This is a genomic window from Halorubrum pallidum (assembly GCF_055380345.1).
The window spans coordinates 393,575-450,445 of sequence record NZ_AP043945.1 but is presented as its reverse complement, the minus strand read 5'-3'; the positions used below and the strand labels follow the sequence as shown (position 1 = coordinate 450,445).

Genomic DNA, 56,871 nt, shown 5'->3' with positions numbered 1-56,871 from the left:
TCTCGGATCGGACCGCCGAGCGGGCCGAGATCGCCTGTTTCCGGCATCAAGACGCCGATCTGTGCCGTGAACTCCCCGTCTACTCCGGCGGGGTCGGCCGCGGTCGCGCTCCGGTCTTCCTCGCTGAGTTCGTTCCCGAACTCGACGGTGTCGAGCGTCTCTAACTCGCCGTCCTGGAAGTCGGTGATGTCGTAGGCCGCGGTGGCGACGTCGCCGTTGACGTCGAAGTCGACGCTCGACGACGCACCGATGTAGTTGATGGCGTCGCCCGCGGCGACCGCCTCGACTGCGTCCGGGAGGTCGCTCGGGCCGAACTCCTCGCCGTCGGGGTTGGCGACGGTTCTGACGCGGTCGCGGATCGCGGCCCCGTCGTTCTCGCCGGCCGCGGTGGCCGCGAGGATCTCGACCGCCATCGCGTCGTACGCCTGTGCGGTGAACACGCCGGGGTCCTGATCGTACGCCTCCCGGTACGACTCCGTGAAGAACTCGGCACCGGGGCCGCCCGCGGAGGGCGCGGTCCCGATGACGTTGTTCATGTCGTTGTCGACCTCGCCGGGGAGATCGGAGTCGATCAGTCCGTCGGGGACGATGATGTCGAGGTCGGGCGTGTCCTCTGCGAACTCGGAGTAGTAGTCGCGGAACAGCTGAATTCCGGACTGCGGGAAGCCGACGATCATCACGGCGTCCGGGACCTCACCGTCGCCGCCGTCTCCGGAACCGCCGGAACCGCCGTCTCCGGAATCGCCGTCACCGCTGTCTCCGGAACCGCCGTCTCCGGAATCGCTGCCGTCGCCGCTCTCGGTCGAACAGCCGGCGAGCGCCGCGATACCCATCGCACCCGCTCCGCTCAAAACGTCGCGTCGTCGCACGTGTCGCGTCATGCTGTTACGTGGTACCATACGGGTGGTTATAAAGACTGCGAGGCTGACGCTCTGTTTCACGGATTTCGAAGCGCAGCGGCGTGAAAACCGCGGTCTGTGCCTCGGCTACCGACGGGGTCAGTACCCCTGCGCGGTGCCGTCCTTTCTGGGTTCGGTGGCCGCGGAGAGGACACCGTCTCTATTCCGGGCGATCTGTGCGCCGCCGAACTCCCCGGGCGAGAGGACCCGCACATCGTGGCCCTTCCGCACGAGCTTCGCGGCGACGTCGTCGTCGAAGTGCGGTTCGATCGCCAGTTCGCCGCTCTCGCGGTACCGCCAGCGCGGCGCGTCGAGCGCGCGCTGCAGCGGCATGTCGCAGTCGACGAGGTTCGAGATCACCTGCACGTGTCCCTGCGGCTGCATGTATCCGCCCATCACGCCGAAGGCGGCCCAGTCGTCCTCGCCGAGGCGAACGACTCCCGGAATGAGCGTGTGGAACGGTCGCTTCCCCGGTTCGAGGCTGTTCGGGTGCTCGGGGTCGAGCGAGAACGACGCGCCGCGGTTCTGCAGCGCGATCCCCGTCTCGCCCGCGACGAGCCCCGACCCGAAGCCGTCGAACCGCGAGTTGATGTACGAGACGACGTTTCCCTCGTCGTCCGCGACCGTGAGGAGGACCGTGTCGGCGTCCTCGGCGTCGGCGTCGGCCACGCCGAACGAGACGTCGCTGTTCGCCTCCGGTCCCACCGCGGCCGCGCGCTCGCGCACCCACTGGGGCGACGCGAGCGGCGGGACCTCGGCGTACGCCGGGTCGGTGATGTACCGATGACCGTCGTGAAACGCCACCTTCAGCGCCTCCGCGAGGTAGTGGGCGCGCTCCGGCGCGTCGTGTGCGTACTCGCTCACGCCGAGTTCGGCGGCGACGCCGAGCGCCTCCAGCGCGATGAGCCCCTGGTTGTTCGGCGGAAGCTCGTACACCTCCGCGCCGTTGTACGTCGCGGACACCGGCTCGGGCCACTCCACCTCGAACCCGGCCAGGTCCTCGACGGTCATGAACCCGCCCCGCGACTGGACCGTCGTCGCGATCGCCTCGGCGATCTCGCCCTCGTACACCGCGTCCGCGCCCTCGGCCGCGATCAGTTCCAGCGACCTGCCGAGCCGCGGGAGAGCGACTCGCTGGCCGGCGGTCGGTGCCTCGCCGTCGAAGAGGAACGCCTCGCGAGCGGCGTCGGTCTCGAACAGCGTCTCGGCCTGCCTCCAGTCGGCAGCGATCACCTCGCTCACCGGGTAGCCGTCGGTCGCGTAGCGGATCGCCGGCTGCAGGAGGCGGTCGAGTCCGAACTCGCCGAACCGATCCGCCGTCGCCTCCCACCCGCGGGCGGTCCCGGGGACCGTCACCGCGTGCGGGCCGGTCGTCGGCATCTCGACGGCCGCCGGGTCGTCGGCGTCGACCTCCTCGTCGGCCGCGAGTGACTCTCGGACGCGCTCGATCGTCGCGTCGGCGGGCGCGCCCCCGCAGGCGCGCATCGCCCCCACGTCGCCGTCCGCGGTTCGGTACAGCGCGAAGACGTCGCCGCCGAGCCCGGTCGAGGTCGGCTCGACCACGTTGAGCGCGGCGGCCGTCGCGACGGCGGCGTCGAACGCGTTGCCGCCGTCGCGAAGCACCTCGATGCCCGCTTGGCTGGCGAGCGGTTGGCTCGTGGCGACCACGCCGCGCTGGCCGTACACCGTCGACCGGCGGGATGCGAACCGGTCTAAGTCTGGCTCCATATCCCACGTCGGACGCGGCGTGACATAAAAACTCGACCGCGGGGTCGTCGGAGCGGTCGATCGCGGCGTATCCGACGATTTATACGCTCGACGACGAATTGGCCGGCAGTGACGGGACTGGGCACCACGCTCGACGCGCTGTTGGGAAGCGTCGCGACGACCGAGGCGCGCCTGGCCGTGACGGCCGGGATACTGCTAGTGACCGCCGCAGTCGGCTGGCTGCTCCTCCCGCGGATCGTTCGCGCCGGAAAGAGAGTCGTCACCGGCTGGGTCGAGCAGTTCCTCGACGGTCGCGGTGAGCAGTCGATCGAGACGCTGCGAGACGCGGTCCCGGTGTCGTTCGGCCTCCGCATCCTCGTCGGGCTCCTGCAGTTGGCGCTGTTCGCGCTCGCCGCGGTCGCGATACTCTCGTTGTGGGGTCGGTTCTCGCTCGTCGTGGCGGTGCTGCCGGTCGTAGAGAACGCCTTCAACGTGGGGGCTCGGGCGGTCCTCTCGGCCGCTCTCCTCGGGGGCGCGTACGTCGCGAGCGACGTGTTGGCCGAGTACGTCTCGGACCTCTCCGACGACAGCGACCGAATCACAGCACACCAAGAGCAGCTTCTCACCCGGATCATGCAGGTCGGCCTGCTGGCGATCGCCGGGATCACCATCCTCGGTATCTGGGGCGTGAACCTCGGCGGCCTCCTCGTCGGGGCGGGATTCCTGGGGATCGTGCTCGGGATGGCCGCGAGACAGACTCTCGGGTCGCTCATCGCCGGCTTCGTGTTGATGTTCTCGCGGCCGTTCGAGATCGGCGACTGGGTCGAGATCGGCGACGAGGAGGGGTTCGTCACCGACATCACGATCATGAACACGCACATGCGCAACTTCGACGGGGAGTACGTCGTGGTGCCGAACGACCTCGTCAGCCAGCAGGCGATCACGAATCGGAGCCGCGAAGGCCGGCTCCGGATCCACATGGAGGTCGGGATCGGATACGACGACGACCCAGACGAGGCGAGCGAGATCGCAGAGGCGGTGTTAGAAGAGATCGACACCATCGCCAACAACCCGCCGCCGTACGTGATCCCCTCCGGCTTCGGCGACTCGTCGATCCTGCTCGACCTCCGTTTCTGGATCGACCCGCCGACGCCGCAGGCGCGGTGGCGGTCGAAGGCGACCGCGGTCGAGGGTATCCAGCGCCGCTTCGCCGAGGCCGACATCTCCATTCCGTACCCGCAGCGGACGGTGACGTTCCCGCCCGAGACCGCGGCCGGCGACGAGACGGTCGAGCGCGTCGAGCGGTTCGACGGATCGGACGACCGGTCCGCGGACGTGCCCGGACGCGGCGAGTAGCGGCGCGAGCGGCACGCACACCCCCAACCGTAACGACACATTCACTTCGACGGCGTTCGAACCCGAGACGTGATCCCCGTCGACGCCGCGGTCAGGCAGGTCGAGCGCGCGGACCTGCTGGCCGTGGTGCGGATCGAGCAGACGTGTTTCTCCGACCCGTGGCCATACGACGCCTTCGAGCGGATGGTCGACGAGCCGGCGTTTCTCGTCGCCGAGCGCGGCGACGAGGTGGTGGGATACGTCGTCGCCGACCTCACCCCGAACCACGGCCGGGACATCGGTCACATCAAAGACCTCGCGGTCCGCCCCGACGCGCGGGGAGCGGGGATCGGCCGGACGCTCCTCCGGTCGGCGCTCGCCCGACTCCGCGCCGTCGGTGCGGCCGTCGTCCGGCTGGAGGTGCGCGAGAGCAATGAAGTCGCCCGGTCGCTGTACGCCGACGAGGGGTTCGAACCGATCCGACGCCTACCGGGGTACTACCGCGACGGCGAGGACGCCCTGGTGCTCGTCGCCGATCTCGCCGACTGGGCCGCCGGCACGTGACCGCCGTCGCGGGGCGCGGTGCGTCGCCGATCGATCCGGCCGGGTGTGACAAGGCTTAGTGCGCGGCGACCCCACCTGACGGACATGAGTCCGGTTCCCGAGCGGTCCGAGATCGACGAGTCGTACAAGTGGGACCTTCAGGGCATCTACGCCGACGACGAGACGTGGGAGGCGGCCTACGAGGACGTCGCGGACCGCATCGACGACCTTCGGGCCTACGAGGGCCGCGTCACGCAGGACGCGGACACGCTCCTCGAACTGCTCGAACTGCGCGAGGACGTGTTCCGCGACCTCCAACAGGTGGTGACGTACGCCCGGCTCCGAAGCGCCGAAGACACCCGTAATCAGGAGTATCAGGCGATGTCTGCGAGGGCGTCTTCGCTGAGTTCCGAGGCATCGAGCGCGCTCTCGTACCTCGAACCCGAGCTGCAGTCGCTCGCGGAGGAGGACGTCGAGGCGTTCCTCGACGCCGAGCCCGCGCTCGACGCGTACGAGCACTACCTCGAAGACGTGTTGCGGATGAAATCGCACACGCGCTCGGCAGAGGTCGAGGAGGTGATCGCCGACTTATCGGAGGTCACGAGCGCGCCGAGCGACATCTACTCGATGCTGACGAACGCCGACATGAGCTACGGTGTCGTCGAGGACCCCGACGGCGAGGAGGTGGAGATCACGCAGGCGAACTTCACTAAGCTCCAGACGGAGCCGGACCGCGAGTTTCGACGGCGGGTCCACGAGACGTTCTACGACGAGTGGGAGGGGGTCCGGAACACGGTCGGCACCTCGCTCGAAAAGGCGGTTCGCGAGCACGTGACGAGCGCCGAGATCCGCGACTACGACTCCGCCCGCGCCGCCGCGCTCGACGGTTCGAACGTCCCCGTCGAGGTGTACGACACGCTCGTCGACACGGTCGACGACAACCTCGGCGTGCTCCACCGCCACGCCGATCTCAAGGCCGCGGCGCTCGGGGTCGACCGACTGGAGAGCCACGACCTCTACGTGTCGCTGACGGGCGACCAAGGCCCCGACGTCGAGTACGATCAGGCCCGCCAGTGGGTGATCGAGGCCGTCGCGCCGCTCGGCGATGCGTACCAAGAACGGATGGCCGACGGGCTCGACTCGCGCTGGGTCGACGTGTACGAGAATCGGGGGAAGCGCTCGGGGGCGTTCTCCTCGGGCACGTACGACACCCAGCCGTACATCATGATGAACTACCAAGACGACATCGCCTCGATGTACACGCTGGCGCACGAACTCGGCCACTCGATGCACTCCGAACTCGCCGGCGACGCCCAGCCGTGGCACGACGCGAGCTACGACATCTTCGTCGCTGAGATCGCCTCGACGGTCAACGAGACCCTCCTAACGCATCACCTGCTCGACACGGTCGAGAACGACGAACTCCGAACGCACGTCCTCGACGAGTACCTCGAACGCTTCCGCTCGACCCTGTTCCGGCAGACGATGTTCGCGACGTTCGAACAGCGGATTCACGAGCGCGTGGAGGACGGCGACGCGCTCACGCCCGACGCTTTCGACGAGATCTACGCCGACCTGAAAGGCGACTACTACGCGCCCGCCGACCTCACCGGCGGTATCGAGCGCGAGTGGGAGCGGATTCCGCACTTCTACTACAATTTCTACGTCTACCAGTACGCGACCGGCATCTCCGCCGCGGCCGCCATCGTCGAGCGCGTGCTTGCGGAGGGCGACTCCGCTGCCGCCGACTACCGCGAGATGCTCGCCGCCGGCGGCTCCGACTACCCGCTCGCGGTCGTCGAACGCGCCGGCATCGACATGGCCTCGCCCGACCCGATCGAGTCGGCCGTCGAGATCTACGACGACTACCTCGACGAGGTCGCGACGCTGCTCGATCTGGAGTAGCCGCGCGCTCGACTCCACCTCTCCGGTCTCTCACCGCTTCACGCGTCGTACGCGTGTGCTTCGAGCGTCTCAAGCTCCACGGCGTCTAACACGGCCTCGTTCGTCGCGTCGAGGACGACAGGCGGGACGGTCGTCTCCGGCAGTCTCCGGGTCCGCGTGGCCTCCAAGGCCTCGACCCACCGCCCGAGACAGAGACACCAGCGGTCACCCGGATCGAGCCCGGGAAACGCCAGTTCCGGACGCGGCGTCACGAGGTCGTTGCCCCGCTCTCTGCTGAACTGCAAGAACTCCGCGGTCATCACCGCGCAGATCTCGTGTCGCCCACGGTCGTCGGGGTGCGTCCCGCAACACCCGTCGCGCTCGAAGCCCGTCGTCGGGTCGGTGCCGCAGGTCGCGAGTTCCCCTCCGAGGACGTTCCGGTCGGTCATACCGTCGCATCGGTGCGGGCAAGGAAAAACCCCCGCGGGCGGTGGCGTCGCCCGCCCGAACCATCTGCTGTGGGCGAGCGTGCACGTCCCGCGTCGGCACCGATTTACCTCCCGACCGCGACTCGCGGGACATGGACGAACGCGTACGCGAGCACGCCGAGGTGCTCGTCGACTGGAGCGCGCGGATCGAGGCCGGCGACGACGTGGTCGTGAGCGTCGCCGAGGACGCCCACGACCTCGGCGTCGCGGTCGCCGAGGCGCTCGGCGAGAGGGGGGCGAACGTCACGACGCTGTACGGCTCCGATGAACTCTCGCGGGCGTATCTGAAGGGAAGCGAGGCGCGAGCCGACGACGGCACAGCCCCCGTCTTTGACGCCGACCCGGTGGTCGACCGCGCCGTCTTCGAGGCCGCCGACGCCTACCTCCGGCTCGGTGGTGGTCGTAACACCACCGCGACGGCCGACGTGAGCCGAGAGGCCCGCCGAGCCTACGCGAAGGCCCGCAAGGGCGTCCGCGAGGCGCGCATGGACACCGACTGGGTGTCGACGGTCCACCCCACACGGAGCCTCGCCCAGCAGGCGGGGATGGCCCACGAGGAGTACCAGAAGTTCGTCTACGACGCCGTCCTCCGCGACTGGGAGGCGCTCGCCGAGGAGATGGCACAGATGAAATCTCTCCTCGACGACGGCGAGGAGGTCCGGATCGTCACCGAGCGCGACGATGCCCCCGACACTGACGTGACGATGTCGATCGCGGGCCGAACCGCGGTCAACTCCGCCGCCTCCGTCGCGTACGACTCCCATAACCTCCCCTCCGGCGAGGTGTTCACCGCTCCGTACGACACCGAGGGCGAGGCGTTCTTCGATGTGCCGATGACGATCGACGCGACTCGCGTCCGGAACGTCCGTCTCGTCTTCGAGGGGGGCGAGGTCGTCGACTTCGACGCCGAAACTGGGGAAGCGGCGCTCGAGAGCGTCCTCGACACCGACCCCGGCGCGCGGCGGCTCGGCGAACTCGGAATCGGCATGAACCGCGGCATCGACCGCTTTACCGACTCGATCCTCTTCGACGAGAAGATGGGCGACACCGTCCACCTCGCGGTCGGCCGCGCGTACGACGCCTGCCTGCCAGACAGAGAATCCGGCAACGACAGCGCCGTCCACGTCGACATGATAAGCGACGTGAGCGAGAACTCCAAGATGGAGGTGGACGGCGAGGTCGTCCAGCGAAACGGTCGGTTCCGGTGGGAAGACGGGTTCGAAAGCTGATCGAGAGGGCTCGTCGGCGGTGGTGTGCTATTTAAACGAACGCGGCGGTGCGGTGGCGCGCGCCTCCGAGCGCCGAAGGGTGCGAGGAGCACGCGCGAGGGACGCGGCGACCGAAGGGAGCCGCGAGGCTGGGGAGGTGTGAGGTGCGGTTGCGGTGCGTGGGGAGGGACTCAAAGAGGCAGTCGCGAGGACGAACACGGCTTGCTGCGCTCCTCGCTCGCGTTGCTCGTTGCGGTGCTTACTGCGCCGCGCGAGTCGTCGCGACTGGGGCCTTGGAGGTCTCCATCGTCGATCTGCCAGCAACGGTTTATAACCGCGACGGCATCCGAATACGACGGATAAACGCCCGACGGCAACCGCAAGATCGGGTCCCTATTTCTGTAGCGCGTCGAGATCGAACTCGAAGGCCGCGACGGGCACCTCCAAATCGTGTTCGACGAGCACGGCGGGGTGAACCTCGCCGATCACGCCGACCGTCTCGCCGTCGATCACCACGTCCGCGGTCCGGCCGTCGATGAACGAGGGATGTTCGGTCCGAGGCGTCTCAAGCTCGGCACCGAAGTCGTCACACACCGCCTGCAGCCGCCCCTTTGCCGCCTCGTAGGAGGCGTCGCGCCGGGCGACCGCGCCGGCGACGTGGCGGGCCTCGGCCACGTTCGAGTTCTCCGTCTCGTCGCACTCGGCGACGAAGCCGACCTCTGCGACGTCCTGCGGGTAGGCGTTGTGCGTGTTTCGCTCCAACAGCATCACCAGCGACGGGAGCGCCCAAGTCCGGAGCTGGGTGTACTCCTCGCTGTACGGCTCCGTGATCTCGACCGGGTCGCCGCCGCCGAAGACACCGGCGTCGGACTCGCCCGCGTCGACGACCGCAGCGCCGCCGGTCCCCGGCTCGACGTTCATCCGGTCGTAGTTCTCCGTCGCGCTCGTCATGTGGAAGTTGAGCAGGTCCTCGAAGCCGAGCCCGACGAGGCTCGTCCGGACCGCGTCCTCCAGCCGCGAGCGCTCGTGGCGGCCGCCGACCGTCCCCACGTCGGGGTAGCGCGGCTCCAGCTCGTCGAAGCCGTACGCCCTTCCTACGTCGTCGACCAGGTCGAGCGGGTGGAGCACGTCGACGCGATACGGCGGGATCATCACCTCGTAGGTCACCTCCTCGCCGAGCGTGTAACTCGCGTCGAGGCCGGCGCGCTCGAAGCAGTCGACTACCTCCTCGGGCTCGAAACCGATGCCGAGCAGCGTCTCGATCCGATCGTGGGTGACGGATTTCTCGGTCGTGTCGAGGTTCGGTCGGACCAGCTCGGCACCGAACTCGTCCGGGTGAGTCGCACCGTCTGCGTACTCGATCTCGACCTCCTCGATCGTCGCGCCGCGGGCGGAGAGCGCGTAGCAGACGATCGCACACATCTTGTCGATCGTCCACTGGTCCGTCCCCGTCAACTCGACGAGCAGTTCGCGCGAGCCCGTCGTCACCTCCGTCCGTTTGCCGTTTATGACCGGCGGGAACGAGAAGAGGCCGAGCTCGTCGTAGATCGCCGGGTATCGGTCGAGGTCGGAGACGAGGTCGGCGTACGTCTGTCCCGTGTCGTGCTCGTCCAGCACCTCGGCCGGCGTCAGTTCGTCGTTCGAGTCGAGCGGGACGAACGAGACGCCGTCGGGGTCGACGCCGCGGTAGGTGACAGACGGCTCCGCGCCCTCTTGGAGCGCCGCACCCTTCACCATCGCCAGGTCGTGGATCCCGATCGCGCCCTTCGCGCGGCCGCGCCCCATCGTCGCGTGCAGCTTCTCCTGCAGTTGGATCAGCGAGTCGAGCGCACCCTCGTCGAAGTCGACGCCGCGGACGATCGCACCCGTGACGTACGGTCGCTCCTCGGGCACCGACTCGTCGACCTCGATCGTCCACTCGGGATCGTTCGTGTCCGGGACGTAGACGCCCCGGTCGTCGCCGTAGTGGTACCGCAGCGAGCGGGCGACACCCTCGACCGAGAGCCGGTCGAGCCGGTCGGGAGCGAACTCGAACTGAAGGAGGCCGTCGTCGGTCTCGCCTTCGAACTCCAACCCGAGTCCGAACAGATCCTCCTTGAACTCCTCGTCTGTGGTGTCCGTACGCCCCGTCAGTCCGCGCAGCTCGTCGGTGTCGATGTCGACGACGGGCATCAGTAGCTCACCTCCGCGTTCCGCAGGAAGTCGATGTCGGCCAGAGTCCCGTGGAGGTCACGGATGTCTTCCGCGCCCGTGGTGAGCATGGCGAGCCGCTCCAAGGCGAGCCCCCACGCCATCACGTCGCAGTCGACCCCGAGCGGGCCGGTCACCTCCTCGCGGAACACCCCCGAGTTGCCGATCTCGATCTCCTCGCCCGTTTCAGGGTGTTCGCCGAACAGCTCGAAGGACGGCTCAGTGTAGGGGTTGTAGTGCGGTTTAAAGCGGATGTCGGTGATCCCGAACTGTCGGTAGAACTCCTCGAAGGTGCCCATCAGATCGCGCACGGAGAGGTTCTCTGCCATCACCCACCCCTCGATCTGAAAGAACTCCAGTAAGTGGGTCGGATCGAGCGTGTCGTTGCGGTACACCTTCTCGACGGAGAAGTAGCGCTGAGGGGGCTCCAGTTCCGCGCCCGCGATCCCGGAGAGGTACCGCATCGACAGCGAGGTCGTGTGGCCGCGAAGCGCGACCTCGCGGGCGAACTCCTCGGACCACGGCGAGTGATAACCGTCACCGTCCTCTCCCCATCCCTCGCGGTGGGCCCGCTCCACTCGCCGGATCAGCTCTTCCGGGATCTCGTCCATCGGGTCCACGTCGAGCGCGAATCGGTCCCAGTGAGTCCGAGCCGGGTGGTCTTGCGGCATGAACAGACAGTCGTTGATCCAGAAGTCGCTGTCGGCGTGTGGTCCTTCCATCTCCTGGAATCCCATCCCGACGAGCACGTCCTTCACCCGGTCGGCGGTCCGCCGGAGGACGTGCGTTTTTCCGCCGCGGGCGGTGGGCGCGTCGGCCTCGACGTTGTACTCGGAGAACTCCACGTCCCGCCACTCGCCGCTTGCGAGCAGTTCCGGCGTGACTTCGGAGACCGTCTCGGTCGCCTCCACGCCGCCCATCAGCGCGTCAACGCCGTCGTCGGTGAGCAAGACCGACCGCGTCGTCGATTCCTCGACCGAGACGAGACCGCGTGAGTCGAGTCGGTCGATCACCGCGTCGTCCACCTCCGGCGTCTCGTCGGCTGCGAGCGCTGCGAGCGCGGCGGCTTCGGAGTCGGCGTCGGGATCGGCGTCCGTGTCGACGACCAGCTCCCCCGAGTCGATCTGGCCGAACCCCTTCCGCGCGAAGTTCGAGAGCGCGATGTCGACCGCGGGACCGTCGAGGTCTGCCTCGCCGATGACTCGTCCCATCGAGACCGGATCGTCGTCGGCGTCGAGCGCGAGTCCGGCCCGGTAGAGACGGACCTCTGGGAGCCCGTCTGCGGCGTACTCGCGTCCCTCGTCGGTGAGCGAGAGCGTCTCGGTCTCCGCTTCGGTCACGGTCAAGAGCCCCTCGTCGCGGAGGTCGAAGGCCGCCCCAGTGACCGTCTCGGGTTTCAGCCCCGTCTCCGCGGCGATTTCGACTACGGTTCGTTCGTCCGTCGCGCTCGCGGCTTCGAGGACCGCGAGCTGTCGTTCCGGGAGTCGCATTCGAGTTATCCGTATAGGCGGCTGGCTGGTTGGTAACGGTTCCGGGACACGGTCAGGACGCCCGTTCGCGGAGCCGCGCGATCCGATCCCCGAGCGGCGGCTGGACCGCGAACCACGTCGACCAGTCCCCGGTCGCCGGCTCGACGCCCCGCAGCGCGGCGGCGCGCTCGAACGCGTCGGCGACGCGGTCGGCCCCCACCGCGTCGGCCGCGCGGGCGTCGGCCGCGTACTGCACCCGGCGGCCGACCCAGAAAGCGGAGAGTCCGATCGCGACGAGCGACGCGAACCCGGTGTCGAACGGGACGGTCGCGGTGACGATCGCGGCCAGCACGGAGAGCACCGACGCGACGGCGAGGGCCCGGAACTCGGCGTACCGCGTCTCGACGCGTCCGGCCTCCGCCGCGAGGAGACCGAGCGCGAGATCTTCGTCCGCCTCGTCCAGCAGACGCTCCGTGACGAACAGCACCCTGCGACGGGGCGGGCCGCGCACCGCCACGTCGACGGCCTCCGGATCGCCGTCGTTCCCCGCGTCTGCCGCTGCCGTGTCGCTCCCGGAACCACCGGCCGCACCGCGTTCGATCGCCACCCGGTCGACGCCGAGACCGGCTTCTCCTCGGAGGTACGCGAGCCGGCCGCGCTCCGCGTCCGTCGGGTCGCGCAGGTCGCGGACGCGGTCGGCGGCGACGAGCGGCCCGACCTCGACCGCGAGGAACGCGACGACGGCGACGACGATGACGAATACGGCAGCGAGCATAGCGGTCCGTTTCTCGCCAGCCGAATAAAATGACGCGACCGACGGCGAGGACGAACGGTAACCGAAACCGGCTTCGGCGGCGTCCATCTCGCCGGGATTTCCGTCTCACCGAAACCTCCGTCTCACCGAAATCTCCGTCTCACCGAAATCTCCGTCTCACCGAAACCTCCGTCTTACCGCGGCACTCGACGGGCCACGTCCCGAATCGCGACCGCCGCGTCGCTGTCGGGTGCGGCGTCGATCACCGGGCGCTCGATCTCGACCGACCGGCCGACGCGCGGGTCCGCCGGAACGACCGCGGCGGGTGCCCCGAGAGCGTCGGCGATCGCCTCGGTCGGCGGCGGCTCGACGACGCGGTTGACCACGCATCCGACGAGGCCGGCGTCGAACTCCCGGGCGAGTTCGCGGGTCCGGACCGCGTCCGCCAGCGCGAACGCCCGAGGAGAGACGATGAGAACCGACGCGTCTGCGATCGCCAGGGGAACGCCGGCGTCCGCGCGTCGCCCGGCGGGGCAGTCGAGGACGACGGTGTCGCGCTCGCGTTCCAGCCGGGCGATCGCCGATTCGAGTCGCGTCAGGTCACAGGCCCGAGCGCCGGCGAGCGTCCGCCCGCAGGGAACGACATCGACCGAGCCGGACCGCAGTGTTTCGATCGGGTCGGCACGGCCGGCGAGCACGTCGTGGAGGTCCGGTCCCCGTCCGCCCGGGAGGTCGGCCATCCCGAGGTCAGCGTCGACGACGACGGCGTCGAGCGCCGCGGCGATGTTGTACGCGAGCGTCGTCTTCCCGACGCCGCCCTTCCCGCCCGCGACGGCGAGTATCACGCCAACCGCTCCAGCGCCTCGATCGGCACGTCCGCCGCGTCGGCGCGCGCGGCCAACGCAGCCGTCCGTTCGCTCACTGTACGGAGCCGCTCCGCGTCGGCTGCGACCTGTCGATCGAGGTCCGACACCTCGGCGAGCCCGTCGGCTTCCTCGACGACCGCGGTCGCGGTGGCGAGGTCGGCGTCCGTGAGCCGCTCCGCGCGCCCCACCCGATCGGCCACCGCGGTGAGCCACTCGTCGACCGCGTCCGATGCAGCGGTGCGGTCGCCGTTACGCCGATCGGTGGGCGAGCAGCCACGCGTCTGTGAACCTGCGACGGAGCCGCCACCGTCCCGGCCGTCGGCGCCGATCACATCGTCGCTCTCGCCACCGACAGCGTCCGCGCCGACGCCAGTACGACCAGTATCCCGATCCACGACGACGTCTCTCGGCGGCCTGTATCCGCCGAGATCGCGGACCGCGGCGCGCGAAGACGACTCGGACGGGGCGGGCGAGACATGCCCGTTTTCGGACCGTGCGCTTTCGCGGTCCGTCACGCTCTCGACCTCGCGTATCTCGACCGGCGGTTCGACGGGCTCGGCGGGCACGGCGAACCCCATCGCCCGAGACTCGTCGGGGGCGAGACGCACGTCAACGCCGGCCGAATCCCAGCCCGCTTCCGGAACGCCACTGCGACGCGGAGGGAGGACCGGGCCGTCGAGCCGGCTATCGAGCCGGACGCGACGCGGAATCCCCTCGTCGTTGTACACGCGACACCGAACCAGCGACGCGTCGCCCTCTCGCTCGACGGTCCACGTGAGATCCATACGGCCACTGCCGCGGACTCGCATTTAAACTGTCACGACACCGCGTCGCCGACGCGGACGCGCTCGTCGGGAAACCGCTCTAGACGTCGGGTTCGCTGACGGGCGCTCCGTGCGACCGGACGACTTCGGCGTCGATCACGGCCGTGATCGGGGCACTCTCACCGCGTTCGTCGATCCACGCGTCCGTCGTCTCACCGATCGCGATCGGACCGTCTACGTCCGCGATCCGAACCGCCGCCAGCGACGCGGCAAGGCGCGGGCCGTCGTACTCGGACGGGTCCGGACCGGCGTCGGCCGGAACGACGCCCGGAACGACTGATAGCGCATCGCGAAACTCCGGATAGATCTCGCGAGCGAGTTCGTCGCGGGCGTCGCGACGGCGGTTCTTCAGTCGGTCAGCGAGCTTGAGCCGACGTTCGTGGACGTCTCTGACGCGGGCGGCACGGGCCCGCGTGCGGTCGAGAGCCTGTTCCGCGGCGATCCGGTCCGTCTGGGCGTTCGCCAGCGCCGCGGCGGTCGATTTGAGTTCGGAGAGCGCGTCGTCCGTCGCGGCGTCGACGGCTCGCCGCGCACGCACGTCGCCGCGAAGCGTCGCAACTCGCTCTCTGAGCCGTCCCTCCTCGCCGCCCGCGTCCGCGACGCGTCGACGCGCTCCGTCGAGATCGACTGCCGGAACCGCTATCGACGCGATCCGGTCGCGGAGTTCGGCCAGTTCCGCTCTGACCGAGGATTCGCGGCCGCGCGACCGGGCCGCCGCGGCGAGTTCACGACGGAGGCTCGTTCCGGACGGGACCCGTCCGAGGACCGCATCGGGCGAGGGAACCACCCTGTCGAGATCCGATGCGGTCTCGTCAGTATCTCGGGAAACCTTCCTCGTATCCGGGCGCTCGCGACCGCCGTCGCTCTCAGTCGGTCGATCACACGGATCCCGCGAGCCGCTCAAAGCTCCGTTCCCCGCATGGCGTCCGGGGCGGGATGGGTGGTTCCCGCGGCAAACGCGGCGTACGGCGTGGACTTCGAGTCTCGGTTCGCGTACGCGACCGCGGCCTCGCGGACCGGCGCGTCGAGAGCCACGTACTCGTTGAACGGCTCGGTGCGCTCGATCTGTACCTCACCGCGGTGCGACTCGCGGAGCCGGAGCGCGAGGAACGCGGCGTACACCGTCGGCTCGACGAGCGCAGCCCGTCCGAACCGCCTCACGACGACGTCGTCGTGGCGGCGACACAGGTTCCGAAGCGCGGTTCGAGCCGCAGCCGAATACGTCACGACCAACAACACGACTTCCGGTGGTCGGTTCCGGAACTTATCGGTTCCGAACCGCTCTGAAAATCATATGCGTTCGATATCGAATTCGGGGACTGAATCGTTTTTCGACTCTGTCAGTTCACCGTAGATGTTTCGGTCTCCTGACCCATCGTCGACGCGATCACCGGGAGTTCCATCGGTGGGATTCACGTCAGGTGAGCCGGTATCGATGCCACTCGTATCGATGTCGCCGGCTCCGACATCGATGCCAGCGCGTGCGAGCACTCGATCGCGTGCGGCCGGCTTCGAGGGCGCGACCACGACCGTACCGTCCACGGGCTCCTCGCCGACCGCACGGAACACGTCGTCCTCGCCCTCGAATTCAGTGGCGTACGTGCGCAACACGACCGCCACTCGCCGCTCCGTCGCGGCGAGATCCGCGTCGCCGTCCTCGAACGACCGGAGGGCATCTTCGACGTTTCGTATCGCGGAGATCCGGTCCATCACGTGGTCCGCAGGTGTCCCTGCTGTGGCTCGTACACTTCACCTTTGGTACGGAGCTTCTCGATCTCCTGTTCGGCCTTGCCGGGGTCCATACCGATCTCCCCGGCGCGATCGAGCACCTCGTCGACGGGCGCGCCCTCCTCGTACTCCTCTTCGATGTCCGCGATGAGCCCCTTGATGTTCTTGATTCGGTCGCGCTGACTCTTCGAGGTGCCGGTCTCGACGACGTCGGCGTCGAACTGCCCCGTCTCCGGGTCGACACCGATGTCCTTGAGACACGACTCGACAATGTCGGTTGCGCGGTCGGCGTCCTCGCGCTCGACCGTATCGGAGAGCCGGAGTCGCGCGCTCGCCTCCGCGAGCCGAACCATCGCCTCCAGCTTCCGAGCGGTGACCGGCACGGGAGCGTCCTCGTCGGCTCCCTTCGAGCGCAGGTCGACGTAGAACTCCTCAATGAGTCCCTTCGCCTCCTCCGTCATCGTCGGGAAACAGGAGCGTTTCGCGTGGGCGATGTACTTCCGGAGGAGGTCCGCGTCGATCTCCGGCGCGACCTCCTCGGTCACCTCCGCGACCTGATCCGAGGTGAACTCCGAACTCGCCAGCTCCTCGCGCTGCGTGTTCAGCTCGCCGGCGTAGTTCGTCTTGATGATGTGTTTCGCCAGCCGAGAGTCGTGTTCCGGGTCCGGGCTGTCCGTCACCGTGAAGATGAGGTCGAACCGCGAGATGAGTGCGGGCTCCAAGTCGATCTGTTCGCCGATCGGCTCGTACTGGTCGAACCGGCCGTACTTGGGGTTCGCGGCGCCGAGCAGCGAACACCGCGCCTTCAGCGTCGCGTTGATCCCCGCCTTCGAGACGGAGATCTTCTGCTGTTCGAGCCCCTCGTGCATTGCGGAGCGATCGCTCGAATCCATCTTATCAAGTTCGTCGACAGCCGCGATCCCCTTGTCGGCGAGCACGAGCGCGCCGGCTTCGAGCGACCACTGCTGGCCGTCGCCGAAGTCGTCGCGTACCGCGGCCGCGGTGAGCCCCGCCGCTGAGGAGCCCTTCCCGGAGGTGTAAACCGACCGGGGCGCGATGTTTTCTACATACGAAATCATCTGAGATTTACCAGTACCCGGATCGCCAATAAGGAGCATGTGGAGGTCGCCCCGGATCCGCGAGCCGTCGGGGAGGTGTTTGGTGACGCCAGAGAACAGTTGGAGGATCATCGCGAGCTTCTCCTCCTCGTAGCCGTAGATGGCGGGCGCGATGGAGTTCACCATCGCCTCGTAGATGTCGTCGCGGTCGGAGAGTTCGATGATCTCGCGTCTGTCCGCCTCGGTGATGTCCATGTCCTCGAACTCCTCGTCTTCGATGGCGATGGAGACGCCGTCCATGTACAGATCGAAGATGGCGGACTTCTCGTTGCCCTGCTCGACCTGCTCGATGTGGAGGACGCCGACACAGGTGACGTGATCGCCGGGGCTCACCTCACCGGTGATGTCGTCGACGATATCGACGTCGATCGACTGCGGCGTCTCCCCGCCGCGGAGCCCCTCCGGCGACTCCTGGATCCGAAGCTTCTGAGAGTCGACGAACTCCGACTGGTCGAAGTTGACGCGGAACGGGCCCTGTCTCTCACACCCCTGACACTCGTGGGGCTCTTGGAAGCCGCCGTCGCCCTGCGGGATGTACGTCATCGTGCCGCACCGCTGGCACTCGAAGGCAGCCTCGGTCACCTTCGGACGCACGTCGGTCGCCTTGCGGACGATACCCCTGACGGAGACGAGACTCCCGATATGGTCGTCGTGGACACGGATGCCGCGGATGTCGATGCTCTCTGGGAGGTGCTCGATCCGGACGTGTGCCCGGCCGAGGCTGACGTCCGCGGGGAGGTCGTAGAGCCGGAGCGCCTCCTCGGCGTACTCGCGCATCTGGTCCGGCTTCGTGCGGAAGTCCTCGGCGAGGTCGCGGTCGAACTGGAACAGGTCGTCGTAGTCGACGTACAGCGAGCGCTGTTCGTTGGGGTAGTTCTGTGCGAGGGCGCCGATCTCCTCGCGGTAGTAGTTACGGTAGAACTGAATGAACCGCTCCGTGAGGTCCTGATTCCCGGCCTGAGCCATTACGGAGTCTCTTCGTCGTCATCACGTATGAACCTCATGTTCGGCGAGGAAGTGTGATCGGGCGGGATAGTCGGGCCGGTCAAGAGACGGTATTCGTACCGCTCGGGCGACTGCCTACGCTCGGGACACGAACGTCGCGTCCGCCGAAGTCCGCCCGTCGTTGAACGAGAGCACCTTCGCGCGGATAACGTCGCCTTTCCCGAGGTCACCGGGTATGTCTTCGGTAAAGATAACGAACCCCTCCACCTTGCCCACTGCCACTTCCTCGCCGGAGTGGTGGTCTGTCAGTTCGGTGACGCCGAACTCGTAGGTCTCGCCGATGTCGACGGGCGGGTCGCGCTGCTGTGCCGCCTCGTGTGCGCGCTTCGACTCGCGCGCGTCGGCCGACGGAGCGCGGATACGGCGAACGAGCCAGAGGAGTACGACGAGCGCCAGCAGTACGGCGGCGGCGATGACGACCGGTGACGACGGGATCATACCCGTCCGTCGGCCCGCGGTCACCTAAACGATGGGGGTCTCCTGCGACCGACCGGATCCCGTGGCATGAGAGTCGAGATCCGAGTCGGACAGACGCGAGTCGCGGGCGGCGCATGAGAAACGCCTTTGCTCTCGAAGCCCCGGGTTCGATCCAATGCGACACAGCCCCGGTCGCCGTCGACTCGTCCACGGGTGTGATGCGCCGTGAAGGTCGCGGACGCGGTGCCGGAGTTCGCCGACGCCTTCGGGTTCGAGGAATTCAACCGGATGCAACGGGAGGCGCTGCCCGGTCTCTTGGAGACCGACCACAACGTCGTCGCGTCCGCGCCGACGGCGTCCGGCAAGACCGCGCTCGCCGAACTCGCGATCTGCAAGACGCTCGCGGCCGGCGGGACCGCCCTCTTCGTCGCACCGCTGCGCGCGCTCACCAACGAGAAGGAAAGCGAGTGGGACCGCTTCGAGGAGCTGGGGTACTCCGTCTACGTCGTCTCCGGCGAGCGCGACCTGAACCCTCGCCGCGCCGAGCGCGCGGACGTGCTCGTGACGACACCGGAGAAAGCCGACAGCGCCACCCGCAAGCACGACTCCGCGCGCTACTCCTTCATCACCGACGTCGACTGCGTCGTCATCGACGAGGTCCACCTGCTCGACTCGGAGAAGCGCGGCGCGGTGCTTGAAGTGACCGTCTCGCGGCTCCGACGGCTCCAAGACCCTCGCATCGTCGCGCTCTCGGCGACGATGCCGAACGTCGACGACGTGGCGGCGTGGCTCGACGCCCCCGCGGAGACGACGTACGAGTTCGGCGACGCGTACCGACCTGTCGACCTAGAGACCGGCGTCAAGACGTACTCGCACGGCTCGAACGCCTTCGCAGACAAGTACCGGCGGCTCTATCGCGCGCTCGACCTCGCCGAGCCGCACATCCGTGAAGACGGGCAGGCGCTCGTGTTCGTCTCCTCGCGACAGGACACGGTGCAGGCGGCCAAGAAGGCGCGCGACGAGATCGCCGAGCGAGACATCCCGATCGACTCCCGCGGCGACTACGACTTTCACAACGAGGCGAAGGAACTCACCAACGACACCCTCCGGCAGTCCGTCACCGACGGCGTCGGGTTCCACCACGCCGGGCTCGGAAAGGACGACCGCGACCGCGTCGAGGAATGGTTCAAACAGGGGAAGATCAAGCTGCTCTTCTCGACCTCGACGCTCGCGTGGGGTGTGAACCTCCCCGCGCGCTGCGTGGTCATCCGAGACACGAAGTACCACGACCCGCTGGAGGGCGAGACGGACATCTCCCCGCTCGACGTGCTCCAGATGCTGGGACGCGCGGGCCGTCCGGGATACGACGACGTGGGGTACGGCTGGGTCGTCTGTGACCACGGCGACGCCGATCGGTACCGCGAGCTGTTGGCGGAGGGAAAAGCGATCGAGTCGCGGCTCGCCGGCGAACTGGAGTCGCACCTCAACGCGGAGGTCGCGATGGGAACGATACAGGGAGTAGAGGACGTGATGGAGTGGTTGGAGACCACCTTCTACTACGTTCGCGCGCAGTCGGAACCGGAGGAGTACGAGTTCGCGACGCTGCGCGATCGCGTCCGCGACACCCTCGACTCGCTCGTCGCCGACGGGTTCGTCGCGGCCGACGACCTCGCGATCGAACCGACCGCACTCGGGCGACTCGCCTCGAAGTACTACCTCCGGCTCGACACGGCACGGAGGTTCCACCGGCTCGCTGAGCGGGAGACGCTGACCGTCGACCGGCTGTTGGCGACCGTCGCGGCCGCCGGCGAGTTCGACTCCGTCTCCGCGCGCGCGGCCGAGTCGGACGCGATCGACCGGATCCTCGACGACCGCGACACCGACCTCGAAGACGGCCACCGCAAGGTGTTCGCCATCCTGCTGGCGGGGATGGCGGACGCGATCCCCTCGGATCTCCGCTCCGACGCGTGGGTGATCCGGCAGAACGCGCTCCGTCTGCTCGCCGCGCTCGCGGAGTTCCTCGACCGGTTCGCCGGCCCCCGCGCCGCGAACCTCGCGTGTCGCGTCGAGGCGCGCGTCGAACACGGCGTCTCCCGGGAAGCGGTCGCGCTCACCGCCATCGACGGCGTCGGATCCGGCCGCGCCGAGCGGCTCGCGGACGCCGGACTCACCTCGCCCGCCGCCGTCGTCGACGCTGGCGCGAGCGAACTCGAAGCCGCCGGTATGAGCGGCTCGGTCGCGGAGCGCATCGTCGACGCCGCGCGCGACTGCCCGCGGGTCGAGGTCGACTGGGGGGCATTCCCGGACACCATCGCCACCGGCGCGAACGACATGTGCGAAGTCTCCGTCTCGACCGTCTCCGGCCGCGCTCGGGCGGGAATTCGGGTGACCGTCAACGACGTGGAGATGACCGCACAGACGACGTATCTCGACGGAGAGACGACCGTCCCGGTCGGCGTGTTCGGCCCCCCGGACGCCGACGAACTGGAGTTCGTCGTCGAGGTCGTCTACCCGGACCTCCCGCTGATGCCGGTCAGATCGACGCGGACGGTTCGCGTGGAGTAGCGCCCCGGATCCGTCCCGACCGCTTTTCACCGATACCGCGGCCAGCCGGGGTATGCCCGAACGACTCCGCGTGCTCGCAGGCGACTGTCAGGTGACCGAACGGGGCGACCGCTCGCGCAGCTACCGCGGTCGCGTCGTCGTCCTGATCAAACCGGACGACACCACGCTCGTCCACGACGCCGACGGCTACCAGCCCGTCGCGTGGCTCACCCGTCCTGACTCGGTCGTCGTCGAGGGAGACGGCGCGGGATTTTCCGTCACCGCCCGCGACGGCGGCCGTCGACTCCGGATCGTCTCGACGGAGGCGACGGCGAGCCGCGCGCTCCCCGTCACGGTGGCCGGAGTACCCGTCGGGACCTGTCCCGAGGACGGCGGACCGCTCGTGCGCTCGCACGGCGACGTGGTCTGTCTCGACTGCGAACGGCGCTGGGGGCTCCCGGCGGGCGCGAGCGTCACGGACGCGACGTGTGACGACTGCGGGCTCCCGAAAATCCGCGTCGAGCGCGGGGAGCCGTTTCACCTCTGTCTCGATCCGGCGTGCGATCCGATGGAGGCGGCCGTCAGCGATCGCTTCGACCGCGTCTGGGACTGCCCCGACTGCGACGGGTCACTGACCGTCGAGTTCGCGCCGGGACGCGTGTATCTCGCGTGCGAGAACCGCCCCGACTGCGAGACGACGCTCTCGATCCCGTCGGGCGTCGCCGTCGACGAGTGCGACTGCGGACTGCCGATATTCGAGACGGCCGCCGGCCGGAGCTGCCTGGACGGGACCTGCGAGTTCGCCGGTCACACCGCGAGTGCGACCCGAGACTGAGTCTCGCTACTCCGCGAGCTGCTCGCGTCCCGGCGCGATGAGTCGGTCGAGGTACTCCGCGAGCGCGCCCTTCGCGTCGGCGGGGTGAAGATCTCCGGACTCCAGGTCCGCTTCGAGGGCGTCGTACGCGTCGTACTCCAGGTCGCCGCCGTACTCCTCGGGGCGCTCGACGCGGACGGTGTCGAACCGCGGGAACACGTGGTACTCGAACACCTGCAGTACGGGATTCTCTCGCGACTCGCCGTCGTCGGTCGGCTCGGGGTCGACCGTCGGCGGACAGTACGCGTCGTTCACCTTCGACTCGATGTCCGAACGGGAGTCCTCCATCGAGATGGTGACGCCCGTACTGGAGGACATCTTCCCGCGCCCGGTCGCGAGGTCGGCGATGAGCGGCGTGTGGAGGCTCGTCGGCGGCTCGCGGTCGATGCTCGGGAGCACGTCCCGTGCGAGCATGTGGACCTTGCGCTGCTCCATCCCGCCGATCGCGAGATCGACCCCGAGGTACGGGATGTCGAGCGCCTGCATCAGCGGGTACACCGCCTGCGACACCTTCACCGAGTCGCCGGAGGTGATCTCGGCCATCGCGCGCTCGGCGCGGGCGAGCGTCGTCTCCAGCTCTAAGGCGTGGAGATCGAGGGTGTAATCGTCGTCGAGCTGGAAGTCCGAGCCGAGCACGAACTGCGTGTTCGACTCGTCGAGCCCGTAGGCGATGAACTGGTCGCGCATGCGCTCTGCGGTGTGGCGGATCTCCTCGAACGAACCCTTGTCGTTGAGATAGGCGTGTACGTCCGCGAGCAGGACCGTCACCTCGAAGCCGGCCTCCTGGAGGTCGATGAGCTTGTTCGCGGTGAGCATGTGTCCGATGTGGAGGACGCCCGAGGGCTCGTAGCCGACGTACGCCCGTTTCCCGTCGGGATCGTCGGCCAGCGCCTCGATCTCCTCCTCGGTGACCACCTCGGCCGCGTTCCGGGTGATCAGCTCGTGAGCGTCCATACTCCCGACTGTGCGGTTGTCGGCCATATGACTTCTGGATGCGTGCGGAGACGCGACGGAACCCGGTGAGAGACCGACGCCTCACTCCTCTGTCTCGGGGAGCGTCCGTCCTGCCCGGTGTTCCGAGATAATCCGGTCGAGGTGTTCCTGTTTCTCCGCCGTCCGCCGGCGCTCCGCGCGATTCTCCCAGTCGTCGAGCGCCGCGTCGAGTGCGGCCTCCTCCGCGACCGCCAGCTCGTCGACCTCGCGGACCGGGACCGCGTCGACGGGGACGACCGGCACGTCGTGGTCGAACAGGACCTGGTCTGCGACCTCGGAGAGGTTCCCGTCGCGGATCACCGCCCGCGGTCCCGTCTCGGCGAGCCGCTCTGCGGTCCGCCGGCCCGCCCCGGAGGCGTCACGAAGGTACACCACGTCGCCGTCGACGAGCCCGTACGCCTCGTCGGCCGCCTCGATCGCGTCGAGGGTGAACTGCTCGACGACCTTCACGCTCGCGAGCCCACGTCCCTCGGCGACGTCACCGAAGTTGGAGTGGTCGAGCCGCCACAGTTCCTTCAGCGTCTCCACCTTCCGCTCCAGCGCTTCGACCCGCTCGCGGGCCTCGTCGCGCTCGCGTTCCAGCCGGTCGGTCTCGCGTTCGAGACGGGAGACGGCCCGCCGGGTGCGCGCCTCGATTCGCTCCTCGCGTTTCGCCTCCTCCAGTTCCGATTCGAGTTCCGCGACGCGCTCGTCGCGCTCTGTGAGGTCCTCTTCCAGCGACTCGGCGTGCGACTCCAGCCGGTCGACGCGTTCGCGAAGCCGCCGGATCGTCTCCTCTTCTTCGGTCCGCTCGGGCTCCGTGGGATCGGCCTCGTCAGCGTCGTCTCCATCCCCGTCGTCCCTGTCTCCGTCGTCCTCGCTCAGGTCCGCGATGACGGCCTCCACCGACGCCTCTCCGGCCACGACACCCGCGATCACCGCCTCGCGGTCGAGCCGCGGCGGAGTCTTGGCGGCGATCCGCTCGAACTGGTCTTCGTGGTCGTCGTACGCGTACAGCGCGGCCGCCAGCGCGTCGCGCTCGTGGTCGTTCGCGTAGCTCGCCTCTCGCGTCCGGTGGAGCTTCTCGTCGACCGGGAGGTCCGTGGTCGGTCGCCACCCCGCGGCGTCGAACGATCGCCGGAACTTCTCGACGGTCTCCGGCATCGGCTCCACGTCGGCGGCGACGATGATCGGCCGCCCCTGCTCGATTATCCACTCGGTCACGTCGGCGGTGTCGGCGGTCCGCGACGAGTACAGCGCGTGGACGGTGCCGTCGAGTCCGACGACGGCCGCGGCCGTGGTGGTGCCGGGATCGATACCGACGATCACGCGGTCGCGGCGCTTCACCAGCGGCTCGTACTCGATCCCGTCGCGGCGCTCGCGCTCGACCTCGACGCGCACGTCGCCCGCACGCGAGTTCGACACCGGGATCTCCTCCGGCCGAGCCTCGACGGTGAAGACGGCGTTCGCGTAGCCGCCGTACTTCTCGGTCACGTCGCGCTCGAAATCGAGATTCGTCTCCCTCAGCTTCGATTGCACCTGTCGCGTCCGCTTCCGGACGTTGCCGTGGATCCGCCGGGTGTAGCGGTCCTGACTCCAGCCGCCCTTTCCGGTCGATCGGCCGCGAGACACCTTCACTCGCGTCTCGTCGGTGAACGCGGTCACCTCGTGGCCGACGTTGGCCGCGGCGAGTCGCGCGGCCGCCTCTGCCTCCTTCATCGGCTCTTTCCCGTACGGGATCCCGTGTCTGGAGGCGACGCGCGAGAGCGGCTCCGGGCGCTCCGCGCCCGTCACCTGCACGAGTCGGGTGCCGTCGGGCAGCGATCGCAGGAACCCCACGAGATCGTTTTTGTCGGCCGCCAGCTCGTAGGCGTTGTCGGTGGCGACGTACAGCGGCTCGCGGTCGTCGATCAGCCGACAGAGCTTCCGGAACGACACCACGTCGCGGGTCACCCGCGCCACCGGGCCGTCGAAATCGACGTCGATGTCCGCCGCGTCCGGGTCCTCGGCGTCGACCGGATCCAAGATCACGAGGGCGTAGGAGGGGTCGTCGCCGCGAACGTCGCCGCTTTGCACGTCGACGCCGAACACCGGCCGGTCGCGGGCGCGGATGGTCCGGGTTGTCACGCGCGAGGCTAGGCCGCTGACGCGTATATACCCCACGCCGGGTGCGGCGGTTTCGACGCGGGCTCCGACTCAGTACAAGCCCTCGAGGTCTTCTTCGACGTGCGAGTGCTCCGCGGCCGGGAACTCGCCGTTCGTCACCGCCTCCTCGTACGCCTCGACCGCGTCGAGCATCTCACCGCGCACGTCGCCGAACTGTCGGGAGAACGGCGGTGCCCACTCGCCGAGCCCGACCGCGTCGTTGATCACGAGGACCTGTCCGTCGCAGTCAGGGCCCGCGCCGATCCCGATCGTCGGAATCGAAAGCGCCTCCGTGACCGCCCCTGCGAGGTTGGCTGGGACGTGTTCCAACACCAAGGCGAACGCCCCCGCCTCGGCGTGTTCGCCGGCGAGTTCGATTATCTCCTCGGCGGCGTCCTGCTCGGTCCCCTGCCGGGTGTAGCCCCCGAGCCGGTTGACGTGTTGTGGCGTGAGCCCGAGGTGTGCCATCACGGGAATCCCGACGTCGGTCATCCGCCGGGTCATCTCGACGGTGTGCGGGCCGCTTTCGATTTTCACTGCGTCGGCGTTCGCCTCCTTCAAGAGCCTCCCGGCGTTGCGCACCGACTCCGCCTCGTCGACGCCGAAGGAGAGAAACGGCATGTCGGCGACGACGAGCGCGTCCTCGGTCGCGCGGGCGACCGCGGCCGTGCGGCTCGCGACCTCCTCGAACGTGACGGGGAGCGTCGAGTCGTAACCCAGGGCGGCGTTGCCCATGCTGTCTCCCACGAGCACGGCGTCGACCCCGGCCTCGTCGACGATCGCCGCGGTCGGCGCGTCGTAGGCGGTCAACATCGTGATCGGATCCTCGCTGTCCCGGAGTCCCCGCGTCGTGGTCATATTCCGAACACGCCGGTGCGACCGGTTAAAATCGCCGAATTCGGCGCAGACGACCGACACGGAGGCAATCAAATAACGGTCACACCGGGCGACCGGGGACCGCCACCGATTTGTCGGTTCGGCGCGGAGACCGGGTCGTGCAACCCGTCGAGCGGGCCGACTACGAGGGCGTCGACTACGGCTGGGTGATGCAGACGACGTTCGTCGTCACCATCCTCGTCGGCGCGCCGGTCGTCGCCGTCCTCTCCGGGTTCGTCGCCTTGGACTCCTGGGGGGCCCGCGCGGCGTTCGCGGTCCGCGTCGGCGCGCCGATCTGGTTTCTCACCGCCGTCGTCGTCGCGCTCTACGCGAAACGGACCGACGCCGGAGACGGCGGCGTCGACCGCGAGGACGGAGAGGACACCGAACCCGAGACCGACGCCGACTGAGTCCCGCTCGGCGCGTCAGTCGAGGAACTCCGACACCCACGCGTAGCCGGTGCCCGCGAGCTTTGCGGTCACGGCGTCGCGCTCGGAGTCACCGACGAAGAGGGTCCGGTCCGGGGCGGCTCCGAGGCGCTCGACCGCCGCGAGCAGCGACTCCGGCTCGGGCTTGTACGTCTCGGCGGTGTCGCGGCCGACGACGGCGTCCGAATCGAGCGCCGCGTCGAGCCCGTGCGTCTCGATCGCGACCCGGCAGGCCGCCTCGCAGTTGAGCGAGCAGACGCCGACGTCCGCGCTGTGCCCCGCCTCGGCGAGCCGCGTCCCGAGCGGGAGCAGCGTCGAGTTGCGCGCGCCGGCCCGCTCGTACTCCGCGATCGTCGCCTCGACGGTCTCGCGGATCCCGTACTCGTCGGCCGCGCCGAGCAACCCCCACAGATCCCCCGTCGGCGGTTTCACCGCGTGTTCGCCGTACACGTCGAGCACCGCCTCTGCGACGGCGTCCCAGTCCACGGCGAGGTCGACGAGGGTGCCGTCGAGGTCGTAGACGATGGCGTCGTAGTCCGCGATCCGGAGAGCGGGCTGCCCGGAGAGGTCGGCGTCGTCAGTCATCGTTCGTTCAACAGGCCCCTAGCGATAATCGTCTTCTGGATCTCCGTCGCCCCCTCGTAGATCTCCGTGATCTTCGCGTCGCGGTAGAAGCGCTCCACGTCGAACTCGGTCGTGTACCCGTAGCCGCCGTGGATCTGGACCGCCTCGTTCGTCACTGACATCGCGGCCTCGCTCGCGCGGTACTTCGCCTTCGAGGCGGCGACGCGGTAGTCCTCTCCCGCCTCCGCCTGCCGACACGCCTCGCGGACGAGCAGCCGCGCGGCCGACACGTCCGTCGCCATCTCCGCGAGTTTGTGTCGGATCGTCTGGATGTCTCCGATCGGGCGATCGAACTGCTCGCGCTCGGTCGCGTACGACGTCGCCTCGTCGAGCGCGGCCTGCGCCACTCCGACCGCCTGCGCCGCGATCCCGACCCGCCCTCTCGTGAGCGTCCGGAACGCCGCAGAGAGCCCGTCACCTACCTCGGTGAGCCGATTTTCGGCCGGGATTCGGCAGTCGTCGAGGCGGATTCCCGTGGTGTCCGAGGCGCGGAGCCCGAGCTTCTCCTCTCGCTTGCCGACCTCGAATCCGGACGCGTCAGCGGGCACGAGGAACTGGGTGATCGTGTCTCCGTCGACGGGCTTGCTCGTATCGGCGCGGCCGTCGACGGGTCCGTTCGCGTCGTCGCCGTCGGCCGGCTCCGCCTCGTCGGGCGACTCGTCCCCGTCGGTCGCCTTCGCGAAGACGATCGCGACGCCGCCGCGCTCACCGTTCGTGATCCACTGCTTCTCGCCGTTCAGGACGTACTCGTCTGTCTCGGCGTCGTACGCGGCGGTCGTCGACATCTCGGCGGGGTTCGATCCAGCGTGCGGCTCCGAGAGACAGAACATCCCGACCGGACGCCCTTCGGCCATCTCGGGGAGCCACGCCGCGCGCTGGTCGTCGCTGCCGAACTCGGCGAGACAGGAGGTCGCGAGGCAGTGGACCGACAGCGCGGTCGCGACCGCGAGGCTGCCGTGCGCGAGTTCCTCGTTGACGATCGCGTACGTCGTCGCGTCGGCGTCGAACCCGCCGTGTTCCCCCGGGACCGTCAGGCCGGTCAGGCCGAGATCCGCGAGCCCGTCCCAGACGCCCTCCGGGAACGTCTCGGTCGCGTCCGCCTCGCCGGCTCCGGGACGGACTTCGTCGGCCGCGAACTCCCGGACTAGATCGCGGATCGCCGCCTGCTCGTCCGTGAGTGACGAGCCGACGCGTGCGCCAGTCATGGCGTTCGGTTCGATCCCACACGGAAAAAGATGAACGATCGGGGCGGCGTCACCGAGCCTCCCACAGCGGGTACAGCTCATCGCGGGGCGGCTCCGCGATCCGCTCACCGTCGAGGGAAACGGCCCCGCTCGCGCCGCGGTCGCCGCGATCGGTCGGAGCGGATATCTCCCGCACCTCTCCGATCACGCCCGAGTCGATCCCGACACCGCGGAGCGACGCACGGGCCTCATCGACCCGGTCCGGCGGGACCGCGGCGAGCAGCGCCCCGGAGCCGAACGTCGCCAAGGGGTCGACGCCGAGCGCGTCACAGCAGGCCCGCGTCTCGGAACGAACCGGGACCCGGTCGCGCTCCACGGACAGGACGGTCCCGCTCGCGCGAGCGGTCTCGACGAGCGCGGTCAGCAGGCCGCCCTCGGTCGGGTCGTGCATCGCGGTCGCCGCGTCCCGCACCGCGGCCGCGTCGGCGACGACGCTCACGTCGTCGAGGAACCCGGCTGCGGCGTCGAGCGTCGCTTCCGTGACGCCGGCGTCCAGACACGCCTCGCGGAAGTCCGTCGCGAGGATCGCCGTCGCCTCGATCCCCGCGCCCTTCGTGAGCAGGAGTCGGTCGCCGGGTTCCGCGCCGGCGCTGGAAACGAACCGGTCCGTGGTGCCGAGTGCGGTCATCGAACAGAGCGGGCGCGCGAGCGACGGCAACACCTCGGTGTGGCCGCCGACGATCGCGACCCCCAGACCGCTCGCCGTCTCGTCGACCTGTTCGGTGACCGCCCGGCGGCGCTCGGGGTCGGCGTCGGGCAGAAAGAGCGTGTGCGTGAGCCACCGCGGGTCCGCGCCGCTCGCGGCCACGTCGTTACAGGCGACGTGGACCGCGAGCTCCCCGACTGCGTCTGCCGCCAGCGACAGCGGGTCGGCGGCGACGACGAGCGTCGCGTCCGCGCCCGCGAGATCGATCGCCGCCGCGTCCTCGCCGTAGGCGGGACCGGTCGCGACCGCCGGGTCGTCCGAGCCGGTCGCCGCGAGCACCTCGGCGAGCGCCGTCGGGTCGAGCTTGCCGGTCATCGCTCCCGCAGCCATGCGACCACGCTGTCCGGGTCGGCGTCGAGCCCGCCCGCCTGTGCGAACGTCGGGCCACCGCCGCCACCGCCGCCGAACGCGTCCGTGACAGCGTCGACGAGATCGCCGGCGTCCGGGCCGGCCGCCTCGTCGCCGGTCGATCCGTCGCCGCTCGCGTCGTCCGCGACCGCGACGACCACGAACGGCGCGTCGCCGCCGCCGACCGCCGCGAGCGCGTCCGGGGACTGTCCGGCCGGATCGTCTGCGACGCCGCCGCCGACGATCGCGTCCGCGGGGCCGCGGAGGGCGTTCGGGTCCGCGTCACCGACCGACCCGACCGCCCACGTCACGCCGTCGATGTCGGTCGTCTCGAACTCGCGCAGCCGCGCGGCGAGCAGGTCGCTGCGAGCGTCCCAGAGGTCGGATTCGAGCCGGTCCGCCTCCGTGCGGACCCGATCTATCTCGTCCGGGAGGTCCGCGATCCGCGTGTCGAGGGACGCGGCCGCGTCGAGGGCGGCGCGGTGGACCGCCGCGCCGTGGTCGACGGCTGTCGGCCCGACGGCGAACTCGACTCGGGTCACCCCCTCGCCCGGGTTCGAGCGGTCGAGCACCGATATCGGCCCGATCTCGGCGGTGGTCCGGACGTGGGTGCCGCCGCAGGCGGCGACGTCCCACGGGTCGGCGGCGTTGCCCGCCTCACCGTCTGCGCCGGTCTCACCGCCGCCGTCCGCATCGCCGCCGCCCGCATCGCCGCCGCCCCCTCCGATCGTCACGACGCGGACGGCCTCTCCCCCGCTCATCGCACCCTCCTCGGTCTTGGTGTTGAACGCTATCCCGTCGATGGCGCGGGCCTCGCTCTCGGGACGAGTCTCCCACGACACCGGAAGCGACTCCCAGACGGCGCGGTTCGCGAGCCGCTCCAACTCGACGAGGTCGGCGTCGGAGAGCGGCTCAGCGGTCGTCAGGCCGACGCGCACCTTCTCCGGGGCGATGTCGAATCCGGCGTAGCCCAGGTCCTCGCAGGTCCGTCGAGCCGCGCCGTAGAGGACGTGCGAGGCGGTGTGTGCCCGAGTGCAGTACGTGCGGAACGCGTCGTCGACGACCCCCGCGACGGCTTCGCCCGGCGAGGGCATCTCGCCGGCGTCCGCGTCGAGTTCGTGGACGACCCGGCCGTCTCGCTCCGTCACGTCAGCGACGCGGACGCCGTCGACGGTGCCGCGGTCCGCCGGCTGGCCGCCCGACTCGGGGTAGAAGTACGTCTCGTCGAGGACGAGTTCGCGCCCCGAGACGGAGGCGACCGTCGCCTCGAACTCCCGTACCTCGGGGTCGGTCGGCGCGCGTGATGCGGTCATGAACGGCCCGTGGGCGCGGTCGGATAAATAGGTGGTCAACGGGGGTGACGCGACAGACGCTCTCGGCGCGTCAGGGCCGCTCGGCGATGAGCGTCAGGGCCGCTCCGCGATGATCGTCTCGCCCGCGCGAACCGAGTCGCCCTCGGCGACGCGGAGGTCGGACTCGCGCACGTCCGCCGGCAGCACCACGTCGGCGCGCGACCCGAACGAGACGTGGCCGACGCGTTCGCCGCGATCGACGCTGTCGCCGGCGTCGACGGACGGGTGAATCCGCCGGGCGAACCAGCCGGCGATGACCAGAAGCTCGTACTCGTCGCAGTCGATGGCGACCTGTTCGTTGCGGTCGGACTCCTTGTCGAAGGCCGGGCGGTTCGCGCCGGGGCGGTGTCTGACCTCGCGGACCGTTCCGGGGAGCGGCGCGCGGTTCACGTGCACGTCAGTGACGTTCATGAACACGCCGACGCGGAGCCGGTCCCCCTCCTCGCGGATCACGGAGACGGTGCCGTCCGCGGGCGAGACGACGACGCCCTCGGCGTCCGGGGGCGCGCGGTCGGGGTCGCGGTGGAACCAGAGCACACCGAGCGCGAGCGCAGTCAGGGCGACGCCGACGGGGGGAACGAGCGGTAGCGTCACGGCGGCCGCGACCGCGGGGACGAGCGCCAGCCGCCACGCGGCGTCGACGACCGGGAACGGGAGCGCCCGCGCGAGCGGGGGGTCACGCGCCATCGTCAGGCCTCCGCGGGCTCGCGAAGCGGCGGTTCGAGCTCGGTGCGACCGGCGGCCCACGCCGCGAGGAGGTGGGTGAGGTGGAGCCGGTCGTCGAGCCCGTCCGTCAGGTCGAGGTCGGCCTCCCCGGCGAGCACGTGGAGCCGGGCGAGGTCCGCGCCGTCGTACGCCGACCCGGCGCGAGCGACGCGGAGGGTCTCGCGGAGCAGCTCTCCGCCGTCGTATCCTCCTTCGTCGAGCAGGTCGTCGAGCGTCGAGCGCGCGTCGCCGAAGTCCCCGTTTCGCGCGGCGGCGAGCGCCTCGCGGATCGCGTCGTCGTCGCCGACCTCGCCGAGCGTCTCGTAGGCGGCCGACATCGTGACCTCGCCGCCCTCCACCGCGGTCGCCTGTGCCGAGAGGATCGCCTCGCGGAGGTCGCTTCCGGCCGCGCTGGCGACGAACTCCAGCCCGTCGGCGTCGTAGGACACGTCCTCCCGCTCGCAGATCGTCTCAAGCACGTCTATGGTCTCGTCGGTCGTCGGCGACCGGACTTGCACCGGGAAACACCGCGAGCGGATCGGCGCGATGAGCTTCGACGGCTGCCGGGTCGCGATCACGAACTGCGTGGTCCGGTGGTGCTGTTCCATCACACGCCGGAGCGCCTGCTGGAAGTCCTCGCGTATCGCTTCGGCGTTGTCGAGCAAGACCGTCTTGTACTCGCCGGACATCGGCGCGTACGACGCCGATTCCTTCAACACGCGGTTTATCATGTCGCGTTTCGCCATCCGGCCGCGCCCCTGCAGGAACCCCTCGAATCGGGGGTCCGTCCGGATCTCCTTTTTCGTCCGCCCGAAGAAGTCGGCGACGTTGATCTCGATCAGGTCGCTCTCGGGGCGGTCGTGTGCGGCCCGCGTCAGCGCCCGCGTCGCCGCCGTCTTCCCGACTCCCGGCGGCCCCTGCACGACGAGGTTCATCGGCTCGTCGACCGCGCGCTCCAGCCGCTCGCGCGCCTCCTCCTGTCGGATTTCGTCGAGCGCGGGAGCGTGCGCGTCGATCCACAGCGGTCCCTCCATGCACGGGTGTCGGTGACGAGCGCTCAAGAATCGGTCGGTCGGCGAGGCGACGACTGGCCCTTGTCTTGTTTAGTATTAGATACATATACTACGGCAACACAGAGCAGCCATGTGGCGATCTCACTAGTCGGTCGTTCTCGCGTATCTGCCCAATTCCGGGCCCACAGACCTCATATCAGGTCATCGGGTTTTTATTAACCATCGGAGTAAATGAACATCAATCGTTAAGTACGCGGCCCCTGAAACAAAGAACACATGACACGAGACAGTCCAACCGATGAGGCCGACCGACTCACTCGCCGCCACTACGTTGCCGGCGCTGGCACCCTCGCGACCGTGGGGATCGCCGGGTGTTCGGGCGGCGGTGACGGCGGCGACGGGTCGGACGGCAGTGACGGCAGTGACGGATCCGATGGGTCGGACGGCAGTGACGGGTCGGACGGCGGCGACTCTACCGAACTGGAGATCATCCACTGGTGGACCGCCGGCGGCGAGCAGGACGCGTATCAGGCCCTCCTCGACGGCTTCCGAGAGGAGCATCCGGACGTCGAGATCGTCGACAACCCGGCTCCCGGCGGCGCTGGCTCCGCGATCGACACCGTCGTCCAGAACCGCGTCATCGACGGGAACCCGCCGAGCACGTTCCAGATCTGGCCCGGACAGGCGCTCACGCCGTACACGAACGAGGACCTCCTCGAAGACATCGGCGACTCCGTGTGGGACGAGGAGATGCGAAACGCGTACCTCGACGACGTCGTCGACCTCGCGCAGCCCGCCGGGAACCTCGTCGCGGTCCCGATCAACATCCACCGGCTGAATAACCTGTTTTACAACGTTAGCGTCCTCGACGACGCCGACGTGGACGCCACCGACATCGACGGGCCGGAGGGGCTTCTCGGCGTCTTCGAGACGCTCGACGCGGAGACCGACGTCACGCCGCTTGCGCACCAGACCCAGAGCCCGTGGTCCTCTCTCCAGCTGTGGGAGAGCATCTTCATCGGCGAACAGGGCGTCGACGCCTACCAGACCCTGATCGGCGGCGACGTCTCGGGGCTCGAAGACGAGGTCCGCTCGGCGCTGGAGCTGCTCGCCGACTACCTCGAGTACATCCCCGAGGACGCCGGCTCGATCAGCTGGGACCAGGGCAACAACGACGTGATCGCGGGCGACGCCGCGTTCCTCCACCAGGGCGACTGGGCGGCCGGTCAGTACCGGTCGGCCGAGGACTTCGAGTTCGAGAGCGACTGGGACATGGTGCCGTTCCCCGGCACCTCCAGCGTCTACCAGTCCGTCATCGACTCGTTCGTCTTCCCGACGGGCAACCCCTCGCCGGAGGCGACGGAGCAGTTCCTCAACTACGCCGGCTCGGTCGACGCCCAGGAGCGGTTCAACCCGGTCAAGGGGTCGATCCCGCCGCGCACCGACGTCCCGATGGACGAGTTCGGCGACTTCCTCTCCCGGCAGTTCGAGGACTTCCAGAATTCGAACACGCAGCCGCCGGCGATCGCACACGGCACGGCGGTCGCACCGGCGATCCAGTCCTCACTTGAGGAGACCTTCGCCAACTTCAACGGCAACCAGGACGTCGACGCCGCCTACGACGGCATCGTCAACTCGTTCTGAGCCGATGACGTCACGGATTTTTGCGGCGCTGACGCGCGACGCCGACGAACCGTCACCCGACACCGACGGGTCGTCTCTCCGCGAGGAGCCGTCGGCCCGGACCGACGGCGGAACCGTCGCAGACGGCGCGAGCGACGCGACGAACTCCGCCGTCGGCGACGACGCGTCCGCGTTCGCCCGCCTCCGCCGCAGTCGGTTCCTCGAGTCGATCCCGTTCTGGGGCCCGCCGGCGATCCTGGTGTTCTTCTTCGTGTACGGGGCCATCGCGTGGAACTTCGTCATCTCGCTGACCGGGTGGGAAGGGCTTGGCAGCCCCGACTACTCGTCGCTGTCGACGGAAATGTACGCGCGGCTGCTCTCGGACCCGTCGTTCGCCGCGGCGTTCCGGAACACGTTGGTGTTGCTCGTCGCGTTCACGGTGCTCTCGCTGATCCTCGGCCTTCTCGTGGCGATCCTCGTCGACCAGAAGATCCGGATCGAGAACACGTTCCGAACGATCTACCTGCTGCCGATGAGCCTCTCGTTCGTCGTCACGGCGATCTTCTGGTCGTGGATGTACAACCCTTCGAACGGACTCATCAACGAGGCGCTTCGGGGGGTCGGGCTCGACGCGTTGACGCAGGCGTGGCTCGCGGACCCGCAGTTCAAGCTGGCGGCGATCATCTTCGCGCTGATGTGGCAGTTCTCGGGATACTGCATGGTCGTGTACCTCGCCGGCCTCCGCGCGATACCGGAGTCGCAGTACGAGGCGGCCCGCATCGACGGCGCGTCGACGGTCAAGCTCTACTGGCGCGTGATCATCCCGCAGCTGCGGGCATCCACGATGTCCGCGGCGGTCGTGCTCGTCGTGTTCGCGCTCAAGGCGTTCGACTTCCTGTTCGTGCTGTTCGGCGTCAACCCCGGGCAGTCGGCGGACATCCTCTCGGTGATGATGTACCGCGTCGCGTTCGATCGGATCCAGTGGGCGTACGGCTCCGCGGTCGCGATGGTGTTGTTCGCGATGACGCTCGGCGTGATCGGTCCGTACCTCTACGTGCAGTACCGGCGGGGTGAGCTATGAGCGCCGCGGACAGACTCCAGACGACGGTCGCGAGCCTCGACCGGACGCGCGTCGCGCTGTACGCGGTGCTGCTCGCGCTGGTGGCATTTTACCTCGCGCCGCTCGAATCCGGGTTCATGACGGCGTTCAAGACGCCGGACGGCTTCCGGACGACGACGCCGTTCGCGCTCCCGCCGATCGACGAGTTCACCCTCTCCGCGTGGGGAACCGCGTTCGAGCGGCTCTCGAACGGTCTGCTGAACAGCGCGCTGATGGCGGTGCCGGCGACGGTGCTGTCGGCGCTTTTCGGGTCGCTCGCGGCCTACGGCCTGACGAACCTCAGTTGGCGTGGGCAGATCGGCGTGCTCGTGTTGTTCGTCGCCGGCGTGTTCATCCCGTACCAGGCGGTGCTCGTGCCGCTGACGCAGTTCTGGTCGTTCGTCGACATCGGCGGGCGGATCCCGCTCGCGATCGTCGACGACAACGAGGGACTGATCAATCTGAGCATCACCCACGTTGCCTACGGGATTCCGATCTGTACCGTGCTCTTCCGCTCGTACTACGCGACGATCGACGACGAGATGCTGGAGGCGGCGCGGCTGGACGGGGCGTCGGCGGCGACGATCTACCGGCGGATCATCCTTCCGCTGTCGATCCCGATCTTCGCGGTGACACTCATCTACCAGTTCACGCAGATCTGGAACGATCTGTTGTTCGCCATCGTGCTGGTCAGTGACCCGTCTAACCAAGTGGTGACGGTCGCGTTGAACCAGCTACAGGGGTCGTTCGTCCAGCAGTTTAACCTCCAGATGGCGGGGGCGTTCGTCGCGGCGCTACCGACGCTCGTTGTGTACGTCCTCTTCGGTGAACAGTTCGCGAAAGGCGTCGCAGGTGACTAATCATGGCACAACTCGAACTCGACTCGGTGACGAAACGCTTCGGCGAGGGGGACGGCTCCGTCCTCGCTGTAGACGATGTGGACGTCGACATCGCGGACGGGGAGTTCCTCGTCCTCGTCGGCCCGTCCGGCTGCGGGAAATCCACGACGCTCCGGATGGTCGCCGGGCTCGAAACGATCACCGACGGCGAGATCCGTCTCGACGGCGAGCGGATGAACGAGCAGGGGCCGTCGGAGCGGGACATCGCGATGGTGTTCCAGAGCTACGCGCTGTACCCGCACATGACCGTCCGACAGAACATGCGGTTCGGACTGGAGGAATCGACCGACCTCGGCGGCGACGAGATGGACGCTCGCGTCGACGAGACGGCCGAACTCCTCGACATCACCGAGCTACTCGACCGGAAGCCCGGCGCGCTCTCCGGCGGGCAGCGGCAGCGCGTCGCGCTCGGCCGGGCCATCGTGCGCGAGCCGAAGGCGTTCCTGATGGACGAGCCGCTCAGCAACCTCGACGCGAAGCTCCGCTCGCAGATGCGCACGGAGCTGCAACAGCTGCAGGACGACCTCGACACCACCACCGTCTACGTCACCCACGACCAGACGGAGGCGATGACGATGGGCGACCGGATCGCCATCCTCGACGCCGGTGAACTCCAGCAGGTGGCGACGCCGCTGGAGGCGTATCACCGGCCCGCGAACCAGTTCGTCGCCGGATTCATCGGCGAGCCGTCGATGAACTTCGTCGACTGCGCGGTCGAGGACGCAGTGCTCGTCGACGGGGCGTTTCGCTACTCCCTCGGCGACGAGGCGGGGGCTGCCGTCGCCGCCGTCGACGACGCGACGCTCGGGATCCGGCCCGAGGACCTGTCGGTCACCGCGAGCGCGGACGCCGACGGCGGCGACGCGACCGGGGACCACGCGTTCGACGCGACCGTCACGGTCGTCGAACCGATGGGCGACGAGAACGTCATCCACCTCTTGCTCGCGGACGGGCCGGACCTCGTCGCGACCGTGAACGGCCTCCGTCGGATCGAGAGCGGAGCGGAGGTGACCGTCGAGATTCCCGAGAACGCGATCCACGTGTTCGACGGAGATTCCGGCGACGCGGTCCACAGCCGATCGCTCGACGAGGCCGAGTTAGACGACACGCGCGTCTGACCGCGGTCGCTGTTTCTCGAAGCGCGCAACGCGTCGGGACCGCCGAGTGCGCCGATCGCTCAGACGCCCCGCCGTCGCCACGCGCGACCGGTCGCTCGACCTATCGCGGCGGCGGCGACAACCTCGACGTAGAACAGACAGAAGAATCCGAGCGCGATCCTGTTCAGCGGTCCGTACGCCGCGGCGGCGAGGCCGAGCCCGCCCGCGGCGAGCAGGGTCGCGACGAGGTAACCGGCGTCCTGTGTGGCCGCGCCGACGAGCGTCGTGTCGACCGCGGCGCGGAGCGTCCCCTCGCGGGCGACCGCGGCGACCGCCGCTGGGAGGGGATAACAGATCGCAGCCGAAAGCAGCGTCGACACCGTCGATCCGACGGTGAAGAGGAGTCCGTCCGTCGTGCCGGTCGGGTCGAACCCTTCGAGCGGGCCGCCGAGGGTCACGACGAGGAGGAAGAGGGGAACCGCGAGGTAGCCGACCGTCGTCACGGTCACTCGGAGGCCGTCGCGGAACAGTGCGCCGACCGGTCGCCACCCCGGTCGGTCGGGCTCGACGTGCGACTCGGCGGTCGCGGTCGCCGCGAGCACTCGCGAGAGGTACCCCGCGACGGCGACGAACGGGAGCAGCGGCACCCACACCGCGAGCAGGTGGAGCCCGCCGCCGACGAGGAGCGCGTCGGCTCGGGGCGATCCGCGGACCGGGAACGTCAGGACCCCCGACATCACTCGCGGACCCGTTCTATCTCCCGACGGATCCCGTCGCGGACCCGATCGGCGACGTCGTCGCCGGCCGAACGAACGCCGTCTCCGGTCTCGGCGTTCTCGGTTTCGAGGAGCCGGTCCAGTCGCCGTTCGAACTCGTCGTCGCCAATCTCGCCGCGGGCGTAGCGCTCACGCAGCGCGTCGAGCGCGGGGTCGACGGGTTCGGCGTCCGCGTCTCCAGTCGCGTCGCCCGCGTCCGGGAGGGGTTTCGTGAGAGTGTGAAAGACGGGGAGCGCGACGCACAGCCCGAAGAACCAGACGAGCGGGAGCGTCCACCAGACGCCGGTGAGGAGGGGAGCCGCGACGCCGCCACCGAGCACGAGCAGGGCGAACACCCGCCGCCAGCGGTGCCGCAGGTTCCAGGCGATCCGCCGGAGGAAGCCGGTCATGCTCGGGCGGACGCCTGCGAGGGGGAAATCGGTTTCGTCGCCGGCCGGGAAACGCTCCGGAGACGCTCCGGAGACGGCCGTCTACCCCGACTACTCGACGTCGAAGACGAGTCGATCGCCGGCCTCGACACCGTGGCGATCGCTCCAGCCGCGCGGCACTTCGAGGACGTACCGCCCCGTGCCGCGGTACCGAGTGAACGGTCGGGTCTCCGGCTCCGCCTCGTGGATCGCGGTTACCGTCCCGTCGGCGTCGGCGAAGACGATGTCGAGCCCGAACGCCATGTCTCGCATCACGTAGGCGCGTTCGGCCGTGTCGCCGTGGACGAACAGCATGCCGCGGTCGGCGGGGAGGTCGGCCGCGGCGGAGAGGCCGACGTACTGTTTCACGAACCCGTCGGCGACGCGGGCCTCGACGCTCGCGAGCGACGCGTTCGACTCGCCGTCGACTGCCTCGACCGTCGTCGTCTCGTACCCCGCGATCAGGAGGGTCGGATCGACCGCGACCGCGACGGCGACGAGGAGGGTGACGGCGGACGCGGTCGCAGCGATCTCGAGGGCACGGCGGCGCACGGTCGACGTTCGCGTCGGAGAAAGAAACCGTTTTCCGCTCACGGCCGGTTGAGACGGTGGGGGCTCGTGGTCTAGCTGGTCATGACGCGGCCTTTACAAGGCTGAGGTCGGCGGTTCGAACCCGCCCGAGCCCATACCTGTGGCGAGCACTCCGCGAGCCGCAGGTATGGACGGCGCGGTTCGAACCCTATCAGTCGCGCGCAGCGAACGAAGTGAGCGAGCACGTCTGATTCTGGTTCGAACCCGCCCGAACCCATTTCTGGGACGAACGAAATGAGTCACAAAAATGTATGCGAGGGCGATCGAACCCTGAAAGACGCAGCGTCGAGCGAAGCGAGACGACCGTCTTTCTTCGGTTCGAACCCGCCCGAGCCCATACCTGTGGCGAGCACTCCGCGAGCCGCAGGTATGGACGGCGCGGTTCGAAACAGGGAACGGAGCGAGCGAAGCGAGAGGAGTGAGTGAGGTTCGAACCCGCCCGAGCCCATTTCTGGGACGGAAATCGATCCTCGCTTCGCTCGGGTTTCGAGGTCGCCGCCGTCTCTTCCGTCCCTCTCACACCGACGTCGGGAGCGTCTCGGCTCGACCGAGGTGGCTTTTTATCTCTTCCCTCGAATCACCCCTCATGCCCGAACTCACGCGCCGCGGCTGGCTCCGTACCGCCGGCGGCGTCGGCCTCGCGGGACTCGCCGGCTGTAGCGCCCTCCAAGGCAGCTCCTCGTCCGAGCAGGACGATCCGTCGGACGGAACCGACGGGTCAACAGAGGCGATCGACTTATCCAGCCGGCCCGAGTCGCCCGACGGACTCACGACGCAGTTCCGACAGGGCTTGCGGAACTCCGGATCGATCGACGCGACGGTCCCGGGCCGCGTCGAGGTCGAGTGGGCCGTCCCGACCAACCGGGGCGACCACACCGCCTCGAAGGGGAGCCCGATACAGGCCCCCAACGGCGCGATCCTCATCGCCGACGACACCGGGCGGATCCGGTCGCTCTCGCCTGACGGCGAGACGAACTGGTCGACCTCGATCTCCGACGACGACCGCGGCAGCCACGGGACACCCGCGATCGCCGAGGGCACGGCGTACGTGGGCACCTACGACGGCGTCGTCTCGGCGGTGGCAGTCGAGAGCGGCGAGATCGACTGGCAGACCGGGGTCGGCGACGCCGCCGCCGCCAGCCCGACCTACTACGAGGGGAAGCTGTACGTCGCCGTCGAACACGCGACACCGAGCGGGAGCGTCGTGGTGATGGATGCCGAAAGCGGCGAGATCGAGGAGCGTGACCGCCGACCGACCGACCACCCCCACTCGACGGTCGCGATCGACCTCGACCGCGACCGGTTCCTGTTCGGATCGAACGACGGGTACTGCTACGCGTGGTCGCTCTCGGACCGCGAGCGCGCGTGGCGATACGACACCGGCGGTGACTCGAAGGCCCCGATCGCGATCAGTCGCGGTATCGCCGTCGTTCCGTCGTGGGCCGAGACGGTCACGGCCGTCGACGTCGAGGACGGCTCGCGGATCTGGGAGTTCGAGACCGACGACATGGTCATGTGCGCGCCCGCGGTCCGCGACGACACGGTGTACGTGGGCAGCCACGACGGCAACTGCTACGCGATCGACCTCGCGACCGGCGAGGAGCAGTGGTCGACGCCGACGAACGGCTGGATCACCGGGAGCGCAGTCGCGACGAACGACCACGTCCTCGTCGGCTCGTACGACGCCAACCTCTACGCGCTCGACCGCGAGGACGGCTCGGTGAGCTGGACGGTCGAGGGTCGCGGCGACGTGACCAGCGCGCCGCTCGTCACCGACGACGCGATCTACTACGCGGAGCGCGCGCCCGAGGAGTCGGAGGAGGCCGGGATGTGCTACAAGCTGGTCGCGGTGTGAGCGCTCGTCGCCGGACCAAAACGACACGAACGTCCACCCGAAGCCGAGGGTCCGAAACGGTTTTGCCGGGCCCTGACGGACGGTCGATATGCCAACGGATCCTGACACGGGGTACGACCCGTCACTGGGTCGGAAGTTCGTGTTCGTCACCGGCGGCGTCATGTCCGGACTTGGAAAGGGAATCACCGCCGCCAGCACCGGCCGACTGCTCGCGAACGCGGGCTTCGACGTCACCGCGGTGAAAGTCGACCCCTACCTCAACGTCGACGCCGGGACGATGAACCCGTACGAGCACGGCGAGGTGTACGTCCTCAAGGACGGCGGCGAGGTCGACCTCGATTTAGGCAACTACGAGCGCTTCCTCGGCACCGACATGACGTTCGACCACAACGTCACCACGGGGAAGACCTACCAGCACGTCATCGAACGCGAGCGCGCCGGCGACTACCTCGGCAAGACCGTCCAGATCATCCCGCACGTCACCGACGACATCAAGCGGCGCATCCGCGAGGCCGCCGAGGGGAGCGACGTCTGTCTGATCGAGATCGGCGGAACGGTCGGCGACATCGAGTCGATGCCCTTCCTCGAGGCCCTCCGCCAGTTCGCCCACGAAGAGGACGACGAGGACATCCTCTTTACGCACGTCACGCTCGTCCCCTACTCGAAGAACGGCGAGCAGAAGACGAAGCCGACCCAGCACTCGGTCAAGGAGCTGCGGTCGATCGGCCTCCAACCGGACATTCTGGTCGGGCGCTCCGAGGACCGGCTCGACCCAGAGACGAAAGAGAAGATCGCCCTGTTCTGTGACGTGCCGACGGACGCCGTCTTCTCGAATCCGGACGTCGAGGACATCTACCACGTCCCGCTGATGGTCGAAGACGAGGGGTTAGACGAGTACGTGATGGAGCGGCTCGGCCTCGCCGACGAGGCGCTGCCGAAGGCCGAGCGGTCGACGGAGTGGCGAGAGTTGGTCACCCGCGACCGCGACCGCGAGATCGACGTGGCGCTCGTCGGCAAGTACGCGCTGGAAGACGCGTACATGTCGATCCACGAGGCGCTGAAACACGCCGGGATCCAGACGGAGACGGAGGTGAACGTGCTGTGGGTCGACGCCGACGAGACCCGCGCGAAACACGAAGAACGGCTCGCGTCCGCCGACGCGGTCGTCGTCCCCGGCGGCTTCGGCTCCCGCGGGACGGACGGGAAGATCGAGGCGGTCCGGTACGCCCGCGAGAACGACGTGCCCTTCCTCGGGCTCTGTTTGGGCTTCCAGATGGCGGTCGTCGAGCACGCGCGCAACGTGCTCGGTCTCGCGGACGCTCACTCCGCGGAGATCGACCCCGACACGTCGCACCCCGTCATCGATCTCCTCCCCGAGCAGTACGAGACGGAGGACATGGGCGGGACGATGCGGCTCGGCGCACACGAGACCGACATCGAGCCCGGCACGCTCGCGGCGCGGGTGTACGGCGCGGACTCCTGTACCGAGCGCCACCGCCACCGCTACGAGGTGAACCCGGAGTACATCGACGAACTGGAGGCCGACGGGCTCGCGTTCTCCGGACGCGCGGACAACCGAATGGAGATCCTCGAACGCGACGACCACCCGTTCTTCTTCGGGACGCAGGCACACCCCGAGTTCCGGTCGCGGCCGGACCGCGCGAGCCCGCCGTTCGTCGCCCTCGTCGAGGCCGCGCTGGGATCGACGGACACAACCGAACGGAACGCGGACGTGAGGCTATAGATGGTCGAGACGGAGGAATTCATCGCGGAGGCGAAAGCGGAGATCCGGGAGGCGATCGGCGACGCGAACGCCGTGATCGCCTTATCCGGCGGGGTCGACTCCTCGGTCGCGGCGACGCTCGCGTACGAGGCGGTCGGCGACCAGCTCACCCCGGTGTACGTCGACACGGGACTGATGCGGAAGGGCGAGACGGCGGAGATCCGTGACACGTTCTCGTTCATGGAGTCTCTTCGGGTGATCGAAGCCCAAGAGCGCTTTTTCGACCGCCTCTCGGACGTCACCGATCCCGAGGAGAAGCGCCACGTCATCGGCGAGGGGTTCATCGACGAATTCGAGACGGTCGCCCGCGACGTCGACGCCGACTACCTCGTGCAGGGGACAATCTACCCCGACCGCATCGAGTCCGAGGGGAACATCAAATCGCACCACAACGTGGGCGGGCTCCCGGAGATCGTCGATTTCGAGGGGATCGTCGAGCCGGTGCGTGACCTGTACAAAGACGAGGTCCGCGAGGTCGCCCGCGCGCTCGGCCTCGAAGAGATCATCTCCGAGCGGATGCCGTTCCCCGGTCCGGGACTCGCCGTCCGAATCGTCGGCGAGGTGACCCCCGAGAAGGCCGCGGTCGCCCGCGAGGCGACCCACGTCGTCGAGGAGGAACTGGAGGAGTACGACCCGTGGCAGGCGTTCGCCGCCGTCCTCGGGAAGGCGACCGGCGTGAAAGGCGACAACCGCGTCCACGGTTGGGTCGTCGCCGTCCGCTCGGTCGAGAGCCGCGACGGGATGACCGCGCGCGCCCAAGAGATCGACTGGAGCACGCTCCAGCGGATCCAGAGCCGGATCACGGGCGAAAACGAGGCCGTCGCGCGCGTCGTCTACGACGTGACGCACAAGCCCCCGGCGACGATCGAGTACGAGTGATGGCGGGGACTCCCGCCCGGTCCGACGACGGTCGCGACGACCGGATCGCCGTCGTCGCCGGCCCGGACGCGCACGAGCTCGGCGACGAGCTGGCCGCTCTCGGCGTGACCGTCCGGCGGATCGAGGGACTCGTCACCGCCGAGTCGCTCCGTGACGCCGGGATCGACGAAGCCGCGTACGTCGTCTTGACCGACGTCGAGGAGGCGACCGGGATTCCGATCGCCAAAGAGATCAACCCCGACGTCCTCGCCGTGACGTACGCGGAGCGGTCGCTGCCGGAATTCGTCGCGGGCGTCGCCGACCTCGCCGTCGACCCGGCCCTGCTGGACGCCGTGACGGTCGCCGAGGAACTGACCGGCACCGCGGCCGAAAAGGACTCGTAGTCGGCCGGGACTCGTCGTCTCGCTCACTCTCCGTCCGCGTCCGCGAGAAACTCCACGTCGCCGGCGATCACTGCGCTCGCTATCACCGCCACGCCGACGAGCAGCGCGACGACGCTCGTCGTCAGCGCCACCGAGAGCCCGCTCCCGCCGACGGCGACGCCGACGAACGCGCCGACGGCGCCGCCGACGCCGCCCGCGATGACCGCGAGCGTCTTCGCCTCGCTCATAGGTGTCGATTTCCCAACATCCCATATAAGCGTTCGCGTCGGGTTCTCTGGGGTGATAACCGGTTCTCGGTGTCGAGCCGCCCGGCCGTTCCTCAGCGCGGGTACGTCCGGCCGATGTCGCGGTTCCCGTCGTCTCCGTCGTCTTCGGACTCCGTCTGGTCGGTCTCGCCTTCGGTTCCCGCGCCGACTGCGTCGGTATCGTCCGCGTCTCCGCCCGGACTCACGCTCCCGGTCCGGTAGCCGGCCATGTCGAGCGTGACGTACTCGAATCCCACGTCGGTGAGATGCTCGTGGACGGCCTCGGCGAAGGCGGAGTCGAGGGCTCGCTCCAACTCGTCCGGCGCGATCTCGACGCGCGCGAGTCCGTCGTGGTCGCGCACGCGGAACCCCTCGAATCCCCACTCGCGGAGCACTCGTTCGGCCTTCTCCACCCGCGTCAGCCGCGCCTCGGTCACCTCCAGTCCGGTCGGAATCCGCGAGGAGAGACACGCCATCGAGGGCTTGTCGGCCACAGAGAGCCCGTAGGCGTCGGCGATCGCTCTGACCTCCTCTTTCGTGACCCCGGCGTCGAGCAGCGGCGAGAACACGTCGAGTTCCTCGACCGCCCGCAGCCCCGGACGGTGTCCTTCGCCCGGGTCGTCCGCGTTGGTGCCGTCACAGACGGTGTCGATCCCCAGATCGCGGGCCGTCTCGTACATCCGCCCGAGCCGCATCGTCCGGCAATGGTAACACCGGTCGCCGTCGTTGGCGACGAAGTTCGGGTCGTCGAGTTCGGAGAAGACCACCGTCTCGTGGGTGATACCGATCTCGGCCGCGACTCGCTCCGCGTCCGCCAGCTCCGCGGCCGGGAGCGTCTCGCTTCGGGCGGTGCAGGCGACGGCGTCGTCGCCGAGGGCCTCGTGGGCGAGCGCCGCGACGACGGCGGAGTCGACGCCGCCGGAGAAGGCGACGAGGACGCCGTCGCGCTCGGCGAGCGCGTCGCGGGCGGCCGCCGCCTTCGACGCCGTCTCCGGCGCGAGGTCGTCGCCGTCGACGGCGAGGGTGTGCTGGCTCATAGCCCCGGGTTCGCGACCGGCGGGAAAAAACGCGTCGGCCGCGATCCGCGACCTGACCGGGAGCGACCGGTGACCGCGGACAAACGCGACGAGCGAGCGGCGACAGAGCGGATCGACCCACGACCCGCATGCTTTAGACCGTTGCCGCGATATCCGCGAGTAGATGGAGTTGGAGGCGATCCCCGGCGTCGGCGCGAAGACGGCGGCAGCGCTGTCGGAACTCGACGACCCCGTCGAGACCGTCGAGTCCGGTGACGTGGCCGCCATCGCTCGCGCGCCGGGCGTCAACGAGGCCCGCGCGGCTCGGATCGCACGCGGCGCTATCCGGCGACGACACGACGACGAGGGGCGCGTGCTCGCGACCGACCGCGCCCGCGAGGTGTACCGCTCGGCGATCGACCTGCTTCGCGAGCGGACGGTCACCGACTACGCCGCGAAGCGGCTGGAGACGTTCTACCCGAGCGCGTCGGCCTCGCGGATCGCCGAGGCGCAGTCGCTCACGGCCGACGCGACGGACCGCGAACCCGATCCCGACGTCAGCGAGGCGCTCTCCGGCGTCGAGCCGCTCTCCGATCCGCCGACCGTGCGCGTCCGTGACCGCTGTCTCGCGACCGCCGACGCCGAGACGCTCGCGCGCGCCGAGCGTGCGGTTCCCGAACTGTCGGTCGAAACGGTCGAGGACGCCCGCGACGTCTCTGAACTCGCGCGGTCGTACGCGACGGTGATCGTGATCGACGAGGCGTTCGCCGGCCTCGACGTCGAGGGCGACGTCAAGGTCCGACCGGACGCGCTGGAGACCCCCGCCCAGACGGTCCCCGAGCGGCTGCTCGCCTTCTTCGCGTCGAACCGCGAGCGGCTTGAGGCGGCGGTCGCAGTCCACGAGGCGGCCGCGGCGGCCGGCGACCCCGTCACGCCGGACGGCCCCGCCGCCGACCTCGACCGCCTGCGAGACGCGCTCACGCGGCTCGACGACGACGGAACGATCGTCGGCGATGCGGAACTCTCGCGGCTCTCCGACGCCGTCGACGACCTCGACGCGGCCGTGTCGACGGCGGCGTCGGTCGCCGACGACCGGCTGCGCGAGGCGATCCGCGAACGCGACGTGACCATCGAGGGGACCGACTTCCTCTCGTTGGTCGAACAGGGCGCGCGTGTCGATTCGCTCTTGGACCGCGAGCTCGCGGACGAGTACGACGAGGCGATCGCCGCCGCCCGCGAACACCTCGCGGACGCCCTCCGACTAGCGCCCGAGGAGGCAGAACTCGCCGAGCCGATCTTCGCGGGCGACCCCTCGTTTCCGGTCGAACACGACGAGGGAGCTGTCTCGCGGCTCCGAACCGAACTCGCCGCGGCGCGCGACCGGCGAGCCGCCCGCCTGAAAGCCGACCTCGCGGACGACCTCGGCGACCTCAGAGAGCCGGTCGAGACGCTGGTGCGGGACGCGCTCGAACTCGACGTGGAGTTCGCGATCTCGCGGTTCGCCCGCGACTTCGACTGTGTCATGCCCGCGGTCGTCGACCCGGACGGAGGAGACGGCTCGGACCGACTGGCGAACGGCGGCTTCCGGATCGAGGGCGGGCGCTCGCCGCTTCTCGACGTCGCGTTCGACGACGCGGAGCCGGTCGACTACGGCGTCTCGGGCGCGACGCTCCTGTCCGGGGTCAACTCCGGCGGGAAGACCTCCACCCTAGACTTGGTCGCGCTCGTCGTCGTGCTCGCGCAGATGGGACTGCCAGTGCCCGCCGAGTCCGCGACCGTCGAGCGATTCGAAGAGGTCCACTACTACGCCAAATCGCAGGGGACCCTCGACGCCGGCGCGTTCGAGGCCACCCTCCGGGACTTCGGCGACCTCGTCGAGGGCGCGGACGGTCGGCTTGTTTTGGTCGACGAACTGGAGTCGATCACGGAGCCGGGGGCGTCCGCGAAGATCATCGCCGGCATCCTAGAGGCGCTCGACGACCAGCACGCGACCGCGGTGTTCGTCTCGCACCTGGCCCGCGAGATCCGCGACGCGGCCGACTTCGAGATCGCCGTCGACGGCATCGAGGCGGCCGGGCTCGTCGACGGCGAACTCCGGGTGAGCCGCTCGCCGAAGAAGGGCCACCTCGCGCGCTCGACGCCGGAACTCATCGTCGAGAAGCTCGCCGGCGACCGCGGCGGCGAGTTCTACGACGACCTCTTAGAGAAGTTCTGAGCGACGGGTCCGGGATCGGTTGCGCTTCGGCGCGGCCGTCCGCTAGACGGCGCAGCGCTACGCGCTCGTCCGGGCCGACTCCGTCGCGTCGTCCGCTGAGCGGTCGCCGTCGACCGGGTCGCCGAACGCGTACACCGTGTTGTGTCCGGTCACGGTCACGTCGAGGACGTCTCCGACCTCGACACCCCGCTCCGTCGCGTTCTGGACGACGATCTGTCGGTACGCGCCGTCGCGGCACTTCACGGAGTCGCCGGTGCCTTCCTCGACGACGAGCACCTCGAACTCGTCTCCGACCATCGACTCGTACGCCTCGCCGACGACGGTCATCTTCAGCTCCGACATCGCCTTCGAGCGCTCCTTTTTCACCGTGCCGCCGAGCCCCTTCATGTCCGCGGCGTCGGTGCCGGGGCGCTTCGAGAAGCGGGTGACGTTGATCTTCTCGGGGCGGACCTCCGCGAGGAGGTCCATCGAGCGCTCGTGGTCGGCCTCGCTCTCCGTCGGGAAGCCGACGATGAAGTCGGTCGAGAGCGTCCAGTGGTCGAGCCGCTCGTCGAACGCGTCGACGACCTCGCGGAACTTCTCGACGCGGTGTTGTCGGCGCATGTCGGAGAGCACGTCGTCGGAGCCGGACTGGACGGGCGCGTGGATGAAGTCGTACAGCTTCGGGTTGTCGGCGAACACCGCCGCCAGTTCCTCGTGGATGCCGTGGATGCCGCCGGGGTTCGCCATCCCGAGCCGCACACGGAACTCGCCGTCGATGTCGCAGATCCGATCGAGCAGCTCCGGGAGCTTCCGGTCGCCCGTGTCCCACCCGTAGACGCCCGTGTCCTGTCCCGTGACGCGGATCTCCTTCGCACCGGCGTGGACCAGCGCGCGGGCCTTCTCGACGTTTTCCTCCACGGGCGGGGAGTCGACGCGCCCGGTCGCGAACTTCGTGATGCAGTACGAGCAGTTACTCATGCAGCCGCGCGCGATGGGAAGAATGCCGACGACGCCGTCGAGGACGGGCTCGGCGTCCGGCGTGGTCGTCGGACACTCGCCGTTGAGCGCGTACGACGGGACCTCGTCCCAGTGGAGGATCTCCGCGTCGATCCCGGCCTCGCGGAACGCGTCGCCCTGCGCGAGCGCCATGCAGCCGGTGACGACCAGGTCCGCGGTCTCCGCGGCCAGTTCCTCTGCGCGCCGCAGCATGTTTCGCTCCGTCTTCTCGACGACGGTACAGGTGTTGAGGATGGCGACGTCGGCGTCTTCGGGGCTCGCTGCCGGGCGATGGCCGCCGTCGCGGAGCGCCCGCTCGATCTCCCGGCTCTCGCCCCGGTTCGAGCTACAGCCGTAGGTTTCGATGTGATACGTCGCCATCGAGTGAGCACGCTACCCGCCCCGCGGAGAAAAACGCGACGGATCGGATATCGCGTCGGATCAGTCCTCGGCGATCGCGGCCGCCGCCGGGGCCTCCGCGTCGGGGTCACCGGCCGACCCCGGGTCGCTCGTCTCGGCCGAGTCGACCGCCTCGTATACCGACCGGCGGGCGTCGGTGGGGCAGAACCCCTCCTCGACGAGGCCGACCTCGGTCAGCTTCTCCACCGCGAACCGGACCGTACGCGTGGAGAGTCGGGTCTCCTCTGCGAGCCCGGTCTGGTCGAAGCGACCCTCGGCTTCGAGGACGTAGTAGACGAGCTTGGCGCTCGGCGGGAGCGGCGAGAGCAGTTCGCGGGTTCCTTCGTCCATGTACGTCCACACGGGCGAGTCGGACATAACCGTGGTCCGGGTGTGCGCCGACCCCGCACGTCCACGACGGAGGTATCAGAGGCGTCGAGCCGCGATCACCCGTCCGTCCGGAACGCGAAGCGCGCTCCCGACGCGTCCTCGTCGATCGCGAACTCCCACCCGTGGGCCGCCGCTATCTCGCGAACGATCGCGAGTCCGAAGCCGGTTCCACCGGATTCGCCCGACGTTCCGTACTCGACCGCCGCCGCCGGATCGACGTCGAAACCGGTGCCGTCGTCCGCGACGGCGAACCCGTCCGACAGCGACTCCACGGCGACCGCGACGGGATCGTCCGTCGCCGTCGAGCCGTCGCCCTCCAGCGCTTGACCCTCTCTGTCGCTCGAACGAGCGTGTTCGACGCTGTTCGTGAACAGGTTCTCGAACAGCGTCCGGAGCCGCTCCGGGTCGGCCTCGACTTCGGCGTCGGCGTCGCGCACGTCGAGCGTCGCCCTCGCGGTATCGACGGTGCGCCACGCGCGCTCGGCTGCCGCGGCCAGCGAGACGGACTCGGGGTCGTCGACGGTCCGTCCCTGTCGGGCCAACGCGAGGAGGTCATCGATGAGTTCCTCCATGCGGCCGTGTGCCTCGTCGACCTCGTCGAGGTGAGCGAGCGCCGCCGCGTCGTCGACGTGATCCGCTGCGAGTTCGAGCCGACCGGCTGCGACGTTGAGCGGGTTTCGGAGGTCGTGCGAGACGAGGCCGGCGAACTTCTCCAAGCGTTCGACCTCTCGTTTCAGGTCCGCGTCGCGCTCTCTGAGCTGTCTCGTCCGTTCGGCACGATCCAGCGCAACCGTGACGTTCGCCCCCAGCACGCGCGCCAACTGAACCGCGGTGTCGTCGAAAAAGCCCGTCTCGCGGGAGCCGAGCGGCATCACCCCGTGGTCGCCGAGCGGAACGACGAGCAGGCTCCGGAGGTCACCGTAGTCGATGACGGTATCGGTCGCTTCGAGGTCGTCGACGGCGATCAACTCGCTCCGCTCGAAGGCGGTCCAGATGGTCCCGTCTCCCGGACCGTACGCGGGGCGGTCGCCGAGCGCCGCCGTCGCCTCGTCGCTGATCGCCGTCGGCAACAGGGCGTCGCGGTCCGCGTCGTACAGCCGGACGCCGCTGTTCGGAAATTCGAGGATGTCGATCGCCGCGCGCGTGGCGATCTCCGCGATCGCCTCGCAGTCGTCGCCGCGAAGCATCTCGCGGGTGGTCTGGTGGAGCTTTCGGAGCACTCGCTCGACCCGTTTTTGCTCGTCGATGTCGGCGTAAACGGTGTAGACGACCGTCTCGTCCGGACACTCGACGGGAATGACGTGTAAGATGAAGTCCCGGACCCCCTCCGTGGTGTGACGCCGGACTTCGACCCGCGACGCGGTTCCGACGTCGGCGGTCGCCGCGAGATCGACCCGATCGCCGTCGTCCGGAACCATCTCGTCGCGGATCGATCGGTACCCGCGGTCGCTCGCCGACTGTCCGAATGCCTCCTCGAACGCGCCGTTCGTGGCTTCGAGGCGACACGCGCCGTCGCCGTCTGCGGTCGTCCGTGCCGCCGGCAGCGGCAGGTCGTCGAAGAGCGCGCTCAACCGGTCACGCTCGCTCCGGAGTTCGTTTTCGGTCTCGATCTGCTCGATGGCGTCCTCGGCGTGTGCGGCCACCAGCTCCGCAAACTCGACGTCCCGGGAGTCGAAGGCGTCTGCACCGTCCGAGACCGCCTGAAACACGCCGTAGGAACCGATCGGTACCCGGATCGCCGATCGCCCGTCGTCGGTCGTGACCGCCGCCGCGACGCCGTCGGATTCGACCGGAAACGTCTCGGTGTCTACGCCGGCGTCGACGTCCCGGCCGTCCCCTCCGAGGGGGAGCCCCTCCACACCGTCGGTGCTGACGCCCTCCGAGCGGGCGGCGGGGACGAGCCCGCCCTCTCGCTGCCGAGCCGTCACACAGCGGTCGAAATCGAGAATCTCCTCGGCCGCGCCGACCACGCGTTCGAACACCTCGCTCGTCTCATGGGCCGAGGCGAGATCAGTCGCGAACCCGTGTATCGACGTGATCTTCGCGTTCACCTCTCGGAGGTCCCGCTCGGCGCGACGGCGGTCGAGGGCGTTTTCGACGCTGTTGGCGAGCATCTCGTACCGGTCGCGTCCGATGCCCTTCTGGAGGTAGTCGGTGACGCCGGCAGACACCGCCTCGCTCGCGATCTCCTCCGATCCTCTGCCCGTGAACAGCACGAACGGGATCCCGGGCTCGACCGACCGGACGGCTTCGAGCAGTTCGAGCCCGTCGATACCCGGCATGTTGTAGTCGCTGACAACGCAGTCGACGCGCTCCTCGCCCACGACGGCGAGCGCGTCCGCGGGGTCAGCGCGCGTGACCGTCTCCACCCCGGCGACGAGTCGGTCGACGTGCGTGGCCGCGAGATCGGCGGCACCCGGCTCGTCGTCGACAAAGAGCACCCGCCGCCGACCGCCCTCTCGATTCGGTCCCTCTCCCTCCCGATCCGCTCCGTTGCGGTCTCCATCTGATCCGTCGCGGTTTCCGTCCGCTCCGTCGTGATCTCGGCCCGCTCGGTTGCGATCCGGCTCACTCTGTGTGCCGCCGCTCGATCCGTCGCGGCCATCGTCGGAGTCGAGTTCCATGCGACCCGCTGACACTACTGGACATTTTAGCTTTCGCCCCGAACACCAGTCCTGAGAATCGGAGGGAACGAAAACGGTCGGGGCGTCGCCCGCGAAACAGTGCGTCGACGGCGCGTTCTACAGGAAGTCCTCGACGTGGTCGGCGACCTCTTCGGGAGTGTCGCCGACGGGGACGCCCGCGTCGTTGAGCGCGTCGATCTTCGACTGGGCCGTGCCCGTGCCGGAGCCGGAGACGATAGCGCCCGCGTGACCCATCCGCTTGCCCGGCGGGGCCGTGCGCCCGGCGATGAAGCCGGTGACCGGCGTGTCCATGTGCTCGCCGATGAACTTCGCGGCCTGCTCTTCGTCCTCGCCGCCGATCTCGCCGCACATCACGACCGCGTCGGTCTCGGAGTCGGCCTCAAACGCCTCCAGCGCGTCGACGAACGAGGTTCCGATGATCGGGTCACCGCCGATGCCGATGGCGGTAGACTGCCCGATACCGCGGTTGGTGAGATTGTCGACTACCTGGTACGTGAGGGTGCCGGACCGGGAGACGAGCCCGACGCGGCCCTCGGAGAAGATGTTTCCGGGGAGGATGCCGAGCTTCGCCTCGCCGGGCGTGATGATGCCGGGACAGTTCGGGCCGATGAGGCGAGTGTCGACCTCGGAGAGACGCTTGTTCACCTTCGCCATGTCCTGGGTCGGGATCCCCTCGGTGATCGCGACGGCCAGATCGAGGTCGGTATCGAGCGACTCGAAGATCGCGTCGCCCGCGAACGCGGGCGGTACGAAGATGACGGATGCGTCCGCGTCCTCGACCTCCACGGCCTCGTCGACGGTGTCGTAGACGGGGACGCCGTCGACCTCCTGACCGCCCTTGCCCGGCACCGCGCCGGCGACGACGTTGGTGCCGTACTCGATCATCTGACCGGCGTGGAACTTCCCCTCCCCGCCGGTGATACCCTGCACGACCACCCTGGTGTCGTCGTCAACGAAAATGCTCATTGGGTCACCTCCTCCGCGTTCTGCACCGCGCGCTGGACGGCGTCCTCCAGCGTCTCCTCTACCTCGACGAGGTCCGTGTTCAGGATCTCCATCCCCTCCTCGGCGTTCGTGCCGGCGAGTCGGACGACGACCTTCTTCGGGATCTCGTCGAACTGCTCTAAGGCCTCGTTGATCCCCTTCGCGACCTCGTCGCCGCGGGTGATCCCGCCGAAGATGTTGAACACGACGGCGTCGACGTTCTCGTCGGAGAAGACCATGTCGAGCGCCTGCGTGACGCGCTCGGCCTTCGCTCCGCCGCCGATGTCGAGGAAGTTCGCCGGCGTGCCGCCGTAGTAGTCGACCAGGTCGAGCGTCGTCATCACGAGCCCGGCCCCGTTGCCGATGATGCCGACGTTGCCCGACAGGCGGACGTAGTCGAAGCCGTACTCGCCGGCCTTCCGCTCTAAGTCGTCCTCGTAGGACTCCTCTGCCAGTTCGGCCAAGTCAGGCTGGCGGAACAGCGCGTCCTCGTCGATGTTCATCACGGCGTCGGCGGCGACCACGTCGCGGTCGCTCGTGATCATCACGGGGTTGACCTCGATCTCCGAGGCGTCGTTCTCCTCGTACAGGTCGTACAGCGTCGTGAGGATCGAGGCCACGTCGAGCGCCACGTCGGCGTCGACGCCCGCCTCGTAGACGACCTTCCGAGCCTGATACGGGTGGAGCCCGAAGGCGGGGTCGACGTGCTCCCGGGCGATCGCGTCGGGGTTCTCCTCGGCGACTTCCTCGATGTTCACGCCGCCCTCGGTCGACACCATCAGGACCGGCCGGCCCTCGCCGCGGTCCATGGTGACGCCGACGTACAGTTCGTCGACGAAGTCCACGCCGGCCTCGACGAGGACCGAGTCGACGGTGTACCCCTTCAGGTCCATACCGATGATCTCCTCGGCGTACTCCTCGGCCTCCTCGCGGTCGGTCGCGATCTTGATCCCGCCGGCCTTCCCGCGCCCCCCGACGTGAACCTGCGCCTTGATCGCGGCCGGGTAGCCGATCTCGTCGACGGCGTCGAGGGCCTCCTCGACGGTCGTCGCGAGCCGGGAGTCCGGCACCGGGATCCCGGCATCCGCGAAGATAGTCTTCGCTTGATGTTCGTGAAGTTTCATCCGTGTGGGATCGGTATCGACGGCGGCTTAAATGGTTCCGATCCGACTCGAACGGCCGACTGACGTCGAGAGTCGGCGGTCAACTGACGTCGGGAGTCAACGGTCGACTGATGTCTGGAGTCGGCGGTCGACTCGAACGAGGTCGGTCTCGAACGGAGACCCGCACAGACGGGAAAAAAGGTATACAGTCTGCCCCGTGCACGATCGTATGGGAACGGAACGGGGCGGGGACCCGCCGGGGCCGTCAGGCCTCCCGGTAGTGGGAAACGCTCTCCAGTTCGCGTCTGATCCGCTGTCGTTCTACGAGGAGGTGGCGCGCGAGTACGGACCGATCGCGCGATACAGGCTCGGCGGCAGAGAGTTCTACCAAGTGAGCGACCCCGAACTCGTCGAGCAGGTGCTGGTCCAACAGAACGAGCGGTTCGACAAAGGCGAAGAGTATCGGCGGATCCTCACCCCCGTTATCGGCAACGGGCTGTTGATCAGCGAGGGCGAGTTCTGGCGACGGCAGCGGCATCGGATGGAGCCGGCGTTCCATCCCGACGCACTCACGGAGTACGCACCGATAATCGTCGAACACACCGAGCGGTTACTGTCAGACTGGCACGACGACACGGTTCGAGACGTCCACGCGGACATGATGCAACTCACCGTCGAGATCGCGGCGAGAACTCTGTTCGACGCGGATATTCGGGAGTACGAGGCCGACATCTCTGATGCCCTCGAAGCGGTGATGGACCGGTCGGAAAAGCGGCTCGAACGGCCGATCGAGATCCCCGACGGCGTTCCGACGCCCGGAAATCGCCGGTACAAGCAGGCGCTCTCGACGCTCTACGCGATCGCAGATGAGATCGTCGAGTCGCACGATGAGACCGGAGACGACGTGGTCTCGCGGCTCCTGCGGGCGAAGTCACAGGCGGGCGGACTCGACGACGAGCAGATACGAGACGAGGTCGTGACGCTGCTTTTGGCGGGCCACGAAACGACCGCGCTCGCGCTGACGTACACCCTCTACCTGCTGGCGACGAACCCGGAGCAGGCGGACCGACTGGGTGCCGAACTCGATGAGAAGGCGGGTCGCGGTCCGCTGTCGAAAGACGTCGGCGAGGACCTGTCGTGTACGAAACGGACGCTCAAAGAGGGGATGCGCCTGTATCCGCCGGTGCAGAGCGTCATACGGGAAGCGACCGAACCGGTCGAGATCGGCGGGTACGAACTCGCCGAAGGGACCGTCGTGACGACACCGCAGTGGGTGCTCCACCGCGATTCCCGGTTTTACGAAGAGCCAGAGGTGTTCCGCCCGGACCGGTGGAGCGGGTCGTTCCGTGACTCGCTCCCGCGGTTCGCGTACTTCCCGTTCGGCGGCGGACCGCGGCGCTGTATCGGCGAGAACTTCGCCAAACAGGAGATGCGGCTGGCGCTCGCCACGATCGCACGGGACTGGGAGTTCGAGGCCGTGACCGACGAACTGTCGCTTTCGCCGTCGATCACACTGCGCCCGGACGGGCCGGTGAAACTCCGAGTCAGCCGGCGATAGCGGGCGGTTCACTCACCGATCTCTCGACCTGCCCGCGGAATTCCACTCTCGTTCGCCGATCTCAGTCGTCGCCGAGGATGACGCGGTGGGTCATCGCCTCGGGGTCGAGCACGTCGTCCGCCTCGTCTTCGGTGAGGTAGCCGGCTTCCACGGCGGCCTCTCGGACGCTCTTCCCCTCTTTCAGCGCGGTCTTCGCCACCTTCGAGGCCTTGTCGTAGCCGATCGCGGGGTTCAACGCGGTCGCGAGCGCCATCGACTGCTCGACGCGGGTCTCGCAGTGCTCCTCGTTGGCTTCCAGCTTGGCGACGAAGCGCTCTCCGAACGTCGCCGCGGCGTTCGAGAGCAACTCGGCGGATTCGAGGAAGTTGTGGGCGATCACCGGCTTGTAGAGGTTCAAGTCGATCTCGCCGCGGGCCGCGCCCGCCGAGATCGCGGCGTCGTTGCCGACCACCTGCTTGTGGACCTGATTGACCGACTCGGCGACGACAGGGTTGATCTTGCCGGGCATGATCGACGAGCCGGGCTGGTTCTCCGGCTGTTCGACCTCGCCGAGGCCGTTACGCGGACCGGACGCGAGCAGCCGGAGGTCGTTGGCCATCTTGTTCAGGCTCCCCGCGATCGTGCGGAGCGCGCCGTGCGCTTCCGCCATCGCGTCGTGGGCCGCCTGCGCCTCGAAGTGGTTCTCGGCCTCGCGAAAGGTCGTCCCCGTCTCCTCGGAGATGTACTCCGCGGCGAGCCCGGGGAACTCCGGATGGGTGTTGAGCCCGGTGCCGACCGCGGTGCCGCCCAGAGCGAGCTCGCGCAGGTTCGACTGGACGCTCTCGGCGCGCTCTATCCCCTTCGCGACCTGCGTGCGGTAGCCGCTGAACTCCTGCCCGAGCCGGATCGGCGTGGCGTCCTGCAGATGGGTGCGACCGGTCTTGACGACGCCGTCGAAGGCGGCCTCCTTGGCTTCGAGTTCGACGTGGAGCGTCTCGAGGGCGGGAACGAGGTCCTTCTCGACGGCTTCGAGGGAGGCGACGTGCATCGCGGTCGGGATCACGTCGTTCGACGACTGGCCGTAGTTGACGTGGTCGTTAGGGTGGACGACGCGGTCGCCGATCTCCGCACCAGCGATCTCGGCCGCACGGTTGGCGATCACCTCGTTGGCATTCATGTTCGAAGAGGTGCCGGAGCCGGTCTGGAACACGTCGACCGGGAACTGGTCGTCGTGATCGCCGGCGATCACCTCGTCGGCGGCGGCGACGATCGCCTCGGCGGTGTCGTCGTCGATGAGATCGAGATCGCGGTTCGCCTGCGCGGCGGCCTTCTTGACGACGCCGAGCCCGCGGATGAACCGTCGACTCATCGGAATCCCGGATATCGGGAAGTTCTCGACGGCCCGCTGGGTCTGTGCCCCCCAGTAGGCGTCGGCCGGAACCTGCATCTCCCCGAGGCTGTCCTCTTCAGTGCGGTAGTCTTCGCCCATGCGTGCGCGTTCCCGCGAGACCGGGTAAAAGCTACTGAAACCGCTCACCGTTCCCGCGGTCTGAGACACCGACTCCCACGGGAGCGCGACGGCGACCGGGTCGTTCTCACCTCACGGGTTCGTTTTCTCAGGCCTCGTCGACCGGGAACAGTCCCTCGTCGCGGAGGTCGTCGTCGAGGCTGCCGTCGCCGTGTTCCGCGTAGGCGGCGGGT

General features: G+C 68.8%; 50 protein-coding genes, 1 tRNA gene and 1 pseudogene (2 of these 52 only partly in view). 18 read left to right on the top strand and 34 right to left on the bottom strand.

What is annotated here, in order from left to right; all coding sequences use genetic code 11:
* Together ACZ45C_RS03855 and ggt are read right to left on the bottom strand one after the other, a co-directional pair.
* Window positions 1–881, bottom strand: partial view of an ABC transporter substrate-binding protein gene (locus ACZ45C_RS03855; protein ID WP_460562160.1) — the 5' portion only. Its footprint begins 511 nt before the window's first position; 881 of the gene's 1,392 nt are visible here — the first part of the coding sequence; its start codon is at window positions 879–881; the stop codon falls past the left edge of the window.
* Between the two features lie 117 nt (window positions 882–998).
* Window positions 999–2,627 (bottom strand): gamma-glutamyltransferase, encoded by a 1,629-nt coding sequence (gene ggt / locus ACZ45C_RS03850; RefSeq protein ID WP_460562162.1) that lies wholly within the window; start codon window positions 2,625–2,627, stop codon window positions 999–1,001.
* Window positions 2,628–2,735: 108 nt separating this feature from the next.
* Between ggt and ACZ45C_RS03845 the strand changes: the two genes are divergently transcribed.
* The 3 genes from ACZ45C_RS03845 (at window position 2,736) to pepF (ending at window position 6,389) form a co-directional block, all read left to right on the top strand.
* Window positions 2,736–3,962, top strand: coding sequence for a mechanosensitive ion channel family protein (locus ACZ45C_RS03845; protein ID WP_460562164.1), 1,227 nt, complete (start codon window positions 2,736–2,738; stop codon window positions 3,960–3,962).
* A gap of 69 nt (window positions 3,963–4,031) precedes the next feature.
* Complete coding sequence (gene rimI, locus ACZ45C_RS03840; protein ID WP_460562166.1) at window positions 4,032–4,505, top strand: ribosomal protein S18-alanine N-acetyltransferase; 474 nt, start codon at window positions 4,032–4,034, stop codon at window positions 4,503–4,505.
* Between the two features lie 84 nt (window positions 4,506–4,589).
* On the top strand, window positions 4,590–6,389 hold the full coding sequence (gene pepF / locus ACZ45C_RS03835) for an oligoendopeptidase F (protein ID WP_460562168.1): 1,800 nt from the start codon (window positions 4,590–4,592) through the stop codon (window positions 6,387–6,389).
* Window positions 6,390–6,427: 38 nt separating this feature from the next.
* On the opposite strand, the gene ACZ45C_RS03830 is transcribed toward pepF, so the two are convergent.
* Window positions 6,428–6,817, bottom strand: a complete 390-nt coding sequence (locus tag ACZ45C_RS03830) for a DUF2237 family protein (RefSeq protein ID WP_460562170.1) — start codon at window positions 6,815–6,817, stop codon at window positions 6,428–6,430.
* Between the two features lie 131 nt (window positions 6,818–6,948).
* Here ACZ45C_RS03830 and ACZ45C_RS03825 point away from each other — a divergent pair, with 131 nt between their 5' ends.
* Window positions 6,949–8,085, top strand: a complete 1,137-nt coding sequence (locus ACZ45C_RS03825) for an aminopeptidase (protein WP_460562172.1) — start codon at window positions 6,949–6,951, stop codon at window positions 8,083–8,085.
* A gap of 372 nt (window positions 8,086–8,457) precedes the next feature.
* On the opposite strand, the gene pheT is transcribed toward ACZ45C_RS03825, so the two are convergent.
* From pheT to ACZ45C_RS03775, 10 genes and pseudogenes are all read right to left on the bottom strand, one after another.
* Window positions 8,458–10,236 (bottom strand): phenylalanine--tRNA ligase subunit beta, encoded by a 1,779-nt coding sequence (gene pheT, locus ACZ45C_RS03820; protein ID WP_460562174.1) that lies wholly within the window; start codon window positions 10,234–10,236, stop codon window positions 8,458–8,460.
* Window positions 10,236–11,744 carry a phenylalanine--tRNA ligase subunit alpha gene (gene pheS / locus ACZ45C_RS03815; RefSeq protein WP_460562176.1) on the bottom strand — a complete coding sequence of 503 codons (1,509 nt, stop codon included), beginning with the start codon at window positions 11,742–11,744 and terminating at the stop codon, window positions 10,236–10,238. The genes pheT and pheS overlap by 1 nt, the downstream gene beginning before the upstream one ends.
* A 52-nt stretch (window positions 11,745–11,796) precedes the next feature.
* On the bottom strand, window positions 11,797–12,498 hold the full coding sequence (locus tag ACZ45C_RS03810) for a peptidase (protein ID WP_460562178.1): 702 nt from the start codon (window positions 12,496–12,498) through the stop codon (window positions 11,797–11,799).
* A gap of 173 nt (window positions 12,499–12,671) precedes the next feature.
* Window positions 12,672–13,322, bottom strand: a complete 651-nt coding sequence (locus ACZ45C_RS03805) for a MinD/ParA family ATP-binding protein (RefSeq protein WP_460562180.1) — start codon at window positions 13,320–13,322, stop codon at window positions 12,672–12,674.
* The gene (locus ACZ45C_RS03800; protein ID WP_460562185.1) at window positions 13,319–14,128 is read right to left on the bottom strand and encodes a DUF7857 domain-containing protein; all 810 of its coding nucleotides are present in this window, start codon (window positions 14,126–14,128) and stop codon (window positions 13,319–13,321) included. The genes ACZ45C_RS03805 and ACZ45C_RS03800 overlap by 4 nt, the downstream gene beginning before the upstream one ends.
* 79 nt (window positions 14,129–14,207) lie before the next feature.
* Window positions 14,208–14,954 carry a DUF7856 family protein gene (locus ACZ45C_RS03795; protein WP_460562187.1) on the bottom strand — a complete coding sequence of 249 codons (747 nt, stop codon included), beginning with the start codon at window positions 14,952–14,954 and terminating at the stop codon, window positions 14,208–14,210.
* Window positions 14,955–15,067: 113 nt separating this feature from the next.
* Window positions 15,068–15,406 carry a DUF7855 family protein gene (locus tag ACZ45C_RS03790; protein WP_460562189.1) on the bottom strand — a complete coding sequence of 113 codons (339 nt, stop codon included), beginning with the start codon at window positions 15,404–15,406 and terminating at the stop codon, window positions 15,068–15,070.
* Window positions 15,407–15,613: 207 nt separating this feature from the next.
* Window positions 15,614–15,877 (bottom strand): annotated as a pseudogene (locus ACZ45C_RS03785) (DUF7854 family protein); the annotation flags it as partial.
* Window positions 15,877–17,979, bottom strand: a complete 2,103-nt coding sequence (locus tag ACZ45C_RS03780) for a minichromosome maintenance protein MCM (RefSeq protein WP_460562191.1) — start codon at window positions 17,977–17,979, stop codon at window positions 15,877–15,879. The pseudogene ACZ45C_RS03785 and the gene ACZ45C_RS03780, both read right to left, overlap by 1 nt.
* A 114-nt stretch (window positions 17,980–18,093) precedes the next feature.
* On the bottom strand, window positions 18,094–18,456 hold the full coding sequence (locus tag ACZ45C_RS03775; RefSeq protein WP_460562193.1) for a TRAM domain-containing protein: 363 nt from the start codon (window positions 18,454–18,456) through the stop codon (window positions 18,094–18,096).
* Between the two features lie 204 nt (window positions 18,457–18,660).
* Here ACZ45C_RS03775 and ACZ45C_RS03770 point away from each other — a divergent pair, with 204 nt between their 5' ends.
* Both ACZ45C_RS03770 and ACZ45C_RS03765 read left to right on the top strand, forming a co-directional pair.
* The gene (locus ACZ45C_RS03770) at window positions 18,661–21,000 is read left to right on the top strand and encodes a DEAD/DEAH box helicase (RefSeq protein WP_460562195.1); all 2,340 of its coding nucleotides are present in this window, start codon (window positions 18,661–18,663) and stop codon (window positions 20,998–21,000) included.
* Window positions 21,001–21,052: 52 nt separating this feature from the next.
* Complete coding sequence (locus ACZ45C_RS03765; RefSeq protein WP_460562197.1) at window positions 21,053–21,814, top strand: DUF91 domain-containing protein; 762 nt, start codon at window positions 21,053–21,055, stop codon at window positions 21,812–21,814.
* 6 nt (window positions 21,815–21,820) lie between these two features.
* Here ACZ45C_RS03765 and ACZ45C_RS03760 read toward each other — a convergent pair whose 3' ends face one another.
* The 3 genes from ACZ45C_RS03760 to panB form a co-directional block, all read right to left on the bottom strand.
* Window positions 21,821–22,807 (bottom strand): tyrosine--tRNA ligase, encoded by a 987-nt coding sequence (locus ACZ45C_RS03760; protein WP_460562199.1) that lies wholly within the window; start codon window positions 22,805–22,807, stop codon window positions 21,821–21,823.
* Between the two features lie 81 nt (window positions 22,808–22,888).
* Window positions 22,889–24,952: a DUF460 domain-containing protein gene (locus tag ACZ45C_RS03755; protein ID WP_460562202.1), complete on the bottom strand. Its 2,064-nt coding sequence runs from the start codon at window positions 24,950–24,952 to the stop codon at window positions 22,889–22,891.
* Between the two features lie 69 nt (window positions 24,953–25,021).
* Window positions 25,022–25,828: a 3-methyl-2-oxobutanoate hydroxymethyltransferase gene (gene panB, locus ACZ45C_RS03750; protein ID WP_460562204.1), complete on the bottom strand. Its 807-nt coding sequence runs from the start codon at window positions 25,826–25,828 to the stop codon at window positions 25,022–25,024.
* Window positions 25,829–25,965: 137 nt separating this feature from the next.
* Between panB and ACZ45C_RS03745 the strand changes: the two genes are divergently transcribed.
* A complete protein-coding gene (locus ACZ45C_RS03745; protein ID WP_460562206.1) occupies window positions 25,966–26,256 on the top strand; it encodes a DUF5822 domain-containing protein in 291 nt (96 codons plus the stop codon).
* A gap of 15 nt (window positions 26,257–26,271) precedes the next feature.
* Here ACZ45C_RS03745 and ACZ45C_RS03740 read toward each other — a convergent pair whose 3' ends face one another.
* From ACZ45C_RS03740 to ACZ45C_RS03715, 6 genes are all read right to left on the bottom strand, one after another.
* Window positions 26,272–26,859, bottom strand: a complete 588-nt coding sequence (locus tag ACZ45C_RS03740) for an HAD family hydrolase (protein ID WP_460562208.1) — start codon at window positions 26,857–26,859, stop codon at window positions 26,272–26,274.
* Window positions 26,856–28,103 (bottom strand): acyl-CoA dehydrogenase family protein, encoded by a 1,248-nt coding sequence (locus ACZ45C_RS03735; RefSeq protein WP_460562211.1) that lies wholly within the window; start codon window positions 28,101–28,103, stop codon window positions 26,856–26,858. Before ACZ45C_RS03735 ends, ACZ45C_RS03740 begins: the two co-directional genes overlap by 4 nt.
* Window positions 28,104–28,152: 49 nt before the next feature.
* On the bottom strand, window positions 28,153–29,163 hold the full coding sequence (locus tag ACZ45C_RS03730) for an AIR synthase family protein (protein WP_460562279.1): 1,011 nt from the start codon (window positions 29,161–29,163) through the stop codon (window positions 28,153–28,155).
* Complete coding sequence (locus ACZ45C_RS03725; RefSeq protein WP_460562213.1) at window positions 29,160–30,509, bottom strand: alanyl-tRNA editing protein; 1,350 nt, start codon at window positions 30,507–30,509, stop codon at window positions 29,160–29,162. The genes ACZ45C_RS03730 and ACZ45C_RS03725 overlap by 4 nt, the downstream gene beginning before the upstream one ends.
* A 93-nt stretch (window positions 30,510–30,602) precedes the next feature.
* Window positions 30,603–31,235 (bottom strand): protein sorting system archaetidylserine decarboxylase, encoded by a 633-nt coding sequence (locus tag ACZ45C_RS03720; RefSeq protein ID WP_460562215.1) that lies wholly within the window; start codon window positions 31,233–31,235, stop codon window positions 30,603–30,605.
* A 2-nt stretch (window positions 31,236–31,237) separates the two neighbouring features.
* Window positions 31,238–32,287, bottom strand: coding sequence for an AAA family ATPase (locus ACZ45C_RS03715; protein WP_460562217.1), 1,050 nt, complete (start codon window positions 32,285–32,287; stop codon window positions 31,238–31,240).
* Window positions 32,288–32,542: 255 nt separating this feature from the next.
* Here ACZ45C_RS03715 and ACZ45C_RS03710 point away from each other — a divergent pair, with 255 nt between their 5' ends.
* The 4 genes from ACZ45C_RS03710 to ACZ45C_RS03695 are packed head-to-tail and all read left to right on the top strand — an operon-like array spanning window position 32,543 to window position 37,005.
* On the top strand, window positions 32,543–33,910 hold the full coding sequence (locus ACZ45C_RS03710) for an ABC transporter substrate-binding protein (RefSeq protein WP_460562219.1): 1,368 nt from the start codon (window positions 32,543–32,545) through the stop codon (window positions 33,908–33,910).
* Window positions 33,911–33,914: 4 nt separating this feature from the next.
* Window positions 33,915–34,970, top strand: coding sequence for a carbohydrate ABC transporter permease (locus ACZ45C_RS03705; RefSeq protein WP_460562221.1), 1,056 nt, complete (start codon window positions 33,915–33,917; stop codon window positions 34,968–34,970).
* The gene (locus ACZ45C_RS03700; RefSeq protein WP_460562223.1) at window positions 34,967–35,848 is read left to right on the top strand and encodes a carbohydrate ABC transporter permease; all 882 of its coding nucleotides are present in this window, start codon (window positions 34,967–34,969) and stop codon (window positions 35,846–35,848) included. Before ACZ45C_RS03705 ends, ACZ45C_RS03700 begins: the two co-directional genes overlap by 4 nt.
* Window positions 35,849–35,850: 2 nt before the next feature.
* The gene (locus ACZ45C_RS03695) at window positions 35,851–37,005 is read left to right on the top strand and encodes an ABC transporter ATP-binding protein (protein WP_460562225.1); all 1,155 of its coding nucleotides are present in this window, start codon (window positions 35,851–35,853) and stop codon (window positions 37,003–37,005) included.
* A gap of 59 nt (window positions 37,006–37,064) precedes the next feature.
* Here ACZ45C_RS03695 and ACZ45C_RS03690 read toward each other — a convergent pair whose 3' ends face one another.
* The 3 genes from ACZ45C_RS03690 to ACZ45C_RS03680 form a co-directional block, all read right to left on the bottom strand.
* On the bottom strand, window positions 37,065–37,721 hold the full coding sequence (locus ACZ45C_RS03690) for a DUF4013 domain-containing protein (protein ID WP_460562227.1): 657 nt from the start codon (window positions 37,719–37,721) through the stop codon (window positions 37,065–37,067).
* The gene (locus tag ACZ45C_RS03685) at window positions 37,721–38,149 is read right to left on the bottom strand and encodes an SHOCT domain-containing protein (RefSeq protein ID WP_460562229.1); all 429 of its coding nucleotides are present in this window, start codon (window positions 38,147–38,149) and stop codon (window positions 37,721–37,723) included. The genes ACZ45C_RS03690 and ACZ45C_RS03685 overlap by 1 nt, the downstream gene beginning before the upstream one ends.
* A gap of 90 nt (window positions 38,150–38,239) precedes the next feature.
* Entirely contained in the window at window positions 38,240–38,719 is a 480-nt protein-coding gene (locus ACZ45C_RS03680) for a DUF192 domain-containing protein (protein ID WP_460562231.1), read from the bottom strand.
* Window positions 38,720–38,779: 60 nt separating this feature from the next.
* Here ACZ45C_RS03680 and ACZ45C_RS03675 point away from each other — a divergent pair.
* The 5 genes from ACZ45C_RS03675 to ACZ45C_RS03655 all read left to right on the top strand — a co-directional run bounded on the left by ACZ45C_RS03675 (window position 38,780) and on the right by ACZ45C_RS03655 (window position 43,658).
* Window positions 38,780–38,853 (top strand) — tRNA-Val (locus ACZ45C_RS03675).
* Window positions 38,854–39,344: 491 nt separating this feature from the next.
* A complete protein-coding gene (locus tag ACZ45C_RS03670; RefSeq protein ID WP_460562232.1) occupies window positions 39,345–40,613 on the top strand; it encodes an outer membrane protein assembly factor BamB family protein in 1,269 nt (422 codons plus the stop codon).
* An 88-nt stretch (window positions 40,614–40,701) separates the two neighbouring features.
* On the top strand, window positions 40,702–42,357 hold the full coding sequence (locus ACZ45C_RS03665; protein WP_460562234.1) for a CTP synthase: 1,656 nt from the start codon (window positions 40,702–40,704) through the stop codon (window positions 42,355–42,357).
* Window positions 42,358–43,275 (top strand): glutamine-hydrolyzing GMP synthase, encoded by a 918-nt coding sequence (guaA, locus tag ACZ45C_RS03660; protein ID WP_460562236.1) that lies wholly within the window; start codon window positions 42,358–42,360, stop codon window positions 43,273–43,275.
* The gene (locus ACZ45C_RS03655) at window positions 43,275–43,658 is read left to right on the top strand and encodes a DUF7126 family protein (RefSeq protein ID WP_460562238.1); all 384 of its coding nucleotides are present in this window, start codon (window positions 43,275–43,277) and stop codon (window positions 43,656–43,658) included. The genes guaA and ACZ45C_RS03655 overlap by 1 nt, the downstream gene beginning before the upstream one ends.
* 23 nt (window positions 43,659–43,681) lie before the next feature.
* Here the strand turns inward: ACZ45C_RS03655 and ACZ45C_RS03650 are convergent, their stop codons facing one another.
* Window positions 43,682–43,885, bottom strand: coding sequence for a hypothetical protein (locus tag ACZ45C_RS03650; protein WP_460562240.1), 204 nt, complete (start codon window positions 43,883–43,885; stop codon window positions 43,682–43,684).
* A gap of 92 nt (window positions 43,886–43,977) precedes the next feature.
* Complete coding sequence (gene larE, locus ACZ45C_RS03645; protein ID WP_460562242.1) at window positions 43,978–44,940, bottom strand: ATP-dependent sacrificial sulfur transferase LarE; 963 nt, start codon at window positions 44,938–44,940, stop codon at window positions 43,978–43,980.
* 163 nt (window positions 44,941–45,103) lie between these two features.
* Between larE and ACZ45C_RS03640 the strand changes: the two genes are divergently transcribed.
* Window positions 45,104–47,134 carry a MutS-related protein gene (locus tag ACZ45C_RS03640; RefSeq protein ID WP_460562245.1) on the top strand — a complete coding sequence of 677 codons (2,031 nt, stop codon included), beginning with the start codon at window positions 45,104–45,106 and terminating at the stop codon, window positions 47,132–47,134.
* Between the two features lie 57 nt (window positions 47,135–47,191).
* On the opposite strand, the gene ACZ45C_RS03635 is transcribed toward ACZ45C_RS03640, so the two are convergent.
* From ACZ45C_RS03635 to sucC, 5 genes are all read right to left on the bottom strand, one after another.
* Window positions 47,192–48,493, bottom strand: coding sequence for a tRNA (N(6)-L-threonylcarbamoyladenosine(37)-C(2))-methylthiotransferase (locus ACZ45C_RS03635; RefSeq protein ID WP_460562247.1), 1,302 nt, complete (start codon window positions 48,491–48,493; stop codon window positions 47,192–47,194).
* Between the two features lie 60 nt (window positions 48,494–48,553).
* Entirely contained in the window at window positions 48,554–48,862 is a 309-nt protein-coding gene (locus ACZ45C_RS03630) for a MarR family transcriptional regulator (protein ID WP_460562249.1), read from the bottom strand.
* 95 nt (window positions 48,863–48,957) lie between these two features.
* The gene (locus tag ACZ45C_RS03625; RefSeq protein ID WP_460562251.1) at window positions 48,958–51,525 is read right to left on the bottom strand and encodes a response regulator; all 2,568 of its coding nucleotides are present in this window, start codon (window positions 51,523–51,525) and stop codon (window positions 48,958–48,960) included.
* A gap of 117 nt (window positions 51,526–51,642) precedes the next feature.
* The gene (gene sucD / locus ACZ45C_RS03620) at window positions 51,643–52,512 is read right to left on the bottom strand and encodes a succinate--CoA ligase subunit alpha (RefSeq protein ID WP_460562253.1); all 870 of its coding nucleotides are present in this window, start codon (window positions 52,510–52,512) and stop codon (window positions 51,643–51,645) included.
* Window positions 52,509–53,654: an ADP-forming succinate--CoA ligase subunit beta gene (gene sucC, locus ACZ45C_RS03615; RefSeq protein WP_460562255.1), complete on the bottom strand. Its 1,146-nt coding sequence runs from the start codon at window positions 53,652–53,654 to the stop codon at window positions 52,509–52,511. The genes sucD and sucC overlap by 4 nt, the downstream gene beginning before the upstream one ends.
* 208 nt (window positions 53,655–53,862) lie before the next feature.
* On the opposite strand from sucC, the gene ACZ45C_RS03610 reads away from it, so the two are divergent.
* Window positions 53,863–55,191, top strand: a complete 1,329-nt coding sequence (locus ACZ45C_RS03610) for a cytochrome P450 (protein ID WP_460562257.1) — start codon at window positions 53,863–53,865, stop codon at window positions 55,189–55,191.
* Between the two features lie 61 nt (window positions 55,192–55,252).
* On the opposite strand, the gene ACZ45C_RS03605 is transcribed toward ACZ45C_RS03610, so the two are convergent.
* Window positions 55,253–56,659, bottom strand: coding sequence for a class II fumarate hydratase (locus ACZ45C_RS03605; RefSeq protein ID WP_460562259.1), 1,407 nt, complete (start codon window positions 56,657–56,659; stop codon window positions 55,253–55,255).
* 127 nt (window positions 56,660–56,786) lie between these two features.
* A protein-coding gene (locus ACZ45C_RS03600) for a BolA family protein (RefSeq protein ID WP_460562261.1) crosses the window boundary here: on the bottom strand, window positions 56,787–56,871 show its 3' portion. Its footprint extends 239 nt past the window's final position; the window shows 85 of its 324 coding nt (coding positions 240–324); its start codon lies off the right edge, out of view — the gene reads right to left on this strand; its stop codon occupies window positions 56,787–56,789.

Excerpts from the sequence above, each read along its gene's own strand:
- ACZ45C_RS03655 (WP_460562238.1), top strand. The coding sequence starts at position 43,275 with ATGGCGGGGACTCCCGCCCGGTCCGACGACGGTCGCGACGACCGGATC.
- larE (WP_460562242.1), bottom strand. The coding sequence starts at position 44,940 with ATGAGCCAGCACACCCTCGCCGTCGACGGCGACGACCTCGCGCCGGAG.
- ACZ45C_RS03730 (WP_460562279.1), bottom strand. The coding sequence starts at position 29,163 with ATGACCGGCAAGCTCGACCCGACGGCGCTCGCCGAGGTGCTCGCGGCG.
- ggt (WP_460562162.1), bottom strand. The coding sequence starts at position 2,627 with ATGGAGCCAGACTTAGACCGGTTCGCATCCCGCCGGTCGACGGTGTAC.
- pheS (WP_460562176.1), bottom strand. The coding sequence starts at position 11,744 with ATGCGACTCCCGGAACGACAGCTCGCGGTCCTCGAAGCCGCGAGCGCG.
- ACZ45C_RS03650 (WP_460562240.1), bottom strand. The coding sequence starts at position 43,885 with ATGAGCGAGGCGAAGACGCTCGCGGTCATCGCGGGCGGCGTCGGCGGC.
- ACZ45C_RS03710 (WP_460562219.1), top strand. The coding sequence starts at position 32,543 with ATGACACGAGACAGTCCAACCGATGAGGCCGACCGACTCACTCGCCGC.
- ACZ45C_RS03640 (WP_460562245.1), top strand. The coding sequence starts at position 45,104 with ATGGAGTTGGAGGCGATCCCCGGCGTCGGCGCGAAGACGGCGGCAGCG.
- ACZ45C_RS03670 (WP_460562232.1), top strand. The coding sequence starts at position 39,345 with ATGCCCGAACTCACGCGCCGCGGCTGGCTCCGTACCGCCGGCGGCGTC.
- ACZ45C_RS03720 (WP_460562215.1), bottom strand. The coding sequence starts at position 31,235 with ATGGCGCGTGACCCCCCGCTCGCGCGGGCGCTCCCGTTCCCGGTCGTC.
- ACZ45C_RS03610 (WP_460562257.1), top strand. The coding sequence starts at position 53,863 with ATGGGAACGGAACGGGGCGGGGACCCGCCGGGGCCGTCAGGCCTCCCG.
- ACZ45C_RS03690 (WP_460562227.1), bottom strand. The coding sequence starts at position 37,721 with ATGTCGGGGGTCCTGACGTTCCCGGTCCGCGGATCGCCCCGAGCCGAC.
- ACZ45C_RS03725 (WP_460562213.1), bottom strand. The coding sequence starts at position 30,509 with ATGACCGCATCACGCGCGCCGACCGACCCCGAGGTACGGGAGTTCGAG.
- ACZ45C_RS03780 (WP_460562191.1), bottom strand. The coding sequence starts at position 17,979 with ATGGCTCAGGCCGGGAATCAGGACCTCACGGAGCGGTTCATTCAGTTC.
- pheT (WP_460562174.1), bottom strand. The coding sequence starts at position 10,236 with ATGCCCGTCGTCGACATCGACACCGACGAGCTGCGCGGACTGACGGGG.
- ACZ45C_RS03695 (WP_460562225.1), top strand. The coding sequence starts at position 35,851 with ATGGCACAACTCGAACTCGACTCGGTGACGAAACGCTTCGGCGAGGGG.
- ACZ45C_RS03740 (WP_460562208.1), bottom strand. The coding sequence starts at position 26,859 with ATGACTGACGACGCCGACCTCTCCGGGCAGCCCGCTCTCCGGATCGCG.
- ACZ45C_RS03765 (WP_460562197.1), top strand. The coding sequence starts at position 21,053 with ATGCCCGAACGACTCCGCGTGCTCGCAGGCGACTGTCAGGTGACCGAA.
- ACZ45C_RS03800 (WP_460562185.1), bottom strand. The coding sequence starts at position 14,128 with ATGGATCTCACGTGGACCGTCGAGCGAGAGGGCGACGCGTCGCTGGTT.
- ACZ45C_RS03635 (WP_460562247.1), bottom strand. The coding sequence starts at position 48,493 with ATGGCGACGTATCACATCGAAACCTACGGCTGTAGCTCGAACCGGGGC.
- ACZ45C_RS03685 (WP_460562229.1), bottom strand. The coding sequence starts at position 38,149 with ATGACCGGCTTCCTCCGGCGGATCGCCTGGAACCTGCGGCACCGCTGG.
- ACZ45C_RS03700 (WP_460562223.1), top strand. The coding sequence starts at position 34,967 with ATGAGCGCCGCGGACAGACTCCAGACGACGGTCGCGAGCCTCGACCGG.
- ACZ45C_RS03605 (WP_460562259.1), bottom strand. The coding sequence starts at position 56,659 with ATGGGCGAAGACTACCGCACTGAAGAGGACAGCCTCGGGGAGATGCAG.
- ACZ45C_RS03810 (WP_460562178.1), bottom strand. The coding sequence starts at position 12,498 with ATGCTCGCTGCCGTATTCGTCATCGTCGTCGCCGTCGTCGCGTTCCTC.
- ACZ45C_RS03715 (WP_460562217.1), bottom strand. The coding sequence starts at position 32,287 with ATGGAGGGACCGCTGTGGATCGACGCGCACGCTCCCGCGCTCGACGAA.
- ACZ45C_RS03625 (WP_460562251.1), bottom strand. The coding sequence starts at position 51,525 with ATGGAACTCGACTCCGACGATGGCCGCGACGGATCGAGCGGCGGCACA.
- ACZ45C_RS03630 (WP_460562249.1), bottom strand. The coding sequence starts at position 48,862 with ATGGACGAAGGAACCCGCGAACTGCTCTCGCCGCTCCCGCCGAGCGCC.
- ACZ45C_RS03705 (WP_460562221.1), top strand. The coding sequence starts at position 33,915 with ATGACGTCACGGATTTTTGCGGCGCTGACGCGCGACGCCGACGAACCG.
- pepF (WP_460562168.1), top strand. The coding sequence starts at position 4,590 with ATGAGTCCGGTTCCCGAGCGGTCCGAGATCGACGAGTCGTACAAGTGG.
- sucC (WP_460562255.1), bottom strand. The coding sequence starts at position 53,654 with ATGAAACTTCACGAACATCAAGCGAAGACTATCTTCGCGGATGCCGGG.
- sucD (WP_460562253.1), bottom strand. The coding sequence starts at position 52,512 with ATGAGCATTTTCGTTGACGACGACACCAGGGTGGTCGTGCAGGGTATC.
- ACZ45C_RS03775 (WP_460562193.1), bottom strand. The coding sequence starts at position 18,456 with ATGATCCCGTCGTCACCGGTCGTCATCGCCGCCGCCGTACTGCTGGCG.
- ACZ45C_RS03825 (WP_460562172.1), top strand. The coding sequence starts at position 6,949 with ATGGACGAACGCGTACGCGAGCACGCCGAGGTGCTCGTCGACTGGAGC.
- ACZ45C_RS03830 (WP_460562170.1), bottom strand. The coding sequence starts at position 6,817 with ATGACCGACCGGAACGTCCTCGGAGGGGAACTCGCGACCTGCGGCACC.
- ACZ45C_RS03665 (WP_460562234.1), top strand. The coding sequence starts at position 40,702 with ATGCCAACGGATCCTGACACGGGGTACGACCCGTCACTGGGTCGGAAG.
- panB (WP_460562204.1), bottom strand. The coding sequence starts at position 25,828 with ATGACCACGACGCGGGGACTCCGGGACAGCGAGGATCCGATCACGATG.
- guaA (WP_460562236.1), top strand. The coding sequence starts at position 42,358 with ATGGTCGAGACGGAGGAATTCATCGCGGAGGCGAAAGCGGAGATCCGG.
- ACZ45C_RS03760 (WP_460562199.1), bottom strand. The coding sequence starts at position 22,807 with ATGGACGCTCACGAGCTGATCACCCGGAACGCGGCCGAGGTGGTCACC.
- ACZ45C_RS03735 (WP_460562211.1), bottom strand. The coding sequence starts at position 28,103 with ATGACTGGCGCACGCGTCGGCTCGTCACTCACGGACGAGCAGGCGGCG.